We start from the raw sequence: 57,671 nt of genomic DNA on the forward strand, positions 1-57,671 counted from the left end.
AAGTTAAGCTTCAACCCATTCCTGCTTCATCGTGTGGCTGAAAACCCGTTCAAGCTTGAGGAGAGAACCTACCCGGTTGATATGGGTGTGGCGTCAACAGACAGGGTGAGCTTAAATATTGAATTACCTGCGAATTATAAAGTTGAGTATTCGCCCAAAAACGTAGGCCTTACATTGCCTGCTAACGGCGGCAGGTTTGTTACTAATTTTGAGACAGTAGGCAACAAGTTTTCGTTTTCGCATATCACCCAATTTAATAAACCGGTTTATGAGTCATCAGAATATCCTTATCTGAAAGAGCTTTACAACCAGATCATCCTGGCTCAAAAGGTTGATCTAATCTTTACCAAAGGATAATCACAGCGATGAAACGTTTACTCGCATTAAGTTTATTTATTACCTGCGCCGTTGCAGCCAAAGCCCAGCAAAGTTATGACGTATCTCTGATCCCCAAGCAACTGCTGCCTTACGCCTCGTCGGTTGTGCGGTACAGCGATGAGGTTGTTGAGGTGAGTGATATAGGCTTGCAAACTTACCGTATTAAAAAAGCTATTACCATTTTTAACCAAAGCGGCGATGAAGACGCGGAGATTTTGGTATGGCATGATAAAAGCACATCAATTAAATACATCAAGGGCTTTGTATACAACAGCTCCGGCAATGTTACGGCAAAAATAAGCGAACGTAATTTCGAGGATGCTTATGCCGGACACGATTTTTCGTTGTACGAGGATACGCGCGTGATGCATTTTAAACCCGCTGTGGTTGATTATCCGTACACGATAGAGTACGAGTATGAAACGCGCGACAAGCAAACACTTTCGTTAGGTAGCTGGATGCCTGCATCGAGCACCAATACAGCGGTTGAAAAAAGTTCGTTCACCTTTGTGTGCAGGCCCAACTTTAATATTCGGTATAAAGAAATGAATTTACCCGCGAAGGTACAAACCGGCACCAATAAGGAAGGTATGACTACCTATAGCTGGCGGGCGAATGATTTAAAGGCTACCCGGCAGGAACCGTACAGCCCTAACCCGGAAACATTTTTGCCAATGGTTAAAATTGCCCCCGTTACATTTAGATACGGAGCTTACACCGGCAGTTTTAATAACTGGAACGAATTGGGCAAATGGGTTTACAATAGCCTGCTTGTGGGCAGGCAGTCTCTGTCGCCCGCCACCATTGCCAATATAAAGGAACTGACTCAAAATATACCCGACGAAAAGCAGCGTGCTAAAAAGATATATGAGTATATGCAGCAGCGCACACGGTACATTAGTATACAAATAGGGGTTGGTGGCTTTCGGCCGTTCCCGGCAGATGATGTTGATCGGCTGAGCTATGGTGATTGTAAAGCGCTGGTGAACTATACCCAGGCTTTGCTGGCGGCAGCCAACATAAAGTCATACTATTGCGTGGTAAATGCGGGCAGTCGTAAGGTAAACTTCGATCCTGATTTCGCTACGATGAATGCGGGTAACCACGTAATATTGTGCCTGCCGTTTAAAAACGATACTACCTGGCTGGAGTGCACCAGTCAAAAAATGCCTTTCGGGTATTTGGGAGATTTTACCGACGACCGTACGGTTTTGGCCTGCACACCAGAGGGCGGCGTATTATTGCATACACCAAAGTATACGGCCGAGAGGAACATACAATCGCGAAAAGCTGTACTGAAACTAGATTCAGCCGGTGAACTGTCAGGCAGCATGAAAACTGTATATAAAGGCACGCAATATGAAAATCAGGAGGCCACGACCTATGAGTCGCCCGCCGATCAGCTGAAGGAAATAAAGAAAGCCTACGCTATCAATAATCTTGATGTTGGTAAACTGAAGTTTGAGAAAGCGAAAGATATTTACCCTGAACTTAGCGAGGATTTACAATTCAGTGCGCGCGATTATGCTTCGGTAGCGAACAGTAAACTGCATTTTACGCCAAACATAGCCAACAAAAGCCGCAGCATACGCGATATACGCAACCGCACTACGGATGTTTGCATACAGCGCGGCTATACCGATGAAGATGAGATTGTTTACACCTTGCCGGCCGACAATTACCGGTACGAGAAAAAGCCGCTTTTGGTTACCATTAACAAGCCGTTTGGATCCTACAGGGCTATTATGAGCCTGGCGGGTAATAAGCTGGTTTACAAGCGTACCATTAAGCTGGTAGACGGCACCTACAGTAAAGAGACGTATGCCGATCTGGTTAAGTTTTTTGAAGATGTTGCTGATGCCGATAATTACAGCGCGACGTTAGTCAGGCAGTAAATTTTATAAAGTATAACAAAGGCGCGTTAAATCTTAACGCGCCTTTGTTATATTACATAGTAAGTTATCGTTATCCGATAACCTCATTTATACTCATTTCTTTTACTTCTTTTACCTCGTTAGGGCGGCCGTTTTTAAATGCTTTGCGTGGTGTTAGTCCAAGTAGCTCAAACATGGCCATGTCATCGGCGAAGGCCGGGTTAGGGGTGGTAAGCAGCTTTTCGCCTGCGAAGATGGAGTTGGCGCCCGCCATAAAGCAGAATGCCTGTTCCAATGTGCTCATTTCAGTTCGGCCGGCTGACAGGCGTACCACGGTGCGCGGCATAATAATACGCGCGGTAGCAATCATGCGCACCATATCCCAAATGGCAACTCGCGGCTGATCGGCCAACGGTGTGCCCTTTACAGGCACCAGCGCGTTAATCGGCACCGATTCGGGGTGCTTTGGCAGGTTTGACAGGGTTTTCAGCATCGATATACGATCCTCAACCGTTTCGCCCAAGCCAATAATGCCGCCACTGCATACGGTTATCTTAGCTTTGCGAACATGCTCCAGTGTTTTCAGGCGATCATCATAGGTGCGGGTGGTGATAATGCGCTTATAATCATCCTCTGAGGTATCCAGGTTATGGTTGTAGGCATATAAACCGGCATCAGCCAAACGCTGCGCCTGGCTTTCGGTAAGCATACCCAGGGTACAGCAAACTTCCATGTCCAGTTCATTAACGGCTTTTACCATGTCAATCACCTTGTCAAAGTCGCGGTTGTCACGTACTTCGCGCCAGGCAGCGCCCATGCAAAGGCGTGATGCGCCACCTGCTTTCGCCCGTTCGGCAGCGGCAACCACCTCGTGCTTAGGCATAATGGCATGCACTTCAACACCGGTATTATAACGTGCCGCTTGCGGGCAATAGGCACAATCCTCGGTGCAACCACCGGTTTTAATAGATATCAGTGAACTTATCTGTACTTCTGAGTAGTCCTTATTTTCGCGGTGAATGGTGGCCGCGCGGTAAATCAGGTCAAGCAATGGCGAGTGGTAAATCTCGGCAATTTCGTCCTGCGTCCAGTTATTTCTTACCTCTGTCATCTCTTCAATTTTGATGGTTCAAATTTATAATAAAAGCTTTGAAGCTACCCATAGTGGCAGCAAAAAACCAAAACAGTCTGTAAATGTGGTTATTATAATGGATGATGCCACCGCCGGATCAATGCCCACACGCTTAAGTATAAGCGGTATTGATGCGCCGGTAATGCCCGCGATGAGTAAATTGCCTGTCATGGCCAAAAAAAGTACCAGCCCCAGCATCGGGTTAGCATCGTAAAATAAGGCCACCAGCAGCACGATAAGGCCGTTTGACGCACCATTGATCATACCTACCAATAATTCCTTTAAAATGGTACGATAAGCCTGATTATCGGTCAGGTCGCTTAACGAGATACGCCTTACGGTAACGGCCAACGCTTGTGTAGCCGCGTTGCCACCCATACCTGCAATAATGGTCATATAGGCCGACATAATGGGAAGGGCCTTCACCGTATCATCAAAACTCCTGATAATGGATGCTGCAAGGAAAGCGGTACCGAGGTTTATCACCAGCCAGGGCAGGCGGCTTTTTACCGCGTCCTGCCAGCTACCGCTCAGTTCCTCATCTTCTGATACACCGGAGATCTTCAATATATCCTCGGTATTTTCTTCCTGCATTACGTCAATAATATCATCAACGGTAATGCGGCCGAGCAGTTTCATATGTTCATCAACCACGGGGATGCTGTTGATGTTATATTGCTGTATCAGGCGGGCAACTTCTTCCTGGTCAACATCAGCCTGTACGTGTACAAACTCGGTAACCACCAGGTCTCGTATCATTACATCATGGCGAGCCTTTATAATATTTTTAAGCGATACGATGCCTTGCAGAATATTAGCATCGTCAACCGCGAATATTGTGTAGAATTCTTCCTGTTCTTCAGATTGTTTGATGACGGCATCCAATGCCTCCATTTTGTTCATGCCGATGTTCACCGTGGTAATCTCGGTGGTCATCAAACCACCGGCGGTATCTTCAGCGTAGCTAAGCAGGGTGCGTATGTTGCTGGCATCCTCGTGGTCGAGGTCGCTTAATATTTCCTGCTGCTCGTCCTCGTCAAGCTGGGCAATAATATCGGTGGCTACGTCATCATCCAGCTCCTCAACAATCTCGGTACGCTTTTCCGGGTCAAGGTTAATTAATATCTCTTCCGGGTGATGTTCCTCGTCCATCTCAGCAATAACGTCCGAGGCAAAGTCTGCCGGCAGTATGGAGATGATCTTTTCCTTGGCTTCCTGGGGTAGTTTTTCAAATAGTATGGCAATCTCCGAAGCATGGTACTCATTCAGAATTTTCTCTAAATCAGCATCATTACCTTCAAGCGCAGCTTTTATGCGCTGCAGGTCGGTTTTATCAAGTTCGAAAGATTGCATACCTGCCTAAAGTAGCTAAAATTATCTCCTTTGTAAAATAAAAAAAGGGCAGTATTGCTGCCCTTTCATCATCTATTTCAGGATGGGTCAGGCCACCTTTTTTAATTTATAAGAGGTGTTTTCATGATTGATCACCAACTCATCCAGACCGATTGATTCCACCGTAATTCGTCTCTCGCCCGAGCGGTCGTAATTGTGTACTATAAGGCATAATCCCTCGTCGGTACGTATAATCCTGAACGGAGAAACAATAGTGCCGGAAATTTTTGAATCCTTAAAATAGCTGATCTTTAAAAGATGACGTACAAAGTCAAACTCAAATCGTTTCTCATTTTCGAGATAGATTCCCAAAGGCAGGCTGTTCATGTTGTTAAATGGATAAATTGTATCTGTTAAACAGGAACCGCTAAGGCTTGTTTTATCTGCTGCAATTATTTTTAGCAAAATCAGGCGCTTAGCCGAAAGTTCTGTCATCAGCCGACGGGCCATAGATTGAGGGCACCGGTATATCGTTCAAACGCATGTAAACGGTTAACTGGCCGCGGTGGTGCACCATGTGGTTAATGCTCGATGAAATACTGTGTTTACGTGGCTCCGTATGCAAAACGGTACCATTGTTTTTTAGCGAGAACATTCCATCCAGGCCGCCATCCTCGATGCCTTTTAAAACCTCAATAGCTTTTTGGTGGTTCTCCTTAAAATGTGCTACCAACTCATCAGTAGTTTTGGGTTGAAAATGGGCATAGGTAGCAAAGTCGATATCATTACCAGATGCAATGTGATAAACCCACAGCGGAATTTCGGCCACCAGCAAAGCCAGATAGCCTAACGCCATCGATTTTTCGTGCGGTTTATACTCAAATAACGATACGGGTATGCGCTCGAGGCATTTTAATGATGCGGTGTATTCGGCTTGCAGTTCATGAATACAGCCCTGTGCAAAATCAACGTCATTCATGGCAATAGTTTTTATGAATTACGTTTTTATAGCCGAATTGTTTGCCGTATTTAGTTCTGATGCAGGAACTTAACTTTCAAGTCATTAACACCATTTAAACGGCCAAGTACCTTGTTAACCGCTTGTTGCCTGATGGATAGGGTGATGCTGCATTGGTTATCAAAAGCCTGCTCAATCACTTCCGTATTTTCATCTTTAACAATGCGCATCACATCGTTCATCTGCAAATAATCAAAGTCGATGCGGTAAACATCATTAACCGTTTTTTGTATGATGCTTGCCAGTTTGATGGCTTCTTCGGTAGCGGTTTTGTATGCGTTTATCAATCCTGGTACACCCAGCAAGGTACCGCCAAAATAACGCACAACCACCACAAATACGTTGGTAATATTGTGCGATAGTAAGGCATTCAGTATAGGCCTGCCCGCTGTTCCGGACGGTTCGCCGTCATCGTTCAAACGAAAAATGGAACGGTCAGGCGTGAGGCGCAATGCCCAGCAATGATGGCGGGCTTTGGGGTGCTCGTGCTTTACTTGCGCCAGCAAGGCCTTAACATCATTTTCGGATTTTATAGGAAATATATAACCAATGAATTTGCTGCCGCGATCGCTGAATACGCCCTCGGCAGGTTTTTCAATGGTTTGGTAGGTATCGTCAAAAAGCATCAGGATAAATTTAAAATGCGGTAGCGTTCAGTAAAACTCTTAACCGGTCGGCACCCACGGCTTCTTCCGAGTGTAGTGTGCCGCTAATGGCAGGGGCTTTAATCCCGCTGATCAGGCTGTTGCTGCCGGTAAATATGCGTGCCTCATCCCACAGTCCGGCCTCAATAAAGCTATTCAATGTGTGCACGCCACCCTCAATAATAACCGATTGCACATCCTGCATATAAAGCTGAAACATGATGTACTGTGGCACAAAGCGATCAAAATCCTCTAAAGCGATATATTTGATGTTGCCGTCAATATCCGTCTTAACCTCATTGAATATCATCGTTTCAACAGATTGATCAAATATGTGCAGCGAATGGTCAAGTTCCAAACTACGGTCAATGATCACGCGCTTTGGCGATTTGCCTTGCCAGTAGCGTACGTTCAACTGCGGGTTATCAATGGCAACGGTGTTCTTCCCGGCAAGCATAGCGTCTTCCTCGCTACGCCATTTGTGTACCAGTTTGCGGGCTTCGGTGCCGGTTATCCAGTACTGACATTTATCGGCAGGGGCAAAAAAGCCCTCGTGCGTTTGCGCCCACTTTAAAATAATATAGGGGCGATGTTTTTGCACCCGAGTAAAAAAACGGCGGTTAAGCCATTGGCATTCCTGCTCCAACGCGCCGATTTCAACCTCGATACCGGCGGCTATCAATTTTTCAATGCCTTTACCATCCACCTGTGCAAACGGGTCGCGGCAGCCAACTACCACTTTAGGTATATGGTGCTTGATGATAAGATCGGCACAGGGCGGTGTTTTGCCATGATGGGCGCAGGGTTCTAAGGAAACATAGATGGTTGATTGGGCTAATAGCTCAGCATGGTTAGTATATTGGGTGATAACACTGTTTATGGCGTTTACCTCGGCATGAGGCCCGCCATAACGCTGGTGCCAGCCTTCACCGATTATGGTGTCGTTATGCACGATCACCGAGCCAACCATAGGGTTGGGACTAACCGCCCCGGCACCTAAACCTGCCAATTGCAGGCAGCGCTGCATATATTTTTGATGCCCAAGCATGGTGCAAAAGTAGCTTTTATGTTACTTTGTTGCATGAAAACTGTTAAGGATGTGTTCAATAATTTCAGGCTAAGGCTCGCAGCGGTGTATGATGCGCAAGAAACAGAGGCGCTTACCCTCGCCGCCGTTGCCGAAGTAACACAACTGGGCCGGGCAGGTATCAAGGCATTTCCGGAGCGTGAACTAAATAACGAACAGGCTGCAAGACTTAACGAAATAGCCATCCAACTGCAAAGCGGCAAACCTTTACAGTACATTTTAGGTAAGGCCGAATTTTATGAGTTAACATTTAATGTAAACCCATCGGTGCTTATTCCTCGGCCCGAAACGGAGGAATTGGTGGAGTGGGTCATTCAGTCGGTGGTTAGTGGTGAGAGGTCAGTGGTTAGTAGCGAAATAAGTATATTAGATATTGGTACCGGGAGCGGTTGTATCGCTATAAGTTTAAAGAAGAATCTGGCAACTGCTGTAGTATCGGCCATGGATATTTCGGCTGATGCCTTGCAAACGGCAAGGGGTAATGCAAAGCTTAATAGGGCAGAGGTGAATTTTATGGAGGCGGATATACTTTCGGCAAAGCCGGATGCTGCGAAGTATGATGTCATAGTATCTAACCCGCCGTATGTTACCTCGCATGATAAGCGGCAGATGCATACCAACGTTACCGATTTTGAACCGCATACCGCGCTTTTTGTACCCGATGAAGATCCGCTGTTATTTTACAAAGCCATCGCCGATTATGCTTTATTGAGTTTAAAAAAGCCGGGTATGCTTTTCTTCGAGATCAACGAAAGTTATGGTGCCGAAACGGTGGCGATGTTAATGGAAAAAGGCTATAAAGATATTCAGCTGAAGAAGGACATGAGTGGCCGCGATCGTATGGTAAAGGCTTTATTGTAATATTCCTGGCAGCTCTTAACAAAATTATTAATTACTAAAAATATTAGTAATTTTGTTTGGGATGAATTTAGAGCGGATAACGGAAAAACTTAATATACTGGCTGATGCAGCCAAGTATGATGTATCATGCGCATCAAGCGGTAGTAAGCGCAAAAACGAGAACAAGGGTTTAGGCAATGCCAGTAACGGCATTTGTCACTCCTATACAGAGGACGGGCGTTGTGTATCGTTATTAAAAATATTGCTGACCAATCATTGTATTTTTGATTGTGCCTATTGTGTATCGCGCAAAAGCAATGATATTAAACGTGCGGCCTTCACCGTTCAAGAGGTGGTCGACCTCACTATTAATTTTTACCGCCGTAATTATATCGAAGGTTTATTCCTGAGTTCTGGTATTTTTAAGGATGCCGATACCACCATGGAGCGCCTGGTACAGGTGGCTAAAAAGCTGCGTACCGAACATAAATTCAATGGTTATATCCATCTTAAATCCATCCCCGGTGCCAGTGATGAACTGATGCGCGAGGCTGGCCTGTACGCCGACAGGCTCAGTGTAAACCTGGAGATGCCTACCGAAGAAGGGTTGAAACTTTTGGCCCCGGATAAGGACAGGAAGGATATGATCCAGCCGATGGGTTTTCTCCGTAACGAGATCATCCATCGGGCAGAAGAGAAAAAGCTGTTTAAAAAAGCGCCGATGTTCGCTCCGGCAGGACAAAGCACCCAGGTTATAGTTGGCGCCACAGCTATCGAGGATGACCGGGCCATTCTCTACTCAGCTAATCACTTTTATAAAACCTTTAAACTAAAGCGGGTATATTATTCAGGCTATGTACCCGTACTGGCCGACAACCGCTTGCCTGCCTTAAACACTGCCGTACCAATGGTGCGCGAAAATCGTTTGTATCAGGCCGATTGGCTGATGCGCTTTTACGGCTTTAAAGTAAACGAGATCGTAAATAATGATCAAAGGCATCTTGATCTGGATATCGACCCTAAATTAAGCTGGGCCCTGCGCAATATGCACGTGTTCCCGGTGGATATTAACAAGGCTGATCTGCAAATGATATTACGGGTACCGGGCATTGGCATGTTATCGGCACAAAAAATTGTAAGTACCCGCAAATTCAATAAACTTAACTGGGAGCACATCAAAAAACTGGGTGTGGCGGTAAATCGTGCGCAATACTTCATTACCTGCAATAGTAATTCGTTTGAACGGCGCGACCTTACCGGTACACGCATTAAACAGTTTATACTGGCCGAATCGCAAAGTAAATACCTCAAAAATAAACCCGACCAATTAAGCCTTTTTTAACATGACAACCACTTTAGTTTACGATGGTACGTTTGAAGGATTGCTTACTGCGGTGTTTGAAGTATATGAGCATAAATTACAGTTCGTAAAACTGGTAAAAGGCGAATTGCACAACACGGCATTGTTTGATAGTTTGATGCAAATAATTACCGATGAATCGCGATACGGGCGGGTATTAAAGGGTTTGCAAAAAAAACTATCGGCCAGCGGGATGCAGCGTTTGTATGTAGCGCATCTATCGGGCATTGATGATGCCGACGCAGCGGTTTTAGGTTATATACGCTATGTGTTTGACGCGGAGCAAAACATAGAGGAAGATTACGGCAACCGCTATGTAATGCGCGTATCAGAACTTGTAAAAATGATGCGCCGCGAAAAGCACCGTATGGAAGCCTTTGTACGTTTCCAAAAATTGCAGGATGGCTTGTTCTATTCCGTTATCGAACCTGACTTTAACGTGCTGCCCATGCTGATCCGCCATTTTAAAAACCGTTATGCCGATCAAAAGTGGATGATCTACGATCTGAAAAGAAAATATGGCATCTATTACGATCTGCACCAGGTAGAATATATGGAGATGGATTTTACTGAAGGGCAGGGGGCAGGCAACGTCATCAATTCATTTACTGATGATGAGGATGGCTATCAGCATTTATGGAAAAATTATTTTAAAAGCGTAAATATTGCATCCCGCAAAAATACCAAGCTGCACATCAGGCACATCCCTAAACGGTATTGGAAACATTTAACTGAAAAGATTTAAAGATGACAGCGTAAACGGATTTTTTCCATAATTAACTTGTAGTCAAAAAATTACACTATCTTTGCTTCAGTTAATACTTAAGCCTGATGAAACATAGCCTGCTGCTCTGTGCAGCGTTAATCCTGCTTTTTTGCTCGTGTAGTAAAGAAAAGCGCATTACTCCCGGTGATGGAGGAAAAAAATATCCTGTAAAATTTGATGTGTCCGGGTTTACCCAGATCTATGAGCCGCAGGGCGGAGCAACCGGAAAGGTTAGAACCGAAGATGTTGATTCGTTACCGGTAACTACGCTGGCTTATGTTGTTTTTAAGGATAACCAAATCGTATCTATCAAAACCTCAAAAAAGGGAGATGTGGGATTCGGGACTTTTACCGACGAATTGAGCCCCGGTAGTTACCAAATAGCGCTTGGTGGCGGTTCGCCTGCAGTTGTTTATATACAAAATAACACTTACCAATCTGATTTTGGGGCCGCTTTATTATATGGAGACGATCTGTTTTTTAAGAAAGTGCCACTTACTGTAACCAATACTGCCGTTACACAAGCAATAGAGTTGAAGCGTATTTCATCTCAACTTGTAGTAAACATTAATGATGCTATTCCGGCTAATGTATCATCAATACGTGTAAGTTTAAAAGATACTACTGGTTACATTATGACAAAACAACAGTATTTTAGCTATAACGAGCGTACTGTTACTAAACAAATTTCCGCGGCCGATGCAGGCAAGATCAATTACCGGATTGTTGTCAATAACTCGCATAATGTTACGCCATTTACAATAACCGTGTCTTATGTCCAAAGTGGCAAAACGGTATCTAAAGTTATTTCTAATGTAGTATGTAAAACTAATATGCGTACTATTTTGTCAGGCAATTTATTTGGTTCAAGTAGTACCGATTTTGATATGAAAATTGACCGTGATTGGAATGCACCTGTTTACATAGACTTTTAAACCTGCCTTAACCATGAAAAAACATATATTAATAATTGTAGTGCTTGTAAGTACGGTACTACAAGCCTGTAAAAAAGACAAGCAACCTAATGTTAAAACGGATGATATAAAGCATACCGTAACCTTTAATATAAGCGGCTTTGAACAAGTTATAGAGCCAACTGGGTTTGCAAAGGATAAAAAAAGGGTACTGGCCGATACATCATTGCGTGGCCAATACTTAGTTTGCCTGTATTATAAGGCTGATGGTACTTTTATCTCCGAAGAAACAAGGAGTTATGATTATGATGATCCTGACAATGAAAATTATGGTGTATTTAAAAAGGATTTACCGGCTGGAGATTATACAGCAATATTTTTTGCTTACAATGAATTTGATGAATACCGTATAGAAGATGGATATATTTATTATGATGAACATTCAAATGAAGATTATCCTGACCCTTTGAGCAATATCTATTCTAAAAGAATCAACTTTTCAATAACCTCTCAAACAGGAGATATTGCCCAATCAGTAATTATGCAACGTTATTTTGGCACTTTGGCTGTTCAAATTACAGATGCTTTACCGGCCAACGTTACCTCAATTGAAACCCAAGTTAATGATTGGTATGGGATGAATATTTTTGAGGATACTAATGTTTTGAACAGGGGTTATACGATTGTGAAATTTAATAAGGTACTTACCGGGCAGGCAGGAGTAATTAATTATTTGGTTAACACTGATTCGAAGATATTAAGTACCGGTGGCCCGGTTCAGGTAACTATAATCGCTTATAATAATTCAAGTGTAATTACCAAGAAGGTATTGCCAAATGTTAATTTTTACAAAAACACTAAAACCATATTGCGTGGTAAACTATTTGAAAGCAATCAAACCGGCAATAACGCAGGCTTTAGCACCAGCTTTGAAACTTTTTTGCCTGATAGTATTACAGCAGAATTTTAACTGATCTAACCCATAAACAAGAGAAGCGATAGGATAACTATCGCTTCTCTTGTTTATAAATATATTTTCCGGTTTAAAAAGGTGCTTCGTCATCCATATCATCCATGCGTGACGGGCGGATGATGAAATTACTTGCATTCGGGTTGTCAAAACCTTGCGACGGGGTAAGGCCGGCAAAGGCGTTGTTAGCGCCCATACCAAAGTCGTTATCATCCTCCAGGTTGGTAAACTTAACGTACTTGCCCACAAATTTAAGGCGCACGCGGCCGGTTTCGCCGTTACGGTGCTTAGCGATGATTACCTCGCCTACACCTTGCGTTGGGTTGTTGTCTTCATCCACGTCCAGGCCGTAGTACTCCGGACGGTAAAGGAAGAGTACCATATCCGCGTCCTGCTCAATTGAACCGGACTCACGCAAGTCAGATAGCATTGGTCTTTTTGACCCGCCCGGACGGCTCTCAACCGCACGGCTCAATTGCGAAAGTGCGATTACCGGTACATTCAGTTCTTTAGCTACTGATTTAAGCGCCCTTGATATACTACCAATCTCCTGCTCACGGTTACCGCCCTTACCATCGTTTTTACCGTGCATCAGCTGCAGGTAGTCGATGATGATCAGCTGGATATCGTGCTGGGCTTTTAACCGGCGGCATTTAGCCCTGAATTCGAATATGTTAAGTGCGGGTGTATCGTCAATAATAATGGTAGCTTGTTCAAGCTTGCGTACCTTGCTGTGTATCTGCTCCCATTCCCAGGGCTCCAGGTTACCTTTACGTATTTTTTCCTGCTCAATTTGGGCCTCGCCGGATATCAAACGGTTAACCAACTGAACCGACGACATCTCCAATGAAAAAACCACTACAGGTTTATCAAAATCAACTGCCGCGTTACGCGCGCAGCTTAACACGAATGCCGTTTTACCCATTGCCGGGCGTGCCGCTATAATAACCAAATCTGATTTTTGCCAGCCCGAGGTCATGCGATCAAGATCTGTAAAGCCTGATGCCACACCGGTAAGGCCATCGGTTTTATCTTTCAGGGCTTCAATGTCGCGCAGGGCCTCATGCATCAGGTCGTCCATTTTACGCGAGTCGCGGCGAAGGTTATTTTGCGCTATATCAAACAGGTTCTTTTCAGCTTTATCTAACAGGTCAAGCACGTCCGTCGTGTCCTCGTAAGCGCTATTAATTACATCTGTAGATATACGGATCAGTTCACGTTGTATGTACTTCTGAATAATAATACGGGCGTGGTACTCAATATTGGCTGCCGAAGCAACACGGTTGGTAAGCTCGGTAATGTAATATGCGCCGCCAATCATCTCCAGCTCGCCTTGGGCGCGTAAATGGGCGGTAACGGTCAGGATATCAACCGGCGATGTTTTCTCAAACAAAATGCGTATCGCCTGGAAAATTTTCTGGTGAGCGTCCTTATAAAAAACTTCCGGTTTTAAAATATCAATAACAGATGACAATGCATCCTTTTCAAGCATCAGCGCACCCAATACGGCCTCCTCAAGGTCAAGCGCCTGCGGCGGCAGTTTGCCCAATCCGCTGTAAGCGTTTCCGGCAGAAAACCGGCTTCTTCTTTCGTTAGTACTCGGCTTGTTAAATTGGTTTTCGTTATCGGGGATCATAGTCTACAAAAATATACAAATATTCTTCGGATTAGCTAACATTATGCTCAAACCACCAAAACTCAACGTTGAAAAATAATGGTTTAGCAAGGTGTTATAACTAACACGTTATGTTAATAACGTGTTGAATACCTACTTATGTTGCTGATAGTTAGTTGTGTTGATAACTATTTAGGCTTGTTAACTAGTTGGGCGTGTACTCAAAAGCCCATTCGGTTCATTAAGTGCATAATCAAATTAATATAGCTATTTTTGACCTTTAAATTTTTACTATGTCGTTCAATTCAAAACCTGTTAGAGAGAGTAACCAGATGGTGTTTGGCATACGTGCCGTAATTGAGGCCATACGAGCAGGTAAGGAAATTGAATCAATATATATTCAGCGCGGAATAAGCGGCGGATTGATGAGCGAACTAAAAACGCTGCTTACTGAATACCAGCTTACCGCCCAGCAGGTGCCGGTTGAAAAGCTTAACCGCCTTACCCCGAAAAATCATCAGGGCGCCGTCGCCTTTATATCACCGATTGTTTATCAGAAGATAGAAGACATTATACCCGAGATATTTGAAAGGGGAGAGGTGCCGCTGATACTGGTGCTTGACAGCATTACCGACGTGCGTAACATGGGCGCTATTGCCCGTACTGCCGAATGTGCAGGGGTGCACGCCATTGTGGTGCCCGCCAAAGGTTCGGCGCAGATAAACCCTGATGCTATTAAGACGTCTGCAGGGGCATTGTATAAAATACCGGTTTGCCGCCATGCTAATCTTTTGCAAACCGTAAGATTTATCCAGGAATCGGGCCTGCAGCTGGTTTGTTGCACCGAAAAAACTAACGACTATCTATACAAACCCGATTACACGGCCCCAACGGCTATTATCATGGGTTCTGAAGAAGACGGCATCCGTAACGAGATCATCCGCATATCAGACCATCTAGCCAAAATACCCATGTTCGGCGAAATAGAATCACTTAACGTAAGTGTGTCCGCAGGTATAATTATTTATGAGGCGGTGAGGCAACGAAATGCTTAGTCCCCTAACCCCCTAAAGAGGAAAATTGTATTTGCATCGAACTAAAAAAGCAAAGGCTGATTGAACTGTCAATCGGCCTTTGCTTTTTTACTAACTTCCCTTTTAGGGGTTGGGGGCACTAAATATATTTCGTTCCGAATTTTTGCTTCACGTCGGCTACAACCTGTTTAACGTTTTGCTCCTGGTCGCGCGGACAGATCAGCAGGGTGTTGTTTGATTCTACCACGATATAATCATGCAGTCCCTGTAAAATAACCAGCTTTTCGTCGGGCACATTCACCATGCAGTTTGATGAATCGTACATGATCACCTTTTCGGCCGGGATAACGGCGTTGCCCACATAGTCTTTGTTCGAAAGCTCGTATATCGAAGCCCAGGTACCCAGGTCAGACCATCCGAACTCCGAAGGCAGTACGTACACGTTATCCGCTTTTTCCATAATGCCGTAATCAATAGATATATTGGTACAGCGTTGATAAGCGTTGCTTACATGCCTGCGTTCATCGTCAGTATTGTAAACGGAGCGGGCCTCGGCAAATATGTCGAACATGTCTGGCAGATAGCTGTTAAATGCCTTAACAATCGCCTTTGCGGACCATACGAAAATGCCTGCGTTCCATAAGAAATCGCCGCTTTGCAAAAAGGTGCGGGCGAGCTCCAGGTTAGGCTTCTCGGTAAAGGTTTTTACTTTATGAAAATCACCGTTAATAGCATTTTCTGTGTATTGGATGTATCCGTAACCGGTATCAGGCCTTGAGGGTTTAATACCCAGGGTTACCAGGCACTGGTGTTCAGATGCTGTTTCAAGTGATTTCTCAATAGCATTCACAAAAGCGGCTTCATCAAGTATCAGGTGATCCGAAGGGGCTACCACAATGGCGGCATCCGGGTTAAGTGATTCTATTTTAAAACAGCCATACGCCACGCAAGGGGCTGTATTGCGCATTACGGGTTCGGTCAGTATCTGGTTATCGCCCATGTCAGGCAGTTGTTCCTTTACCAGGCCTGCATAGCTTTCATTGGTTACAACGTAAATATTTTCCTTCGGGCAGATTTTTAAAAAACGATCGTAAGTGTTTTGTATAAGTGTTTTTCCGGTACCTAATATGTCAATAAATTGCTTAGGATGAGAAGTTCTGCTTATCGGCCAAAAACGGCTTCCGATGCCGCCGGCCATAATTATGGCATAGTAGTTACTGTTCATTGAGCAGGCTGAATATAGTTAAATGTGACGTACGCTGTAAAAATGAACAATTATTTGCAAAATCCACGTTAAATGTTCGTAAAAACGGCGTCAGGGTTTAAAAGCCGTAAGTAAGCAAATTGTTTTTAATTCCTAAATCATTTTTATACAAAAATTTGGTTTGTAGCGGATGCATTAATAAAAAAATTTGTTATTTTGAACTTTTATTTTTCAAGCACACAACAAATAATGATAGAGACTAAAAAGTCGCTTTTCGATAATCTCCAGAATTTTTTCGGATTTGATAATTTTAAGGGCGACCAGGAGGCAATTATTACCAATATATTAGCCGGGAGGGATACGTTTGTTATAATGCCTACAGGTGGTGGTAAATCAATGTGTTACCAGCTGCCCGCACTCATGAGCGAGGGAACCGCCATTGTTATTTCGCCACTTATCGCTTTAATGAAGAACCAGGTTGACCAGCTTCGTGCTTTCGGCGGTTCTGACAGTATTGCGCATTTCCTTAATTCATCATTAACCAAGGCTGAAATAGCCCGGGTTAAAGAGGATGTATTGGCCGGCAAAACCAAGCTTTTATACGTAGCGCCGGAATCGTTAACCAAACAGGAAAATATAGATTTTTTACGCCTCAACCATGTATCGTTTGTATCGGTTGATGAGGCGCACTGTATATCAGAGTGGGGGCATGATTTTCGCCCCGAATACCGTAAGATCAGGCAGGTGATCAGCAATATTGGCGAGAATATCCCGATCATTGCGCTTACTGCTACGGCCACACCAAAGGTGCAGCACGATATTCAGAAGAACCTGCAGATGAACAACGCTACGGTCTTCAAGTCATCATTTAACCGTACCAACCTTTTTTACGAGGTACGCGCCAAGCGCAACGTAATCAAGGAAATTGTAAAGTTTGTAAAGCAGAACGCCGGTAAATCGGGCATTGTATATTGCCTGAGCCGTAAAAAGGTTGAAGAGGTTGCCGAGGTACTTAACCTTAACGGGGTACGCGCCCTTCCTTACCATGCCGGGCTTGATGCCAAGGTGCGTGCCGATACGCAGGATAAATTCCTGATGGAGGATGTGGACGTGATAGTGGCAACCATAGCCTTCGGTATGGGTATTGACAAACCCGATGTGCGCTACGTAATACACCACGATGTGCCCAAGAGCATGGAGGGTTACTATCAGGAAACCGGCAGGGCAGGCCGCGATGGCGGCGAAGGCGTTTGCGTGGCGTTCTACTCGCAAAAAGACATTGATAAACTGCAGAAGTTTATGAAAGATAAGCCGGTATCTGAGCGTGAAATAGGCACCCAGATATTGAAGGAAGTAATTGATTACGCTGAGTCATCAGTATGCCGCCGTAAGCAGATATTGCATTATTTTGGTGAGCATTTTGATGAAAGTGGCTGCAGCTGCATGTGCGACAATTGCAGTGCGCCCAAAACTTACTTTGATGCAGAAACGCATTTGCATAAAGCGCTCAGCTTGATTAAACACCTGGGCGAAAAGTTTGATGACCGTTATATCATTGACATTTTAATTGGTGCCGATAACCCGCAGATACGTAATTACGGGCATGATGAGCCACCTTATTTCAATTCAGGAAAAGAAGACGGCGAGAACATCTGGAGCTCGGTTTTAAGGCAGGCTTTGCTTGACGATTTCTTGTCAAAAGATATTGACCAGTATGGTTTGTTAAGGCTTACCGAAAAAGGTGCCAGTTTTATTGACAATCCATTCAGCATACGCTTTTTAGTGAACCGCGTTATTGAAAATACTGATGATGAGGACGGTGAGGACGGCCCTAAGCAGGGTGGTGGCGCGTTAGATACGCAGCTGCTGCAAATGCTGAAAGATCTGCGTAAAAAAATTGCCAAGCAGAAAAACCTGCCGCCGTTCGTGATTTTCCAGGATCCGTCATTAGAGGAAATGTGTACGCATTACCCGGTATCTATCGACGAGTTGAAACAAATATCGGGTGTAGGCGCCGGTAAGGCCATGAAGTTTGGCGCGCCGGTTATCGAGCTGATCAAGAAATATGTTGAGGATAACGATATTGACCGCCCGGTTGATATGGTGATCAAAAGCGCGGCTAACAAGTCGGCATTAAAGGTTTATATTATTCAGAATATAGACAGGCATCTTAACCTTGAGGATATTGCCGCTTCAAAGGGTTTAACTTACGAAGAAATATTGCGCGAGGTGGAATCAATAGTAAACTCGGGCACCAAACTTAACCTAGACTATTACATTGATGAGGTAATGGACGAGGATAAGCAGGATGAGGTATTTGATTACTTTAAAACTGCCGAAGTTGATTCGATTGATAACGCGCTGGCAGAATTAGGGCCCGATGATTATACTTACGAAGAAGTACAGCTGATGCGCATTAAATTCATGTCAGAGCTGGGTAACTAAGCTACAACATTACAATTATACATAGGCGACGAGGAAACTTGTCGCCTTTTTTATAGCTAATTTTAGGCTGTAAAACTTGTGTAATGCGCTATGATATCATCCGGAATAGGTACACCGCGATTTGTGCTCAGGTCTATCAACACAAAATCAAACCAACCGTCGCAGCTTTCTTTACCGGTGGCTTTATTAATTATGCTGAATTTTACCCGGCAGTTGCGGGTGCCGATGTCTTCAATACCAGTGCGAACCAAAAGAGTGTCGCCCATTTTTAAGGCCCGTTTATAGTTGATGTGTACGGTTTGCACCAGCCAGCCAAAGCCACGTTCTATAAACGTTTCCATGCTCATGCCGTAATTCTGGTCCATCTGATCGTAACGGGCAGCCAATACATAGTCAAAATACTTGCTGTTGTGTACATGTTGGTACATATCTATATCGTCGGGCCTTACCCGTAGTTCGGATTCAAAGGTTTTGTACATTATTTAATAAAATCAGTGATTTTTTACAACATCAGATAAAACGTTTTATGTTTGCTTATATTTACGATGATAAATGATAATATTTAAATGAAAAAAATAATCTTAATCGCATTAACAGTCGTAGTTTTTACCGCTGTAAACAGCTTAGCAGGCGGTATCGACACATTAAAGAAGAACGGCTACACGCTTATTGTTTCGGGCAACGACGAAAATTTTGATAAGGAGCTTACCCAAAAACTTATTAATACATTTTTTGAGGTTTACCCCAAACTGGCTAAAGAGTACAACAAGAATACTGATAAGGTAGTAACATTTTTTATTGATACCGCTTACCATGGCGTAGCGGCAACCGGCGATGGCAAGGTAGTATTCAGCGCGGAGTACATGGCCAAGCATAAAACGGACATTGATGTGGTAACGCACGAGGTGATGCACATTGTGCAAGGTTATGGCGAAACCAATGGCCCATGGTGGGTAACCGAAGGTATTGCCGATTACGCCCGCTATAAATTCGGCGTGGCCAATGAGGCTGGTAACTGGAGATTACCGGAGTTTAAAGCCACTCAGAATTTCGATAACAGCTACCGCGTTACCGCCCGTTTTTTAGCCTGGATAGAAGCCAAAGTTAAAAAGGGCACCGTTAAAAAACTGGATGATGTAATGCGCAAACATGCCTATAATGATAATACCTGGAAAGAGATAACAGGTTACACCGTTGAGGATTTGTGGAAGAAATATGCGGCAAATCCGGCTATATAGTTAGCATAAAATATAACGTAAAAGGGACAGAATACTGCCCCTTTTGCGTTTATCGATTATTGAAATCCTCAAAGCTGAGGCATCGTTAACGATATTATTTGTTGCTGATAGAACTTTATGCATGATCGAAAAGCGCTTACAAAGCGCCCTCGATCAATAAACCATAAAAATCACTTAACTGCATGCCCATAGCGCGCACCTGTTGCGGTATCAGGCTGTTGGCGCTTTGGCCGGGTGTGGTATTCACTTCGATAAAATAGAAATCGCCGGTGCCTTCCTGTATAATAAAATCAATACGCACCATGCCGCGGCAGTTAAGGCGGCTATAAACATCCTTTACAATGCTGGCAACCAATTGGTTCTGCTCACTGGTCAGGTCGGCAGGAGTAACTTCGTTAGTGACTCCTGGGGTATATTTGGCTTCGTAATCAAAAAAATCTTTTGAGCTGATGATCTCTGTAGCGGGCAGCACGGTTACTTTTCCGTTTAGGCGGGCAATACCGATGCTGAACTCACGGCCCTGTATAAACTCCTCGATCAGGATCTGGTCGTCCTCATGAAAAGCTTTCTCCAATGCGGCAGGTAACGCGGCTGCGTTATATACCTTACTCATGCCCACGCTGCTACCGCCATTATTTGGTTTGATAAACAGCGGGAACTTTAACGTGGCGGCAATAGTAGCTACGTCATGCACATCGTTTTTAAATAGTTTGATAGACTTAGCCGTGTGCAAACCGTGTATGCCTTGCACCAAAGCCTTGGTGTAGGCTTTGTTCATTGATATTGCCGATGTAGTGGCATCGCAAGTATTATAAGGTACGCCCAGCATGTCCAGGTAGCCTTGCATTTTGCCGTCCTCGCCCGGCGTACCATGTATGGTAATAAAAGCAAAATCAAACTTTATCTTTTTGCCGTCAAGAGTAATGCTGAAATCATTTTTATCCACATCAACACTGCCGGTAGCCGTTTCATGCAGCCAGCGGTTTCTGTCAACCAAAATAGTATACACCTTATACTTTTCAGGATCGAGGTTAGCCGCTATGTTTTTTGCGCTGTTAATTGAAACTTCGTATTCGCCGGTATAACCGCCGGCCAAAAGTGCTACGTTTTTTGCTGACATAGGGTCAAATATAGTTTTTTAGCTGATACCAATACAGGTGATAAACTTACAAAAATACATACCAAAAACGGGTACAAACTCAGGCTTTGATAAATCAGTAAGTTACGTTGCTAATAGTTGGCTTACTTCGTTAATTAAAATATTTCACCTATGTTTGATAGCTAAAACGGCTATCCTGCTAACAACATGAGTAAATTTGGTGCATATATAAAATCAGCTTCTTTTGGTAAAACACTGCTATTTGCAGCAGGCACGGTACTGGCTGTGGTGTTGATAGCCTTTTTTAGCTTAAGTTACTATACACGGCATGGTTCGGGCATACCGGTGCCTAAGTTAAAGGGCATGAATATCGACCGGGCTATCCAGCTTTTAAATGAACAGGGCTTTGAGTACAAAATTGATTCGGCTTACATAGCTGATCAGCCGCCGGGCACCGTTATTGAACAGGACCCTGACCCGGAAACCAATGTTAAAGAGGGTAGGGTGATCTATCTTACTATAGTTACCACGCAGGCACCAATGGTTTCGTTACCTGATATGGAGCAGAATAATTACCGAGAGGCATTAGCCACCTTAGCTAACTACGGTTTAAAACTGGGCGATACCAGTTACCGCTCAGACATAGCCCGCGACCGCGTGCTTGAGGTACGTTTTGGTGGTAAAGTGATTGGCCCGGGCACAAAGCTGCCAAAAGGGTCGTCGGTTGACCTGGTGTTGGGCGACGGACAAGGTGCCAGTGAGGTGGATATCCCTGACCTGCTGAACCAGGATTTGGATGCCGCCCGTTTTGCTATAAAAGGAGCGGGGCTTACCCTGGGTACGGTTACCTACGAGGGTACTATAACCGATTCATCAAACGTTATCATCGTAGCGCAGTCACCTATGCCCACTGATTCGGCATCTAAAACCAGTATAGGCACGCGTATCAATGTAACGGTATCACAAGGTAACGCAACGCCACTACCATCTGATGAGCAAAACTAATATCAGCGCCATTGAATTGCTGGAGTTTATTAAAAGTGGAAAACAGCCGGTATTGATTGATGTGCGCGAAAAGATAGAGTTTCATACCTATAACATCGGTGGCATCAATATGCCTTTGGCCCGTCTTGCTGATTATATTAAGGACGCAGAATACAACAAAAACGATGAGATAGTTGTTGTGTGCAAAGCCGGGCTCCGTAGTCGTACAGCGCAGGTATTATTGCAGCAGCAGGGCTACACAAACGTGTTGAACTTAACAGGCGGATTGATCGCCATTCAAAAAATTAATAATTCGTTATAAAAAATGGATCAGCAGCAAAAACCGGCTTCGGGCGGGTTTAAGAAGTTTATCATCGCATTTATATTGTTGGTTATAGTTGGCCTGGGTGCTACAGGTATATTTTATTACCTGCGCTTTTTTGGCCCCAACGTTACCGATAACGAAGAGTATCTGTACATCAAAACGGGTTCAACGTTTAACGATGTATATAACACCATTAAGGAGCAGCATATTGTTAAGGATACTTTCGCATTCGCCGCAACGGCGCAAAGCATGGAATATCCGGCCAAGGTAAAACCAGGTAAATATCGTTTGAAGGGCGGCATGGGTAACCGCGCGTTTATCAATATGCTGAAAGCCGGAAACCAGGAACCGGTAAAGCTTACCATACGCGGGTTACGCTTAAAAACACAGTTCGCCGCTTTTGTATCAAAGCAACTCGAACCCGACTCACTATCCATAATCAGTTTATTAGACTCTGTCAAATACGTTGAGAAGTTCGGCCTGACTACTGATAACGTTTACGTAATGTTCCTGCCAAATACCTATGAGTTTTACTGGAATACATCAGCTGATAAATTCATGGATAAGATGTATGCCTATTACAATGAATTTTGGACACCCGAGCGCAAGGCTAAAGCCCAGGCGCTTAATTTGACTCCCGCGCAGGTATCTATATTGGCATCAATAGTAGATTGGGAAGCCCTGCACGATGATGAAATGCCGACTATAGCTGGTTTATACCTCAACAGGTTACGTACGGGTAAAAAATTACAGGCTGATCCTACGGTGATATTTGCCACCGGAGACTTTACAATTAAGCGTGTGCTTAACCGCCACTTGGTTACCAATTCTCCTTATAACACTTATCTGCACGAGGGATTGCCTCCGGGACCGGTTATGATGCCGTCGGTAAACGCAATCAAGGCAGTTCTTGACCCGCAAAAGACCGATTATATTTTTATGTGCGCAAAAGAAGATTTTTCGGGCTATCATAACTTCGCTATTACTGAGGCGGAGCATTTGAAGAACGCGCGCCGTTTTCAGCAGGCACTTAACGAAAGGAACATCAAAAGATAATGTTTGAGCACTCCACCAAGATACGGGTACGTTACGGCGAAACCGACCAAATGGGCTATGTTTACTATGGTAACTATGCTGAATTTTATGAGGTTGGCCGTGTAGATATGCTGCGCTCGCTGGGCATGACCTACCGTAAAATGGAAGAGACCGGCATTATGATGCCCGTGCTGGAGATGAAGTGTAAGTATCTCAAACCCGCGTTGTACGATGAGGAAATTACTATCCGTGTAATTATGGATAAACTGCCGGGTGTTAAGATACATTTCAGGTATGAACTGTTTAATGAAAAGCAGGAACTCATCAACATTGGCGAAACGCTGCTGGCCTTCATCAATATGAAAACAAACCGCCCTTGCCTGGCCCCAGCTGAATTTATTGAAAAGACCAAGCCATTTTTTGAGTAGCTTTGAGTAAATGGAGTGGCTGCATAACTTTCTTTTTAGGTTTGCATTTTACCGCAGGTTTATTGAATGGACAAAAACGCTCATTATACCCGGCTTTCGTCCGCTGCCGCTTTATACCGTAGTTGTTTTCTTCATTCTGGAAATCAAGCAGGGATCATTGGGTAACCGGGCATCGTCTCTGGCTTACAGCTTTATGCTGGCTATTTTTCCGGCGTTGATCTTCCTTGTATCTGTTATTCCGTTCATCCCTGTGATAATCCCTTACATCCCCGAATACAAGTTTCAGCGGGAGTTATTACAGTTGTTTAAACTGATCTTACCTGACGACGCTTACCAGGCTTTTAAACTCACGCTTGTTGACCTGGTAAAGAACCGTAACGGTAAACTTTTGTCTTTCGGTTTTGTGTCTGCCCTGTACTTTGCTACCAATGGCATCAGCAACCTGATGCGGGCGTTTAATAAATCATCACTACAGCTTGAAACTCGTACATGGTTGAAGCGCCGCTGGACGGCTTTGTTACTAACACTGGTACTGAGCTTTGCGATGTTTTTTGCTATAATACTCATGATTGCCGGGCAGTCAGTGATTAGCTTTTTGCAGGAGCATATTTACAAAACAAGTAACTTTTGGTCATACGTAATCGCGTTTTCGCGGTGGATAATCATCGTAGTCATATTCTTTGTAACGCTAAGCGTGTTGTACCGGTATGGGCCTGCGCATAAGCAACGCTGGAAGTTTATTAACCCCGGCTCGGTGCTGGCAACCTTTTTAGGATTGCTCATATCAATAGGTTTCGCCTATTACATCAATAACTTTTCTGCTTACAATAAAGTGTACGGATCCATCGGTACATTAATTGTTGTGATGATCTGGATGTACCTCAATTCGCTTGTTGTATTGATCGGGTTTGAATTAAATGCCAGCGTCGACCTCTCGAAACGTAATATCAAGATCGCGAAACCCCTTTTTAATACCTTTAAAGCCACAATAAACAAGCCAAACGAAAATTAATCTGCTTGTCTATCAAAGTGTTGTTTCAAAAAGCAGATTTTTTAAGAAAAATTTAACATTGAAATTTGGCAATTCGAGCCGGTTTTGTACTTTTGCCCCCGGAGAGATGGCAGAGTGGTCGATTGCGGCGGTCTTGAAAACCGTTGACTGTTAAAGGTCCGGGGGTTCGAATCCCTCTCTCTCCGCTTAGAGGGATAATGTCAACATTATCCCTCTTTTTTTCGTAAATTAGAAATCCTTTTTGCTTCATTATCAGGCTTTTACGTGCAAAAATATCAAGCATTGTAGGTGTTCGATAGATTCCGTTTTCATAGTACAAGTTGCTGTCGAACACCTGTTTTACGAATTCACGTTTATCTAAGGTATCAGCCTGATTGTAGACGTAAGCCATATCAGTTAATGCATCTAAATGCCGCTTTAGCAGTTCAAATGCTCTCTCTGCACCCTTATTGACCCGTTCAAGCATGCCTTTGATCTTGATGATATTATCTGAGTACGTTGTATACCAACGTTCATAGGTATCTTTGGCGATATCTCCTCTGATCCACTTTTCTTCTACTGTAAATAACAGTTCCTCTTCTTTAGCCAGTTCCTTTTGCTTTTGAGACATCATGGTCTTGTTTTCGGATAAGGCACCATCTATCCTTTTCTCGGATGCCAGACGTATGTCTTTAACCTCCGTTTGATCCAGGCTCATCAGTTTACAGGCACCCAGGAACTGGTCATGGGCTTTTATCGCACTGATATTGTTATGCTTGGAATGCTTGCATTTATAGTAATAGAAGTATTTGCCTGACTTGCCACGTGATGGCGCACCGGTTAGCGGAGTTCCGCAATGGCATTTCAATAACCCTCGTAGCGGAATCTCGTCATCCAGAGAAACCCTGATCTTCTCCGGCTTTTTCATTTTAGCCTGTACGAGATGCCAAGTGGTTTTATCCACGATCGCCTCATGTTTAGAAGGAAATAGACCGGCGGGATGTTCTTTGAACGCTTTTGTGTACAACAGGCCACCATAGGCCGGATTGGCCAGTACACGCTCGACCGCCATATTTCCGCCACGGTCAAAACCCATTTCATAAGCTTGTTCCTTGATCTTATATAAAGGCACATCACGGATGTAGGCATCATAAATATAACGTACGACCTTTGCTTCGCTTTCTTCGATCACTATTGTGCGATTTTTATTTTCACCAACCTTTCGGTAACCAAATGGTGCATTCTTATAGACAAACCTACCTTCTTTGGCTTTAGCAGTATATAAACCGCCACGTACTTTAATGCTTCGGTTGATATTATCTTCTTCCGCCAATAACAATTGAAGACCTGTCCGGAAGTAACTGCCCGGTGTATCATAGTCGAACGTGATGCCCTCGGTCACACTGACGATCTGAATGTTGTATAAGCGTTGTAAATTCTTGACCAAACTCATCGCTTCACCTGCATCCCGGCTAAAACGGTCCAACTGATCGACCAGCAGATAATCTACCTGCCGATGGTATTTGGTAATGAACGCCTGTAATTTGATAAAATCCGGGCGATCGAAAGTACGGGCGCTCTTGCCCCGGTCAATAAAGGTATCGACCAGTTGGACGCGATTGTGCTGTATCCATTGGTCGGTATATAGTTCCTGGCGCTCTATAGAGCCGTTACTTTGTCCCAGGTTACTAAAGCGGAGGTATCTGATCGCACGTTTCATAATACTCTTTTAAAGTTACTTTGACTATTATTTCTACTATTAAATTTAGCATTTTCTTTTCTTTTTCACGTTCAAATTCAGCTAAATTTTCATTTATTTTCTCGTCTACCTGATCTTTCTTCCTGCTCACATTTTCCATCTCTACTTAAAAAAAGGTCCATAAAAAAAGGGCGAACATCACTGTCGCCCATCTGATCATTTTCGCTTAAGAGCGCAATCGCACCGTACTGGGCTTATTGCGCTTGAATGACGGCTCATACAGTATATAGCCGAAGTCGGCCAGGTCCCTTAAGCAACGGTGATAGGTCGTACCGGATACTTTGGCCAATGGCATGATCTCATGCGCGTAAGCGCTGATCGCTTCGGGGCACCCCAGTTGCTGCCAGTAGCCTACAAGGACAGCGAACAGGCCAATATGGCTGAGTCCGATGCGCGGATCTTTTCTGATCGCATCGAAAAATAGCGCTATTGGCCTGCCCGCATCCATCGCTTAAATACGCGCGCCCTGTCTGCGGCGGTTACCTTGTGACTGTTCCTGATTAGGTGCCTGATCTTGTTTTACCGCGTTGTTCTGAGATTGGTTCTCTTTATTGCCCTGCTGCTGATCATTAGCTTGCCCATTGTTCTGGGCTTTCTGCTCTGCCGCCCTCGCGATCGCCTGGCGTTGAACTTCCTGCGGAGAAAGATCATTTTGCTGGCTCTGCTCGAACGCCTGACGGTTCACTTTCTTAACATCCAGCTTCTGCCCGTTCTCATCAAAGAAATCCAAACGCATCATGGCTGCATTGGCCACCAGGTTTGCCTTTGTTTCCTGCCCATCTTTTACCAGCGTCACTTCGACTTTGTTGCCTTTTTCCAGCTGTTTCGCTAACCGGTCCTGCAGGTACTTCTCCCCGATACCGGCGATAGGGTACCGCTCTAACTCCTTTCCATGATCATTCCATTTGATCACTTTGGAGTTAAAGTTCCCGTTGTGATCCGCATTCTTAAAGTCGAGCGCGCGCCAGGACTGGTAAGTTTCGCCACCTGGTGACGGCACCATTTTACGGCCGGTCGAACTCTCTGATTCTACCATCACCGGTTGCGGGCGCAGCACCGCGCGGCCATCCAGCATATTATAGCGCTCCTGTAACGTGTAGTTATGTTTCTGGCCCACAAAGAAACTTTGGGTCAGATCTTCCCGGCCCTCTTTTTTCAATGTCGCATCGAAGCGATTGAAAAACGTCAGATCCTTTTGCGCATCGTCCCCCTTGGAAAAATGCAACGTGGAGTGTACCTCGTCCTTACCGAACTTACGCACGTGCGGCAAAGTGAACTCTGTCAGGTTCTGATCCATCTTAGTATGGAGTTCTTTAGCAATCTCTGTCCCAAAGCCTAAGTTGAATAACTGGTCTTTGTTATAATCAAAACTTTTCTGATTCATGGTATTTGATTTTTTAATGGTTAATACTTCTTTGGTAAAATAGCTGGCATGGGTTGAGGCCGACAGGAGCTTAGGATCGGTTTGTTTCAACTGGTCATCATATAGCCTGATCGCACCACGGTCAGCATCGAACTTTGCGTAGAGCGTTTGTTCAATAGTAAGCGGACGACCCAGTTGACCAGGTGTTGATAATCGAACATTACCATTCTTATCGCAATGGAGTGTGAGCAACGTAATACCGCAGTATTCTTCCGGATAGCCCTCCATATCCAACTTCAAAATACGTCCGCGATATTCACCGGCGAGGATAAGGTCAGCCGACCTCTTATTAGCTGATAGTTCTTTACCCTCACTGAGCAAAAAGCTTTTTCCCTCTTCCTGACTCTCGAAATATTTTAAGACGCTCACTTCGTGGCCTATTTCATAGATCTGATGCCCGGGATGGGTATGCTCGATCACCAGGAAACGCGTTACCTCTTTCTCCGGCTCAATAACTTGCTGCCACTGCACCGGGAAAAATATTTCTTGTTGCAGGTAAGATCCCAAATCGTTCATTTGCCACCCGGGTTGCAGGCTAATGCTAAGTTCATTGAATTGCTTCCTGACCTCGTGTAGATCGGGAGCCTGTAGCGATGACTGCTGTTCAAGGCTTGCAGCAAGATTAGGCACCGGAAGAAAAACATGATCGGCATCGATGAAATTTTGCTCCCCATAGTCAAATACATTATTTGCTGCCGTACAGAACGCCTCAGCCTCCCCGGCGGACGCATAACCATGAAATGCAGGGTCGTCCTTACCTCTGTCAAAAGCCACCCAGTTCCAATTTTGATCGGCAGCTTTTTGCAGAAATTCGGCAACCTGATCGCGATGCTTTAATTCCATAGCCTGATCTTTTAACGCACCGCTTTGATCAGGTCGTTATCCCGCAACAGCAACGTGTGCCCATTCTTGAGTTTTCCTTTTACCCGCTTGACCTTCTTGGAGAAAAGCCCCTTTGCCGTATTAATACCCGCAGTGGCCAGTTGGGCGCTCATCGATGGGTCAAAACTCATGATGTCCATACTCTGTACACCATTGACTGCGCCATTGCGAAGCGCGTCACCCGTTACCGCTTCCGGCACACTGATCCCCTCCAGTCCATCCGTGCGGTCAAAGACCGTCAGGTCGACCGGGATGATCTGCAAGCCCATGTGGATGAGTTTAATGTGGATCTTCACCCGCTGGTTGGTCAGGTCGCCGCTGCCATAGATCAGGTGCCCCTTTGGGAAGAATTCACCGTTCAGGCGAACCGAATCCAGCAGTCGCATGCGGATCACCGTGCCTTGCACGATCTTTTGATTGCCATCAATAACAGCGGGGATCGCCATAAAACGTTCTGTAGCGACAGGCGGTGTACCTGTTTCCGTAGCAGGTTTACCACGGTTGGGGTTCTGCAGCTCCAGCAGTTTCTCCAGCATCCCGTTCAATTGTTTCATCTCGGGATCTTCGGCCAATGTGCTGGCTGGTACCGGGTACGGTTGGGTAACCACCTGCTCCGTTCTAATAGGTGCAGCCTTGACCGGCGGTTTATTGATCTCGGTCTGCAAAGCTGCCAGCTTCTGGGTGATCTGGGCAGCTTTCGTGTTCGGGTCATCATCTGAACCAGATGTGGCTGCGAGCGTGGTCTGCGGGTTAGCGGAAAAAACACCGGCGCTGTCCAGGCTGCGTTTGAAAAAGGGATCGGTCCGGCGCAATTGTTCCTGTTTGTTGGAATCGGCACGGGCTTTCTCGTAGAAACCTAATTTGTCATTCGCCGTGTCGGCAGTCAGCATGCTGCCCGGCAGTTTCATTGACAGACCGCCTTGGGCGGCTGCTTTGGACTGTTCGCCCTTCCCGCCACCGAATACCCAGAAAAGTAAGGCCAGGAACGGAAAGACGATCAGTGGCATGATCAGCAGGAATTTGCGCTTGCGCAGCTCCTGCGGGTTGTTCTTTGTTTTCATTGGTTCTAATGATTGTTAATGTTGAGTAGTTTATTTTCTATTGTTTTCCAATTACGGATCAGCAGCCCCAGTATATTGTTATCGCTGTGCTGCGCTTCATAGAGTTCGCCGGTGGTGACCAGGCTCTGACTGACCTGGCTGGTCGCACGGGTGATGGTCAGCCGCGCAAAGCACTTGAACCGGTAGGGTTCGTTCTTGGTGTCCACCTGCACGCTATCGACCACAATGCGCTGCCGGATATTACCAGCAATGACGTTGGCATAATAACCGCTGACCGAAAGGCTATCGTAGATATTCCGGGCGGATTCATCTGCCATGTCCAGCGCACGGGTGAGGTTACGTCGGTTGGCCTTTTCATCGGGGTCGAGCGTGAAGAACAGTTCGTGAAAGGCACGTACATGGCCTTTGGCCGAGACCGGCAGGTAGGCATTTTTATCAGCGGCGTTCGCTGCCCAGGATGTATTGCCCGCAAGGATGTAGATCCGTTTCTGCAATTGATCCTGCCCGACCCGTTGCTGCCAGGCCATGAAGCCGATAGCGGCAAAGGCGCAGATCACGATCACAATGGTGAAAAGCCGTACATGCTGGAAAGCCGTTTCGATATTTTTGAGTTTCTTGAACATAACTATGACGTTTTAGGCGGACCGCCTTTCAGCTTATCCGTCTGGTAAGTATTGGTCGTTTGGGTTTGGCTGCCCTGCTGCGTGGAGTTTCGCTGCGTATTATTGCTGGAAAAGACATTCTGCATGATCGTACCACTGGCATAAGACATGGCCATGGAAGCCATTGCTGAGGTTTTGTTGAACAGCGCGTGGCCACCCACATTCATGATGTAGTTGGCGATGCTGGGTACGGTGAAGTACCCCAGGATACCAATGAGCAGGAAGATCAGATAGGCGGTCGAGGTATTGCCGAACTCATTGCCGCCAAGGTCGCCGCTCTGGATGGCGGTCAGCATATTCAGCTGGATCTTAGCGATGATCGCCCCGAAGATGTTGGCGACCGGCAGCCACATAAATACGTTGACATACCGTGCGAGCCACTGCTTGAGCGTATGCTGGAAGCCATCGAAGATACTCAGACCGAAACAGAGTGGCCCAAGGATCGCCAGCACGATCAGTTTGAACGTGCGGATCGTATCCAGGCATAAGGCCGCTGCCTGGAAGAGTACATTCAGGCATTCATAGATGAACTTGCGCGCCCAGTTCTTGATGCTCCAGCCGGAAAAGGCGTTAGAGATCGGGTTACCGGTATTCTTTTCCGCAACGGCATCCGGGTGGCTGTATTCGTACCATTTGTCTGGCTCTGAGTTCATTTCCTGCGGCAAAGCCGCTTCGGCAGCCTGATTATCATTTTCCAGTAAGCGTTCTATGGCGGCATTGGAATTGGCAACCATACCCTGCGTGGCGGTGACGACCGGCTCTAATATCCCATTCATCAACCTGAGTACCAATGGAAAAAAGGCGATGCAAAAACCAATGGCGAATGGGCGCAACAGCGGATAGACATCGATGGGTTCGGCAGCTGCCTGGTGTTTCCAGATGCGTGCACCGATATAGAACAGGGCAGCGAAACCGCCGATGGCGCGGGCCACGCCGATCATCCCGCTGCATAAGGGCAGCATCTGGTCGTAGAGTTGCCGCAACATACCCTGCAAACCGTGCAGGTCATCGGCAATGCCTTCCGCATGCGCCAGCGCGGGTGTCAGCAGGAAACAACCTGCCAATGCGATAAATAAGACGATCTTTTTCATGACTAAGGATTGATGCCGTAAAGGCTTTGAACAATTTGTTTTTCACCGAGTGCGACGGCACGCTGTTGCGCCAGCCGACCGGCATCACTGTTGAACTTACGCAGGTAGCTCAGCTGTGTCCGGCTGTCCAGAAAAATGCGGTCAATGGCGGTCAGACGTTCGGCATCGCTCATACGCATCTGGCTATTGGTCATGATCATGGCCAGGTCGCTGATGTTCTTCAGGCTGGCATCGGCAAGATGATCATAGACCGCCATCATGTAGGACAGCTCTTCCGGGTTAAAATGACCACTGCGGTTGAACTCGCCGGAGGCCTTCCGGTATTCACTGACAAGCGCGGCCTGGTCACTGATGATGTCGCTGACCCGCGGGTATTTCCGGACGGCGGGACTGACGAGGTACAGTCCGTCCAGGAAAACCTCGTGCAGGTTAAAATTGCCCTGCGCCACGCCTTTGACGGCATTGTAACCTTTGTTCAATACCTGGTAACCGGTGTACATTTGGTTCAGGATATTCTTCAGGCTGGCCAGCTTCTGGTAATTCAGCGTCAGCTGGGTAATGCAATCGGCGATGGACTGCGCTTTGGTAGTTTGCGGCAGCAGGCCGCTAAACCCTGCGATCAGCAGCACGCTGCACAGGATCTTTTTCATCGTTCTCACTATTCCTCCCTTCTTGATTTGTTAATTATTGAATACCGTAGAGTTCCTTCATTTTGGCCTTGTCCTTTTTATAGGCTTGGCGTTGTAAAGCCAGTTTGCGGCATTTGGCGGTGAAATGACCGGCAAATGCATATTTATCTTTGACGCGCTCGTAGATCTTATCCAGCCGCGACAGGCGTTCGGCATCGGTGAGTTGCAGCTTACCGGGTGTCAGTACCTGCACCAATTCGTCGATGTCCAGTTTGGCCTTGTCCAGCAACGAGCCGCTTACTTTGTCGAAGTAGCGCCGTTCGCTGGCGGTTAACATTTGGCTTTTTTCCTGCCATTGTTTTTCGTTCGCGAACAGCGAACAAGCTTGCCGGTACAGGCTATCGATGGCGCGGCCTTTGGGGTCTCTCTTCACGGCGGGCGATACCTGTTCCAGCGAGGTCAGGTAGGCATCATGCAGGCTGAACGTGCCGTTCTTCAGGTCATTAGCGGTATTGAGGCCTTTTTCCGCGATGTTGTACCCTTTGCGGATCGCGCCGAGATAGACCTGGTAGGCGGCGATCTGTTCGGCCATCAGTTTGCGTTTTTTGGATTGCTGATTAAAGAGATCGCTAAAGAACTGCGCTTTGACCGGCATGGATTGCAGAAGCAGCAGCAGGCAGCTTGCGATCAGGCTTAATGACTTGAAGGGTCTTTTGGTATTCATGACGTTTCTTGTTTAGCGGATGTTATACATTTTTTTGACCCCGGCGCGGTCGCGTCCGTCCAATGACCGCGCGAGACTGAGCTGCGCATTTTGCTGATTGAAGCGGCGCAGGTGATCGAGGTTGGTCTGCATAGCGCGGGCGGTTTCAGCGATGCGTGTGATCCGGTCGGAATCGTTCATCTGACTGGCGAGGTCACTGATGGTCACGACCAGACCGTCGAGGTTTCTCATGCTTTCCTCCAGGATACCGCTGTAGATATTGTCCATGTAGCGGAGTTCCTCCGGGCGAAAATGGCGGTCGCTTTTGAACAAGGCGCTGGCGCGGCGGTATTCGCTGACGATCTGTGCCTGCTGCCCGATGATGGAACGGATGGCCTGGTAGCCGGCGATGAGTTTGCGTACCCTGGACAGCTCTTCGTAGTAGCCTTTATAAAGATCCTTTTCCTTGTTCAGCCAATCGTTGATGCCGTTCAGGCTGTTGAGGTGCAAAGTGTTCTCCACCTGTTGCGCAGCGTTCTGCAGGGCGATGGTCTTGTTCTGCAAACGTTGTACATTGATGTCGATGGCGACGATCACTTTTTTGATCGCCCCCTTGATGAGGTCGACGATGGGAATCTGCGCTTGCGCTTTGGGCGGGATCAGGCTGGCGAGGCAAAACAAGGCCCCGGCCAACAGCATTTTCAGTTTATTCTTCATGATCTTTGGGTTTTGATTTGCCGGCGATGAGTGCAGCGATACCTTTTTCCATGCTGCCATAGCGTTCGGCATGTTCCTGGACAGCGACGCGTTCCTTGCCTTCGGTGGTGAAAGCGTAATATTCTTCGGGACAGAGTTCGTTGCGATAGACCTTTTGTTCCTGCCCGCCGATGTCGATGAATATCTCCCGGTCGTCCTTGTTCACGGAAAGCAGAATGGTCTTGCCCTTGTCCGACAGGCCAAGCGTGTCTTGCAGCTTATCGAACTTGCCCTGGAATTTGCGCATATCCATCAGGATCTTGATGTCGGCGTTGTTGATAATGGCGTCCTTGATGATCGGCGAACTGATCAGGTCGTCCAGTTCCTGGGTGATGACGATGGGCACCCCGTTGAATTTGCGAATGGTCTTGAACGCGTAGCGCAGGAATTCGGCCATACCGGCCTTGGCGATGGCCTTCCAGGCTTCGTCGATGGTCAGTACTTTACGCACACCTGCCAAACGGCGCATCTTGGAGATGAATAAAGTGGTAATAATGAGTGCCGTGACCGGGAAAAGAATGGGGTTATCCTTAATTTGATCCAGCTCGAAGACCACGAAGCGCTGCCCCAGCAGGTCGAGATTCTCGCGGGCATTTAATAAGTAATCAAATTCCCCGCCTTTATAATAAGGGCGCAGGACATACAGAAAGGTATCGACATCGAATGCGGTCGCCTTGACGCGGTGTTCCTTGAGTATCCCGACGTAATCTTTTTCGAGGTATTCATAAAAAGTATCGAAGCAGGGAAACAGCGTTTTGTCTTTGGCCAGTTGCCCGTAATACCCTTGCAGGGCATTGGAGATCGCCACGTATTCAGCACGCTCGAAAGTTTCGTTCTCACCTTTCCATAAGGAAACCAATAAAGCTTTCAAACTTTCCTTTTTCTCCGTGTCCAGCGTTTCGCCGGGCGACAGGTAGAAAGGATTGAAGCGGATGGGGTTCTCTTCGGTGTACGTAAAATAATAACCGCCCACGAGGTCGCAAAGGCCTTTATAACTGCCGCCGATATCGACGGTCACACAATGTGCACCCTGGTCATAAAGCGAACTCAACAGGTGGTTGGTGGTCATGGATTTACCGCCGCCGGAAGTGCCGCAGACGAGGGTACCCATATTGGAGGTGATGCCTTTGGCGCGCGGTGCGTCGAAAAGGTCGGTAAAGACCGGGCGGTTGCTCAATCGGTCGCAGAAGCGGATGCCCTGTTCGGGCGGGCAACTTTGGTAATTACTTTCGACATTGAAGAAACAGGCGGCCTGTTCGGCGAAGGTGTCAAAGGTGTCGTTGACCGGCAGGTCGGCGGCATTGCCGGGAATGCCGGCCCACCACAATTGGGCGGCCCCGTCGGTCTCGGGTTTGGCCGAGGCGTCCAGGGCGGCCAGGGCGGAAACGACCTGGTTGGCCTTGGCCTGTAGTTTCTCGGCATTGTCCGACCAGACCATGATATTGAAATGGGCTTTGACGGGCAGGCGCTGCTGGCTGATGGCCTCGTTCAGAAAGGCGTTGGTCGCTTCCAGCGAAATGGCATTCTCGCGGGAATAGGCCGACAGCGACTGCAGGCGCAGGCGTTTCTTTTCCAGTTGCTTAAGGGTCTCGCGGGCATCGCCGACCAGCACATACTGGTTATAGATATGGCTGGTGCCGAGCAACAGGCCGAGCCGGGCGGCGAAGCTGACGGGGAAACGGGTCTTATCCGTGGAATATGGCGCATAGGTCAGCCGGGAGCCGCATTGCGGCGGCAGGTCTTCCGCATCGCCGAGCGTGAAGATCTGGACCTGGCGGTTGCCGATCTTTATGCCATTCGTCAGATCCACATCCTGGTACAGTTGCTGGTCCGCGTGTTCGGACAGAAAGCAGTAACTTTCGACCAGGCCGTTCTTTTTGAGCTGGCTTTGGAGGTCGGCGGTCTTCAGTGGTGTCAGCGTGATCAGCCGGGTATCTTCCAGCAGGCGGCGGAACTGCTGCGCGATCTCGCGGAACTCACGGATGGCTTGTGCGCCCAGCAAGTCGCGGGGAATGAGTGTCGGCCTGATCAGGTTGGAGAACAGCGAGGTCGAGGGTTTACGCCCCTGCGGTTTACGGGTCAGGTAAACGAGGCTGTCATGATTGAGGTAAGCCCGCCCGGCAAAATGGCGGTCGGCGGCTTCGTTCAGAAAACTGCTATCCTGTGCGGCGGGTTTGACCGGGCGTTCCAAAAACCAGTCCTGTTTGTGCAATACGCTGTCTTTCGGCAGCACCCGTATGGCTTTGATCCAGGCCTGGTGCAGGGTCTCGTGATCTTCATCCGACAGGGTAAATATCTCGGGCAAAGTCAGGCGGAAGCCGAGGGTGACCTCGCCCTGTTTGCTCAGGATGGCATCCTGCTCGATGGCAAGGATCGGGAGTATGTCTTTCAATTGTTTTTCCATTTCACGGTGCTGTTTCACTTCAATTGTTCGGGTTCTGTTATTCAGAAGCGCGGGCGCTGCCGCGGTTTGGACCGCTGCCTATTCGCTTCGTGTTGCTGCCGCAGTTCGTCTTTGTTCTGCCGGATGAGCCGGGGCACATCGGTTTCGCTGAGCGGGATCACCTCGGCCTTGAGTTCCTTTTGAATGGGATGACGGCGCAGCAGTTCGCGTTCATCCATCCCATATTTTTGAGCCGTGAACACGGGGTCGAGGCCGATCTCGTTGGGTAGTTTGACCTGGATAACGTGATCGGGCATTTCCAGCAGTTTGGGGTCCAGGGTGAGCGGCTGTTTCAGCATGGTATCGTAAAAGGCGGTATAATGCCAGCCGTCATCGGTCAGGTCAAAGCTTTTCAGGGAGATCACTGGAAAGAAATATTTGGCATGCCGGAGTTCCTGGAGTTTCAGGTCGATGACGAATGCTTCGCCGTTGATGTCGATCTGCGGCAGGATGCCCCGGCGGCGGTCGGCCAATAGTTCCTGGTCGACCATGACCTCAAAGTCGGTTTTGCCTTTTAATTGCTCGACCGGGATGCTGTATTTGAGCGACATGCCCTCGGGGTCGAGTTCGATCAGGGACGGAACTTCGGTAACTTCGATGTACTGGTCAGTACGTTCGGCTTCCGGCCGTTTGGTAACCTGGTCGTAGCGAAGCAGGTAAAGGTTCTGATGCTCGCTCATATCGCTGATGAACGAGATCTCATTGGCTGGCCGTTCTGCTTCACGCAGTACCTGTTTGTTTACATCGACGATGAAGTCGGTACCATAAAGGTCGAATACGGGTAATATCCTGTGCTTGTTCATGATCGTATGTCCTTTCCGGCTAATTGTTGGAATGACCGGCGCCCGTAGGATTTGAGTACGCGGGGCAGGCGTTTTTTGGCGAGTGCTTTCATCAGGCCGTGCTCACCGTATTTTTTGCTCAGGCCGAAGATCTTTTTGCTGCCGATGATGGCTCCGCCGCCGCAGGTACACAGACAGATCGCGGTGCCTGCACCGCAGATATAGAGGACGGCGAAGAGGATGAGCAGGACGATGACCAGGCCGGCGAAATACCAGATGTATTGCGCCCGCAGCCCGCGGAACTCGATGCTGTTGTTGATGCCTTTGTTGATGGTATAGATGCTGTTGTTCATGGCGTGTTAGTGATATTGTGCTCCATTTACCTTGTTTTCGTGTTATCCCGGGTATTACGGCGGGCTGTACCGTTCCACGCTGGCGATGGTATCATGGATCGCGCCGCCATGACTGAACAGGGCGATCCTTTCGAGGGTAAAGCCGCGGTTGCGCCCCATGACCACGCTGTGGTAACCGAAGGTGATGACCAGGCCGCCCGGCCGCAGGATGCGCGGGATGGCATCTTTCAGCTGCCGGAACGGGCTGCAGATGTTCCCCTTATAGAGTTCCATGGATTTGCGGTAGGCATAAGGCGGGTCAAGCAGCACGGTGCCGAAAAGTTCGCCGCTCCAGCCGCGCAATAATTGGAGTGCGTCGCAATGGTGGTCAGCAGGCATATCGGGGTCGAGGTCATTGCGTACTTCGTCCAGGGCCAGCAAAGTTTTACCGGCGAACAGGTTGAACACCTTGCCTTCGCAAACCCGCTCTGTCCAGTTGCGGATGGCCTTGACCGAAAAGGTATAGCGATGCAGCGGGCAGCGGATATGTTCGATGTGCAGGGTCTTCATATGCGCACTCCTTTCGCCCGTTTTACGACATTGATCTCCTCCGCCATTGTCGCCGGTTTGAGATCGACCGCTTTTACTTCCGACTCCACGGTTCTGCCATTGGCTTGCTGTTGCTCTTCCTGCTTCGCCTGTATCTTCCGTGTGATCTCTTTCTCCAGTACATTGAGTTCGCTCTTCATCACGATCAGTTCCTTTTCCTGCGCGAAAGGTTTGTCGAGCAGGGCCTGCATCTGCGGGATCTGTTCGGCTTGTTCTTTGGCATCTTTCTGGTATTTCTCGACCAGGTTATCCACCTTGTCAATGGCGTTCAAAAAATAGCGGGCCGCCGATTTGGCGTTATCGGTATTCGGCGCGCCGGAACTCGCCGTGTAGTGTACACTGCTACCGGGCCTTTCGGCGTAGAGCACGTTATAGCGGTTCTCGAACAGTTTACCTTCGGCAAAACCCTGTTCCCGCGCATGACGGATAAAGAGTTTGAAGCCATAGAGCTCACCGATCTGTTTTTGGTTATCTTCACCGTCTTTGGGCTGCCATTTACGGTACAGGTTGATGAGGTAGCCACCGATGTTCTTGGTGTCAGCGCTTTGCACTTCCTTCAGTTTGATGGGATTGGACTTACTGCCGTCCTTTTCCTTTTTGAGTACGGCATGGTACGCGCTTTGATCGGACAGTAAGGTTTTGAGTGTCTTTTGGGTGCTCTCCTGTTCCTGTACCAGATTTTCCAGCGTGTATTTTGCCTTGTGTTGTTCGCGGAAGTGCGCTACGCGCAGGCTTTCGGTGACGGCGATCTTTTTCTCCAGCTTGGTTTTTTCTAATAGCGAGGTATCGCCCGAAAGGATGGCCACGTATTCGGAAAAATTCATGCCGCTCTTTTCATCGATCGCGCCCTCATCAATGGTACGCACGTTCAGTTCGCAGTTCTTCATCTGCGCGATGAAGGTCTGCTTGTTCTTGAGCAGGTTGAACTTGTAATTGTCCAGCGACTGCTCGACGGCATAAATAAAATTCCTGACCTGGTTGTTAAAATGGCTTTTGGCCAGTTTGTTGCCCTGGCGGGAACCGCGACCGTTACGCTGTTCAAGTTCCGAGGGTTTCCAGGGAATATCGAGGTGGTGCATGGCCACGACACGTTCCTGTACATTCAGGCCAGTACCGGCTTTTTCGGTACTGCCGATGAGCACACGGATCTCACCCCGGTTCATTTTCTTGAACAGTTCGGGCTTGCGTTTATCCGTCCAGTCGTGGATAAAGGTGATCTGGGCAGCGGGAATATTGAAATCGTTGATCAGCTTGGTCTTTAAAGCATCGTATAAGTTGAACTGGCCGGGCTTTGGGGTGCCGATGTCGCAGAATACGATCTGGGTGCCGCGCTGACCGGCGCTCTCGTTCCATACCTCCGAGAGGTGCCTGGCGCAGACATTGACCTTGTGGTTCGGATGGTCTTCGTAACGGTGATCACTAACCAGGCGCATGTCCGCGGACATCTTCTTGGCGTAGTTCGTGGCGATGAGCATGCGGCCTTTATCTTCGGATTCTGTGAGCGGCGGGCGGCCCAGCAGGGTCGCGTCGCCATCTTTGGCGAATGCCATCAGTCGCCCTATAAAATCTTCCTGATCCGGCGATGGCTTGATCGGGATCAGGCGTTCGTCCAGACCGGGTTTGTCGAGGGCGATGTGTTTAGCGGTCTTGTAATCGGTGATCTCGTTATAGAACAGTGCCAGTTCGGGTACCTTGATAAAATGGCGGAAACGTTCTTTGGCGATGATCTCGTTGGTGACACTGAACTCGAAGTCGGTGGTCTTTTTGGCAAAGACAGCGGCCCAGCCGTCGAAGTTCTCGATGTGCTGGCGCTCCATTTCCTTTGGCCGCAGGTATTTGAAGATGAGGTACATCTCGGTGAGGCTGTTGGAAATGGGTGTGCCGCTCAAAAAGGTCACGCAAAGGTCGGCATCGAATTTTTGTTGCAACGTTCTTACGGCGAACAGCATATTGAGCGCCTTTTGGCTGCCTTCCATGTTGCCCAGCCCGGCTACGCGGTCATGACGGGTGGTAAAGGTCAGGTTCTTGAACTTGTGGGATTCGTCGATAAAAAGGTGATCGACACCCATTTCTTTAAAATCGATCCCCTTATCCTTTTTCTCGTTGATGTCCGCTTCCAATCCCTGGAGTTTGGCCTGCAGGTTGGTCTTGCGGACTTCCAGTCCTTTGAGCATGCGCCGGGAGATCTGGCCGCCTTCCAATTCCAGGGTGGCGAGGTCGGCTTCGACGTGCTCCAGCTCTTTGGCAAAAATTTGCATCTGGATAGCAGGTGACTGCGGGATCTTACCGAACTGGTCATGCGTCAGAATGATGCAGTCCCAGTTATTGTTTTTGATCTCGTGAAAGAGGCGCAGGCGTTTGTCGGGTGTAAAGTCATTCTCACCGGGTGCGAGGACGCGTGCCTGCGGGTAGGCTTTGGCATAGGTATCGGCTATTTGCTTGACATTGGCTTTCAGTGCCAGGATCATGGGTTTATGGACGATGCTGAGGCGTTTCATTTCCTGGGCGGCAACGATCATGGTCAGCGTTTTTCCTAAGCCGACCTCGTGGTCGATCAGCGCGCCGCGGTTCTGAACGATGCGCCAGGCGGCGTTCTTCTGTGAATCGTACAGGTCTTCGATACCTAAAGCTTTTTTGTCCAGTCCGGGGAAGGTCAGGTGGTCGCCTTTGTATTCACGCAGGACGTAGCAATTAAAAGTGTCGTTATACAGCTTGTGGATAAAGGCTTTTTCTTCGGCGGGCAAGTCGCCCAGCCAGTTCACGAAACCGGTGCGGATCTGTTCGATCTTCTGGTGCGCCAGTTGGATGGCCTCGTTGTCGGGGTAGCGTTTGGTCTTCCCTTCGCCGAGACTGACCTCGTAACTGAAATACGGCGAAGTATTTTCCAGGGCATGTTCCAGTAAGGTGTAGCCATAGGTCTTGCGGCTGCTTTCTTTGGGCGTGATCGCGAATTCCTGGTTGACCTTGACATTGGTGCCTTCGGTTTTTACCTTGAAGGTGTCGCCGGAGGGCATATAGTTAATGGTCACGGGCAATTCAAAAAAGTCGCTGGCGAAACGTTCGTAATACCGGGTCGGGAACCAGCGCTCGCCGAGATTAAAATCGAGCAACTCGAAGGGGATCGGTTCGGGCTGCACCCTTTTGATCTCCTGTAAGCTTTGTGCGATCTGCGGGTCTTCGGGGTGGTCCGCAACGGCCTGTTCGGCAACGGCCAGTTTTTGGACGACATTACCACTCAGGTACTGGTCAGCGGTTTCCCAGTTCGGGCCGGCCGGGTTCAGGCAGATATGCCTGTGTAAAGCAATGATCGCTTCTTCTTCGCTCAGGCCGCTGAGGTGGGCGATATACGCAGGTTCCACTTTTCCCTTGTCATTCAGGCATCGGGCCAATGCCGCGACCGGATCGTCAGTCTTTAATTCCTCCTGTTTATGAAAGATCGGATGCTGTAAAATATCTGCTGCCACGAACTGTTCACCTTCCTTGCGTTCGACCGAGGATAGTACCTTAAAGCCGAACTGCTCATCGGCCAGGATCAGGCGACGGTTGTTCGGGCGGTTGAGCTGGCCGTATCGTTCCGTGAAGTGCCGGTAGTTCACGTTCAGGCTGTGGCGAAGGTCGGCGCGTTCGGTGTTGGCGGCACTTTCTTTATCGGCCAATAAAAGGTAACTGTCCCGGACCTGGGTATAATAGGCGTAGAACCCGGCATCCTTTTGTTCCTTTAATGGCTCGAATACGGCCTGGGTACGGGCTTCGTTCAGCTGCGAGAGGGTGCCGGCTTTGCCCTGTAGAACGACGAGGCTCCCTGCCTGATGATATTCATGCAGGTGCGGAAAATACTGGACGGCGTTCTTTCCGAACTGGAAATGTTCCTTAAGGCTTTGGTCCCCGTGGAAACTGTAATCGTGGTTGAAGCGCTGCAAAATGGCGGCTACCCCTTTGATCTCCTCCGCAAAACGGGTACCGTTCATCCAATTGGTGGGAAAAGGGTTCTCCCGGAAGTTGGCGCAGAGCATATACAGGAATTGTTTGCCGGTGCGTTCCCGCGCGGTAAGCAGGACAAGGAGATCATGGCCGGGTTCATCGGCCGTGGTGATGGTACCGAGGATACGCGCGGTATTGGGACTGACCGTTCCTTTGTCGGACGCAATGATATAGTCCAAGGCCCGGTTGGCCATTTCGGCGGGGCCGGTATCGAAAAGGCCGAGTTGCACGGGGGCGGTTTGTTCTTTGGCTTCGGGCATGGGCAGGTAATGGAGCTTTGGCTTTTGTTCCTGTCCTATTGCTACGCCTTGCTTGTCTTGAAGGCTATTCTGGGCTTTTTTAAAAGCTTCCCTGTTGAGATGTGTCCGGATGCCATCACTGATGTTTTCCTGAAGTTTGGCGGCAATGAGTTCCATGTCGCCGTTCTGCCGGTGTTCGGCTCTGGCCTTACCGTACTGGTTGGTGCCAGGTTGAATAGTATCGGCCATGATGGCCCGGTCAACCTCTCCATGCAGGTAGACATTGACGGGGTATTCGCCGAATTCATTGCTTTCGGTGCGGGTCGAAAGGGCAAGCTGTTCGTCCTCGCTGAGCCATTGCTTATGTTCGTTCTTTTGCACGATGACCAGGTGGCTGGGCGCTTCGGTATTGGCGCTGTCCTTCATGAGGTTATCGGGCATGATGGCGACACTGATCAGGTCGGCGCGTTTGAACAGGTACTCCCTTGCGTCCTGGTTACCCGGGGTGTTCAAAAAGGCGTCGGTGGTCAGGAAGGCCATGATGCCGCCATCGGCGAGTTTGTCCAGCCCTTTGGCAAAGAAGTAATTGTGGATGCTTCCGGCGATGGCGGGATCGCGGTGGTCGGGGTCAAATACCTTGTGGTTACCGAAAGGGATATTACTGGCGATGAGGTCATATTGACCATTTTCGCTTTTGTCGGTCTGTTCGAGGCCTTTGATCTGCACCTGTGTGGGTACGGTATTGGCCGATACCAGTGCGGTGAGCACTTTGCCGGTCAGGCTGTCTTTTTCAATAGCGTTGATACTTTGCAAGCCTGGAAAGGCGGTGATAGCTTCGCTGATATAAATACCGGCACCGCTGCTGGGTTCGTACAGGCGTTTGGGCTCGATGCCGTTCTCTTTGAGAGTGGCATACAGGGTGCGCGGTACGATCTCCGGGGTGTAGAACGCGGTCAGGATGCTTTCGCGTACGTCGCTGATGGCCCGTCGGTAGCCGGGTTCGTCCAGTTGGTCTTTTAACAATTGATGAAATTCCATCATGGATGGGTAAAGCTGCAGGTCGGCTTTGGATGCGCCCCGTTTCTCCCATTCGCTGCGTTCACCTGCCGGATATAAGACGGCTTTGATGCCGCCAAAGCCGGCGTAGGCGCGCAGGGTGTCAAGCTGGTCGCTGCCCAGGGTATCGCCGTCCTTGTAGTTCAGGGCGATACGGAGGGCGTCGATGTTGCCGCGGAGTTTATGCAGGGTGTTAAAGGCCATGATGTTCGGGGTTTATGCTCCTTCCTGATTTTCGAGGTATTCGGCGATCATGCCGGTAATGGCATTGCGTAGCTGGTTGCTGTCTTCGGTGTCTTCGCCGAATTGGAAGATCTCGAAGATGGGTTCGCAGGCACCAATGAGATTGATGAGCTCATAGGTGAGGATGCCACTGCGCCCGAACCGGCGGTAAGCATCGGGGAACTCGGCTTCGAGTACCTCGCGCAGCCAGCTGAAGCGGGACGGGCGCAGGTCGCGGGTGAGTTCTTCGAGGCAGAGGGCTTCGATGACGTAGCCGGGACGTTCTTCGGTTTGCAGTTGCTCGATGAGGCCGCTGACGGAATCCACTTTGGTGCTGAGGTAATGGCTCAGGCGGTGTTCTTCCTGCAGGGCGATGAGCAGGTCGGTATGGTGCTGGAGCATATAGCTGTGCAGCTTGCCGATGAGTAATGTTTTCATTGCTGATTGTCTTTATCGTTCATGCCTTTTGCTCCCCCTTCAGGGGGTTGGGGGGCTTAAATGCCGAAGAAGGATTTGATGATGGTGGCGACCACGACCAGGAAGATGCAGCTACCGAACCAGGCGGCGGCCACTTTGGAGGTGTCCTGGTCACCGGAATTCCATTTCTGGTAGACCTTGACAGCACCGATCAGGCCGACAATGGCACCGATGGCGTACATGAGGTTACACCCGCTTTCAAAATAGCTGCGTACCTGGGAATTGGCCTGTTCGATACCGGCGTTGCCGTTCTGGGCGCTGGCGGTCAGGCTAATGGCGATAAGAGCGATCGCCAGTTGGATGGTTTTCAGGGCTTTGCCCCACGATGTTCTGTTGCACTTTTTCATTTTCAAATCGTTTTGTTGTTAAAAATTCGGGCAAGGGTTTCCCTTACCCGCTCCCGATGTTGTTCGGGAGGGGCGGGAAATATTGCTGCGTCCGGTTTTCCTATCGTTTTCCGGTCATGGCTCTACAGCACTGGGCCGGGGCAGCAAGTACTTTGTTTGGGGTTCCCCCTGGTTGGCCCCGCTGGTCGCGGGGCCGGGGATCAGGCACGGTGTGCTAAGCGCTCCACCACATATCCACTTCACCTTCGGTTAGCAGGGCCGTGCCGGTTCTTTCGCACTCACGGACGACGAGGGCGTTGATCTTTTCTCTGTCAGGTGTTGCCGCGAGTTCGGGGTAATCGTTGAGTATCTTTTTGAGCTGGGGAATGAGGAGCGCTGGGTTATAAGGTTTGTCGCTATGGGCTTCGATGCAGGCGCTGAGTTCCTGGCCGAGTTCATAGGTGATGCCTTCGTTCTTGTCAGCGATCTGCTCGTAGGGTTCCTGAACTGGCTGCGGAACATAGGCGACCACTTCCTCCGGCTCTTCGTAGCGCAGAGCGGCCGGCAGTTGGTGTTGATCGTTCTGCTTTCCGCTGATGCGGTCAATGAGTTGCCTGATGTCGCCGCGGTAGTATTTCCAGGCGACATAAGTGTAATATACAATGGCGATAAGCGCGGCAGCGGTGAAGAAAATGCTCCAGCTGATGTTGTTGAGTAAGTGGTTCATATCCTTTGTCTTTTATATCGTTTCGTTGAGACAAAGGTGGCGGAATGGGTAAGGCGCATAAAGTCCAACTTTTGCTGGTGTCCTTTTGGTGGCCTGGTGTCCTGCTGATAATCAGGCATAAAAATTCAACATTTTTTCTAAAATAAATTGCACAAAAAAGCCCATGGTGATTGGCCACGGGCTGGTAGTTGATTCAAACTATTGGTAATCTCAGTATGTCTTAGGCATCCAGAATCTTTGATGGAGAATATTGCCATTCAGGCTGCGACTTATATAAAATGACGGACATAGTGCTCGGTAAATTTTAGCGCTATGCCCGTTTTCTTCTGATTGATGCAGCACCTTGCAGAAGATGTACTTTCCCAAACCGAATTGAAATGGAGTAAGTCATTGGTTCCTTAACTAATTTAGTGCACGAATATGTCGTTTCTGACTGCCCAGCAGATCATGTCAACGCGCATCGCAGGGTGTTTAAGCGCCCTCCCCAACCTGTTTTTGAATTGTTTAAGCTCTCGCTCTTTAATAAGATGAGGTTCATATCTTGACATGAAAAGCATTTGAATGAAGTGAGCTTCTGTTTCTTCGCGTTGCGAAACAAACTCTTTGAAACCCGGAATGGTAAAGCTACGTACCTTAAAGTAAGCACTGTCCATCGTCCAGTCATTGTGTTGCAGAAAATGAACGGCCTCATGGATAACCTCATTTGCTGCTCCACTATATTGTTTCGGCAAAGAGATCGTTGCATTTTTGTAGGAAAGACTATTGAATCCGTCGATCGCTTCTTTTTCGGCATCGAATAAACAAGGCCCGTTACCCTCCACCATCTTGATCGCAATGATCTCATTGTCATAGCCCTGCCAGGTATCGCGTATTTCAATTTGCGCCTCTAGCATCAGCTTTTCTGTTAGATATAGAAGGGCTTTCTTTTTTTTGTCGGAACATTCCATTTGCTCACTTTCGTAAAATAACTTTTGATTTGTAAATAGGCTAAGATCAGTGGATCGGAAAATCAGTTGGCAACCTGGAGGCATCTACGGTGGCAGTGTACAATAATAAATTATCGTTTCCACTTGCGTTCAAATAAGGGTTTCCCTTACACTCAAAACTCATTTTTTCCAACAAGAAATGTACACCAATGTTGCTCATGCGGGTCGTTGCATAAATCTTTTCACCGTCAAACTCGCGAAGCAGGGCTGCCGTCAGTTTGCTACTTAGTTTTTTCCCTCTGGCTCGGGGCAATGTATAAAGATAGCCCAATTCATAATCAAAATCCTGTGCATCACCGGGTAGCTGAGCTTTTGCAAATACGCCATTTCGGTAATTGGCCAGTGGCTTTTTTACAGCTGCGATGGCGATAACATGGCCGTTGTTTTCGAAAAAAGCGAGTTTCTTGATCGCTTTTAGGCGCTCGGTCAGCGTTTGCACATTGACCTCGCCGCCGTCACTGAGCATTCTCGTTATTTGACCAATTTCATCCTGGGTTAGTTGGCCGTATTCTTTCAGAGTTGGGCTGAGTGATAAGATAGTTTCCCAGGAAAACTCGTCACGAACATTCGAGGTCCGCTCGTTCCAGAATTCGACAGCTTGCAGCTTGTCCTGGCCGTCAAATCGAACGAAATACTTCCTACTCCACTGGACGTGCGGAATGTCCTTGAGCCGATCATGGTGTTCTTTAGATTTATAAACATGTATGAACCAGGCAAGGCTGAGCCCGGCTTCGGCAAGTTTTTTTTCAAAGATTTCCCTATTCACCAAAGCCATTTCCTGGGCACCATCATCTCGCTCCCCTTTATGCTGGTAAAATCCTGCAATTTCCCCGTTCTTGTCTTTAAAATAGTTGCCTGCCATCGATGTGATGTCACCAAGTTCTCTGGACAGTTTGGAGGGTATGACCATATGATTTTCGCCCCTGCTATTTGTCGAAGCCACTTTAGTTAAGGCATAATAGACCTGGAGGGGGCCGTCTTCTGTTTCGTATTCATCCGAGTTGGAATATTCGCCTATCCAATTCATCCAAACAATGTCGGTCGCGTTAGTATAGGTAGCAGTTTTGGGACTTGTGAAAAGCGAGTCAAGGTGCTCAGCGAAACTAAATTGTTCGGCGTCCGCGTCTAAAATTGCTTCGACCATACCGATCTGTTCGGTCGATATAAAGACGGCAATGGCTTCAATGTTCGCGTAGATATAATTGTTATTGTCTTTTTGAGTGGTATCATTGTAGAGGGCAAGCATTGGCCGATCTGTCTTACCCACGAAAAATTGCGATTCGTTGAAGAGAAGCCATTTTTCGAAGTCGATCTTGCGCTCCTTTGAAACCTGCTCGCTGACATAAGTTGCGATGTCCCCTTTGTCAAATTCTTCGATAAGGTTTTCTTGAATGACCAATGACCTTAACTCGCTGTCCCTGTCGTCTGCGCTATCGCTGATCCCTTCTCCTGGATTAGGTACATGAACGACCCTGAAATAATCGTCTAAAAATCCGCTTTCCTCTCCCGATTCGCGGTGTGGCATATAGTCGGCCAAATATCCTTTGATATAATGTACCGCTAACCATGTATACTTCTCCTCATAGGTGAACAGTTTGCTTTTGCCACCATGTGACTCATCGGTGTATCCGTTGCCTTTTGATCTGTCAAAGCCGAGGCTTCTCATATATCCGATGGCTGCCGCCATTGCCCATTCATAAGCATATAAATTAAAATCCGGATGTACGTTCCTGTATCGATCAAGTAAGGCCTTGGCCTCTTTGGAATCCCTGTCTTTCAATCTGGGGCCGGTACCATCCGGTATCTTTAAGAAGCCGGAATATGATTTTTTGATAACATACCAAGCCAGATCGTGAACGATTGGATAGATCTCTTCTTTTGTGGTTTGAAGTGCTGTCAGGTCTAGGTTGATAAGTTCAACTTCTGTTTGTTGGTGTGGCTTGGCTAGTGCCACTTCTGTGGTACTGATCAGCTGATATTGGTAAGCGCGCTCGACGATCGCGCGGAAGCCCGCCCTTACGATGACATTGCGGTTTCTCAACGGATCCGCAAATACATTTTCCAAAGCTGCTTTGGCAATGCCGCCTAACGCTATATCATTTTTTAACTTCGGTGCCAATGCCAATGCGATCGAAGCCAGATCCTCTTGGATCTGCGGGTCTGCACTTGGAAATAGTAGCGACACCAGCTTAGCGAATTCTGAAGGTTGCTTTAGTGCCCAATTCGTAAGCGATAATCTCAGGCTGCTTCTGAAATTCTGATCCAAAGTGGAAAGCGCCCAGGCGTAGATCAGTGGAGTTTCATTATGTAATGCGAAGTTTGAGAGGTATAATTCATTGGAGTGCCCGAGTATGGCAGAACGCAGGCTGCCCCGTTGGTTTTGTTCGCCTTCATATCTATCAGGGCCTTGCCAGATCTTATCGCGCTCGTAGGCTGATGGGAACGAACTTAATATGTCATGAAGGTAGCTTGCGCCAAAGTTGTTCTCCCCCTCAACACTCGCTGGCAATATCTGTTCGCGCAGCAGTTTCATCCTGCCCTCCCGTGATCCGAAAAAATGGCTGTCAACATTGGGTTTGTAAAGATCAACAAGCGCTCGCGGCGCTTTTAGCATCGCCCCGAACTGGAGGTTGAATATTTCAAGGTCATCTAGTCCTTTGGCAAGAAACCCGTTTTGACCAACCAATTTTCCCTGTTCATGAAAAAGGATGTTGACGATCAGTTGCATGATGCGTTTGCGCTCGGTCAATCGTAGTCTGGCCTCTGTTGAAGTGTTTTTTGATCCCACCGCGTTAAAGAGCTCAAAGAACGAATCGTCGGAGATGTTCGTGATCTCTCCAGCCGTGATCCGCTCTACAGTTCGGTTAGCAATGATCATTTCCGGAATTGAACGGTAGGTCATGCTGTAATCAAATTCAAAGATCGTTAAACCGTCGATTATCGATTGCTTTTGATTGCGGATCAGAATACCATTATCTGCAAAATATCCTATTAGAAGATCAGTTTCATTTCCAGTAAGGTATGAACCGACAACTGGATTAACTATATTTTTTAGTTCGTCATGGCTAATCTTTTGAATCCTGATCAGGGCATTAGCGATCTCCCTTAGGCTTTTGGCGACCGGTTGACTGGCCGGCCCAAGGTCTTTCCTGATCTTCCCTGCAAACTCTGCTTCCATTTGCTTGATCTTATTTGCCAACAGCTGATTACCGGCAGTTAAGACAATAGAAGATTCATCTAATGATTGATTCTGGTAGGTTTCACAAAACAGCCTAAGCGCAAATAGACTGTCCAAGCCTCTGATGATCGTATAGGAGGAGATTGAAATGTTGTAATTCTCTTTTTTGAAATACTCGGGAACCAATTGGCGATACGATACATCGCCCTCGACCGGTAAATTCAGCAGTCGAATGCCAGCATTGCTCGCCTCTTCCTCCCGATAAAAATAGGTTCGAGCTGAAAGAAAAAACCTTAGTCTGCTGTAATTTCGGGTATGTACTGCACACTCTCTTATTCGATGTTTCCATGTCTGCCAATTTCCGGTATCTTCTTCAACGCCGTCAACGCAGACCATCACTTTAGTTCGCGCGGCCGAAAGTTCCTCTCCGAAGCCGACACTATTATTGACCAGATGACGGTCTCTGCGAACGGCTTGCGTTTCGAGCGCCGCAAATAGCTGATCCATGCTCCAGCCATTCAACTGTAACGCGCTTAGAAGTATAGTACCCCAATTTTCATGTGGTGTATTGAAGGCCTGAACAATAACTGCCGGGGCTCTGCTCTGCAGATGTACGTCAGTTGCGTGGGACAAGGCATGAGTTTTTCCACTTCCAGGAGACCCCAAAAAGGTTTTGTTAGGGCTTTCTAAATCCAGCTTCAATTTGTCGAGGGTAGCATGTACCCTGTGAATTGAGATCAGTTGGAATAGCTCTTCCAGCCTCACTAAAAGACCCTCGTTATCTGGCGCTGGTATAACACGCCGCATTGAACTCAGAAGATGGAGATCTTTGACTAATCTATCGTAATCAGCAGCTTCGGGCTCTAAAGCGGCTTTTAATTTATCAGCGATCGACCTTAAAGATTGTTGGTTTTGGCCAAGGCTTGCAATCAGTCCAATTAGGTGTAGCTCTTCATCTTTCTTTAACGCAACATCTCTCAAAATTCGTTTACTTAAAATGGTGGCTTTCTGCAATTGGACATCATGATCGGCGAGTTGTTCCAGAACCTGCTTACGGTAGGGCTCATCAAAGAAACTGGCGCTTATTTCGGATTCAATAAAGCCCAGGGCATGTAGTTTTGGTACGTACTTTTCACCCAGCCAACCCACTTTAGCTAACTCAAACCTATTTTTTAAAAATTGTTCTGTAAGCACTTCGTTTTCGAACCAAAACTTGTGTATGCCATCGTTTTCGGGACGGGTAAGTTCAAATTCAATGGTGTCTTCAAGCCACCACACAAGAGTCAGGTTTTCATATGCTGCTTTCATCTCGATTTCGAAAGCATCGATCAATTGGTCCCCGGAGTTTTTAGTGATCTGCTTTGTGGATTCGCCGTCCTCATCTTTGCCACCGGCAACGAATTTTAATGATGTCAGATTTCGGCGCATACACACAAAGTATTGAGTTATTGCCGGACGGATCTCGCACGCAGTTTTAATGGAGTTCCGAATTTGGCCGATATGACTGGCATCGAATCTTTCGTCGAACCATTTTGATTGCACTGCGATCACCGACCCGTCCAGCAATTCAGCGTAGGCTTCAACACCGCCGTCACCTCCTTTACCGTTAACGACGCGGAATTTCTTGAGTTTGTCGCCATACTCTCTTTTTATATATCTTTCGAAAAGGTGATTACACAGGGTCTCAAAAGCTGCGGTTGGCGCTTCGCCGTAGTTCTTAAAATTTGACCAGACTATCATGTGATAAAAGTTTAGTTGCTTTTATGGTGAATTCAAATTTAGTTTATTTCCTCCTCAATTCAACCGTGACTTAGGCATACGCGCGCCGAGAAAATGTCATGAGCAAGCGTTCTTATTTTAGTTAAGTTTGGCATAATTCAACCACGGATCTGGCTGATCATTTTTTGAAGGAAATGAATGACGATCTCTTTATCACGGGGTTCTGCGCGCCCGGCAATACTTCTGATAGAGTCCCAGGATAACTTGGCACGCCAGGTGGTGGCCAAGAATGGGGCCAGTATTTGGCAGATCTTTCTAAAGCTTTTGGCTAGGACAAGTTTGACGTCAAAGGCCGATTTGAGGAGGATACCGATCTGATCGGCACTGAGTGCGAACAAGAGTTTTTCAGTTGAACGGTCGTCGATGTCATGTTTTATTATCGGCTCAGGAACCGGCATGTTGATCAGTCGTTCGTAACGGCGTTGTACGGCATCTGCCAGGTCTTGTAAGGCATCGATGATCGCCTGAATGATCAGTCTTACCTGTTTATTTTTTGTAACCCGGCTAAGATTTTCAGCCGCCTGATACTGAAGCAACCTGATCGCCTGATCGTACTGTCCAGCGACAACCTTTATATGCTCATGGTTATAAAGGGCGAAAGCCTGGTTCTTCAAATGAAAAGCGACCTGACCGATCTCTTGCGGCAATCGTTCAGCGATCTCTGCCAGGTTATTGTCTGTTAATGTTTTGAGATCTGTTTTTGCGGGATTCAGGGTAACTTCCAGCAATTCATCAAGCCAAAAGAATGGATAAATTTGACGTTCATCATTTTTTACGCACATAGGGTCATTGTTTGTTGAAGGCTGCCTTAGCCGGTTGACTGGCGACAATTACACTCGGACAGCAGGATGCGTATCATTGATGCATAGGCGATGTTTTCGCCAAAGTTGTTCGTTAACTGGCCTGATAAACAATAGGGAGACCACCCAAAATCACCGAATTAGGAGGCTACCCTATGCGATTTAGCTATAAAATTTAACGACCAGTTCCACTTTATTTTTGACGCCTGACTTTGCGTAGATCTTTCTCAGGTGGGCGTCTACCGTCTTTTGTGAAATAAAGAGTTCTTCAGCGGCGGATCTGTAGGTGTGACCTGCAAGGATATGACGCAGAACATCAGCTTCCCGATTGGATAAATGATAGCGTTCGCAATTGCGAATGAGGTTTTGTTCTTTGTTAAGTTCGGTTTCGGTCAGCCGTTGCTGGCGCTCCGTCCGGTATTTTCTGATAAGCAATAGGTTAAGGATCGCCAAAGCAACGACGGTCAATCCCCCCATGATCCATAGTAGAGACATTTGTTTTTCAAGTAAATTGTAGATGATAGCGGTCGTTATACTCAAAAAGCAAAAATGCGGATCAACCGAGTAGGTCATTTCCACATTTCTGCAGGTGCCGATCTTGTTGATCAGCGCGCCTTGACATGCTTGCCAAAGGATGACGCCAACAACACCGGGTGACATGGTGCAGGCCTGGTCCGGGTCTCTTATTCTATGTCGTTTTTTTCGGGAACTCATCACCTGGTCAGGTTGCCTTTTGGTTCTAACGTTGCGCTATACTCTAAAAAACAGGACCGGCTTTCAGCGCGGGCGTTTCAGGGCCTGAGACCGATCACGCGATCAGCGTCCGCGAAAGCCTGTAATACCTTGTCGAGGTGTTCCTGTGTATGCGTGGCCATGACGTTCAGCCGGATACGGGCGTCTTTTTTGGAAACGGCCGGGTACATGATGGGATTGGTGTAGACGCCGCTGCGTAAGAGTAAGCGGCCGGCCTCCAGTGTGCGCCGGATCTCACCGACCTTGACGGGGATCACGGCAGAGGCAGTGGTACCGATGTCCAGGCCGAGGCTGATCAGCCCTTCCTTGAGGTAATTGATATTCTGCCAAAGGCGCTCGCGCCATTGCGGTTCTTCATCGACCAGTTCGATGGCGCGGATGATCCCCATGATCGCGGGTGTAGCCGTGGTGGAGAAAAGGTGCTGCTTGGACTGGTATTTCAGGTAGTTGACCAGTTCAGGTTTGGCGATCACATAACCGCCGATGTTACCCAAGGCTTTGCTGAAGGTCCCGGTAATGATGTCCACCTGGTCAAAAACGTTGAACAGTTCGATCACGCCGCGGCCGGTCGTGCCGACGACGCCGATACCATGCGCGTCATCAACGACGAGGTAGGCACCGTACCGGTGCGTCAGTTCGGCGATCTTGTCCAGCGGTGCGAGGTCGCCATCCTGGCTGTATACGCCGTCCACGATGACGAACCGGGTGCGGTAAGTGTCTTTAGCTTTCTCCAGGATGTGTTCCAACTGGTGCAGGTCGTTATGCAGGAAGCGCTTGGTGTTCGTGGTCAGGCAGCCTTCATAGACGCTGGCGTGTACGGCCATGTCGATAATGGCGAGGTCTTCCTGGTGCAGCAGGCATTGTAAGGTGGCGCTGTTAGCGGTATAGCCGGTGGTGTACAGGATGCCATCGGTCTTACCGTAGAAGGCGGCGATCTTTTTTTCGAGTTGTTGATGGTAGCTGAAATGTCCGCCGATGGCGGGTGAAGCGCCGGAACCGGTACCGTATTTCCTGATACCTTCGGTCACGGCCGCTTTAATGGCCGGGTGTTGGCTGAAACCAAGGTAATCGTTGGAGACGAGGCAGACCGAACGGGTCGGTGCGGTATCTCCGGGCAGCAAAAGATCCATTTCCGGCCCGACGGGGCTTTGTGATTCGATCCGGTAATTGAGGTGGCCGTTGTTTTTCAGCCAGTCCAGGTATTCCTGGAACTGTGCTGCTGTGGCATAGGCATCCTGCCCTGAGATATTCTCAAAACTTTTAAAGCTGGCGGTTGAAAAATCGATCTGCATAGGTAGATGTGTAATGTTTATAATCAAACTTAAACCCAAAAACAACCTCAAGTGGTGAGTTAGTGATTTTTATTAATTATTAATTAACTCACCACTTTGTATAAAAACAGCCTTTTTCTTTGCCTGCCATTTTCCACGTTCAAAAAGGAGTAGCTATGCAAGGAGGATTGTTGATCACATTTTTGGAGGGATGGGCAGCCTTATCACCTGAATTTATCACTGCGCTGAATGCGTCAGTACGCAGAGAGCATTACCAGCCGAGGCAGGTCATTCATACAGCTGGCAGGCTCGAAGACCGTTTTTGGTTTCTGGAAAGCGGACTGGCCCGCAAGTATTATTTCGATCCGGAGGGCAAAGAACAAACCACCAGGTTCTACGTGTCAGACGACCTGATCTTTTCTTATAAGGGCTATTGGAAGGAAGAAAGCGAAGATTACCTGGAAGTGCTCGCCGCATCAACGTTGTTATCGGTGACTTACAGCGCGTTGCAGGAACTGGCAGATACGTTCGAGGTAACCAGGGCACTCATCAGGTCGGCGGCGAAACGGCAATATCAGCAGGATGTTTTCAGGAACCGGCTGATGCTGCGAACCGCTGAAGACCGATACCTTGGGCTCCGGCTGGCCCGTCCTGATGTTTTCAGGTATTTCTCCGTGCGGTTGATCGCTACCTATCTGAATATGACGAGGGAGAATTTAAGCCGTCTGATGGCCCGGGACCATAGCTGAGACGGAACAATGAAAATGGTGATCGTATCGGTGACAAACGGTGATCTATATCACAACTTTTAAGAATAAACCGTTCCTAACTTTATCTCGTCGCATTCATCGATCACTTATGAAAAAAGCATTCCATATCCAATTGATCAGTTACGTGCCGCTATTAAAACGCATGGGATTCATTTTTCGTGAAAAAGCGAAAACACTAAGCGTAGGTACATGTGAAATGGAATCGGGCTATGAGGTGATATTGAGTTGCCGGACGCTCGACACTGTTACTTTACTGGATCTTGTTTTGCCCGAACTTAAGAAGCTAAAAGTGTCATTTAGGCTCGTCAAAGATCAAGAGAGTCAGTATCGATTGAATTCCGGTGCTTTCGGCGAAAATGAGGTTGGTAAAGTGTTGGTCATCTTCATTTCATCATTGGAAACAGGATCCGCATTGATAGAATGGTTAGTCAACCGAACGGCTTTTTTGAAAGGTCCCGTTATCCCATTTGCAAAACGCATTGGCGAGATCGTCTATCTTCAAGCATTCAGTAGATCAGATAATGTTGCCAGTTTGAGTAAAATCGATATTAAAAAATTGCCCTTTGCCGTTTCGACCTCTTATCTCAGAAAAGACACGAAAAGAAAATTTATCGGTCGATATTACCTGCCGGTAGCGATATTGAAGGCCAGTCCAAAGGGTGACATTTATAGAGCGATCAACTTAAGGCGCTTCTCTTTTACCTGGTGTTTGATCAAGGAGGGAAAACCCGTAGCGCTGGATGACCACTTCAATCGGGACATGCGGCATAGGTTGCAATGGCAGCGTGATATTTTACTGCAAATGGCCGATGTAGTAAACACACCTGCTCTTATTGATTTCATTGAATCCGGCGACACCACTTACCTGATCACGGCTTTCGCTGAAGGAGAACAATTGGGATCGAAAGTACATGCACTGCTTAACGGAACCACTTGGGCCAGATTAGCTAACGCAGATCAGATCGCTTTATTGACATGGTACTCCCAAGCCTTAGATATCGTAAAAGCTATTCATCAGAAAGGCTTCGTTCATCGCGATATCACAGATAGCAATTTTATAATTTCCGACGATGGCAAACTATCTATAATCGATTTTGAACTTGCCTTTCATATCGTGCGCCACAAGCCGGATCCGCCTTTTTTGTTAGGTACTTTCGGCTACGCCGCACCAGAGCAACTACAATATGCGGTACCGGATTTTAGCGAAGATATTTATTCGCTTGGCGCTTTGCTTTGCCATATATTAACTGGCATCCCGCCCTATGAAATGATCAGCGATGATCTGCATACGGTTCAAGCAAAACTGAGCCGCCTCACAGAAAACAGGAATCTTACGAAATTGGCGGTCAAGTGCCTTTCCATGCAGCGGTCAGGCAGGCCTCTATTAATAGAACTTAAAGGAGAAATAATAAAGGAGATCAACAGCTTAAAACAAATAGCATGAAAAGGGAACAATGGCTCTTAGAGATTATTTGCGGATTGACCGCTTTGCTGTTTATCTATACCGCCGCAAGCAAACTGCTGGAGTATGAACAATTCCGCCAAGAAATCTTCAACCAGGCATTCAATCCAGTTCTTTTCCCTGTAATAATCTATGGATTGCCGCCAGCCGAACTGTTCGTCGCGGTGATGCTTCTCGTGCCAAAATTGCGCCTGGCCGGTCTTTATCTTTCGACATTACTCATGATCCTGTTTACAGGATATGTGGGTTTAGTGACCTTCCATTTTTATGACCGGGTACCATGTTCCTGTGCAGGGGTATTTAAACACATGAGCTGGCCGGTCCATCTTGCTTTCAATTTAGTTTTTACTGTCGCAACCATTTACGGCATCAAGATATTCAATGCGCAACGAATCAGGGAAAAGCTGAAAACCTGAGAAAAGAGTAAGCATCTATCAAAAAATCAATTCTATTAAAATGTTAAACAACAAAAAGAATCTCTTACAAAGAGTGAGGATCATGATGGTGGCCATCGTGACCATTATGGGCATCGGAACTGCATTTGCCACAAAAGCACCGGTCAACAAAGCTGCTAACACCTGGGCTGTGGTACAAACCGTAGGCAACTTCTATGAAGTAACTCAGGCTGCCGGTCGTTGTGATGAAGAAGAAGACCCGACCTGCAAGGTGCAGTCAACGGCGACACCTAATGCACAGGGCCTTATACCGATCAGCTCTGCTACGGTTATGCAAAAGGGTAATTTTACCCGTCAGTAAAAAAAGAAAAAGGAGGCAGCCGGGCTGCCTCCTTTTTGCTATTCAAGTTCCGATTGGATCAATCGAATCAAACTGTCCTTGTCCATCAGGCGGTCATCGCTAAAGTACAGCACATCCTGCTTTTTACCGATCATCATCGGCTGAGGGTAACTCCTGATACCATAATGTTTAATGGCGGGATGGTCACCACCGGAAACGCCGGTGTTCAGATTGGTCAGTTCGGCCGTTGTATATTCTCCGCTGCGGATGCCTTTGTACCAGTTGGACCGGTCTTTATCTATATTGATCGTGACAAAAACGATATCTGACCTGTCTCTGAATGCTTCCGCAACCGGTTGCATAACTGTACGAAAATAGTGTGAGCAATGCGGACAACCATAGAACCAGAAATCCACGAGCACCAGTTTACCTTTCAGATCCGAAAGGCGGACGGTGCGTCCGTTCGCATCCGGCAATTCGAACGGATAGGCCCGCATGTTTGATTTCCTGTTTTGGAATGGCACCATTGCTATCTGATAATCAGGCTCTTTAATGTAAGCCATGGAGCGCTGCAGTAAATTATTATAATCCTGAATGCCAAAACCGGAACGTTTAAAAAGCTGAAGCAGTAAACGCTCCCTGATCAGCCCTTTGTAATTGTTAAATATCGGTTCAAAGAGTGCGTCCGGCTTAGGCGAGCTCCCTGCCTTTATATGGCTGAGCCGTATCAGATCGAGCTGAAAAACAGCGAACATTTTAGATTTTACCGCCGCGACGGTATCCGTGATGAGGTTATCACGGTCTATAAAACGCTCGAAGCTACCGATCAGCGTCTCTTTCTCTTTCAATGTTGCTTTCGCCAGACGCGTCTTGATAAAGCCGGCCTCGATCCCGCGGAGTTTATAGATCTGGTCCGTCAGCAGAAGATGAGCAGCGATCGGTGTCAATTGTTTCTCTTTCTCCCGCCATGCCACTTCATCTTTCAGACTGTCCAGGCACACATCTTCCTTGTTCTTGCTATTGAAGGTCAGATCACTGTTAAAAAAATCGTCATAAGGCAGATC

The 57,671-nt window shown here is 47.5% G+C and carries 52 protein-coding genes, 1 tRNA gene and 1 pseudogene (2 of these 54 running past the window's edge); 20 read left to right on the plus strand and 34 right to left on the minus strand.

All coding sequences use genetic code 11. From position 1 onward, the window contains the following. On the plus strand, positions 1-357 hold the 3' end of the coding sequence (locus tag ABD960_RS05665) for a DUF3857 domain-containing protein (RefSeq protein ID WP_345329951.1). It extends 1,623 nt beyond the left edge of the window; 357 of the gene's 1,980 nt are visible here — the last part of the coding sequence; its start codon lies off the left edge, out of view; it ends in the stop codon at positions 355-357. An 8-nt stretch (positions 358-365) separates the two neighbouring features. Beyond that, complete coding sequence (locus ABD960_RS05670; protein ID WP_345329952.1) at positions 366-2,273, plus strand: DUF3857 domain-containing protein; 1,908 nt, start codon at positions 366-368, stop codon at positions 2,271-2,273. A gap of 70 nt (positions 2,274-2,343) precedes the next feature. Here the strand turns inward: ABD960_RS05670 and bioB are convergent, their stop codons facing one another. From bioB to ribD, 6 genes are all read right to left on the minus strand, one after another. Then, positions 2,344-3,363, minus strand: coding sequence for a biotin synthase BioB (gene bioB / locus ABD960_RS05675; protein WP_345329953.1), 1,020 nt, complete (start codon positions 3,361-3,363; stop codon positions 2,344-2,346). Positions 3,364-3,387: 24 nt separating this feature from the next. Then, positions 3,388-4,737 (minus strand): magnesium transporter, encoded by a 1,350-nt coding sequence (mgtE, locus tag ABD960_RS05680; RefSeq protein WP_345329955.1) that lies wholly within the window; start codon positions 4,735-4,737, stop codon positions 3,388-3,390. Positions 4,738-4,824: 87 nt separating this feature from the next. After that, the gene (locus ABD960_RS05685; RefSeq protein WP_345329956.1) at positions 4,825-5,211 is read right to left on the minus strand and encodes a hypothetical protein; all 387 of its coding nucleotides are present in this window, start codon (positions 5,209-5,211) and stop codon (positions 4,825-4,827) included. Beyond that, positions 5,192-5,695: a DinB family protein gene (locus ABD960_RS05690; protein ID WP_345329957.1), complete on the minus strand. Its 504-nt coding sequence runs from the start codon at positions 5,693-5,695 to the stop codon at positions 5,192-5,194. The genes ABD960_RS05685 and ABD960_RS05690 overlap by 20 nt, the downstream gene beginning before the upstream one ends. Before the next feature lie 50 nt (positions 5,696-5,745). Next, entirely contained in the window at positions 5,746-6,360 is a 615-nt protein-coding gene (locus ABD960_RS05695) for a YigZ family protein (RefSeq protein ID WP_345329958.1), read from the minus strand. A gap of 10 nt (positions 6,361-6,370) precedes the next feature. Next, entirely contained in the window at positions 6,371-7,426 is a 1,056-nt protein-coding gene (ribD, locus tag ABD960_RS05700; RefSeq protein WP_345329959.1) for a bifunctional diaminohydroxyphosphoribosylaminopyrimidine deaminase/5-amino-6-(5-phosphoribosylamino)uracil reductase RibD, read from the minus strand. 33 nt (positions 7,427-7,459) lie between these two features. On the opposite strand from ribD, the gene prmC reads away from it, so the two are divergent. The 5 genes from prmC to ABD960_RS05725 all read left to right on the plus strand — a co-directional run bounded on the left by prmC (position 7,460) and on the right by ABD960_RS05725 (position 12,315). Continuing rightward, positions 7,460-8,326 carry a peptide chain release factor N(5)-glutamine methyltransferase gene (gene prmC / locus ABD960_RS05705; RefSeq protein WP_345329960.1) on the plus strand — a complete coding sequence of 289 codons (867 nt, stop codon included), beginning with the start codon at positions 7,460-7,462 and terminating at the stop codon, positions 8,324-8,326. Positions 8,327-8,387: 61 nt separating this feature from the next. Continuing rightward, on the plus strand, positions 8,388-9,647 hold the full coding sequence (locus tag ABD960_RS05710) for a putative DNA modification/repair radical SAM protein (RefSeq protein WP_345329961.1): 1,260 nt from the start codon (positions 8,388-8,390) through the stop codon (positions 9,645-9,647). Between the two features lies 1 nt (position 9,648). Then, positions 9,649-10,410: a TIGR03915 family putative DNA repair protein gene (locus tag ABD960_RS05715; protein ID WP_345329962.1), complete on the plus strand. Its 762-nt coding sequence runs from the start codon at positions 9,649-9,651 to the stop codon at positions 10,408-10,410. Between the two features lie 86 nt (positions 10,411-10,496). Continuing rightward, positions 10,497-11,366 (plus strand): hypothetical protein, encoded by an 870-nt coding sequence (locus ABD960_RS05720; RefSeq protein ID WP_345329963.1) that lies wholly within the window; start codon positions 10,497-10,499, stop codon positions 11,364-11,366. Between the two features lie 13 nt (positions 11,367-11,379). Next, on the plus strand, positions 11,380-12,315 hold the full coding sequence (locus ABD960_RS05725; RefSeq protein ID WP_345329965.1) for a hypothetical protein: 936 nt from the start codon (positions 11,380-11,382) through the stop codon (positions 12,313-12,315). 73 nt (positions 12,316-12,388) lie between these two features. On the opposite strand, the gene dnaB is transcribed toward ABD960_RS05725, so the two are convergent. After that, positions 12,389-13,951 (minus strand): replicative DNA helicase, encoded by a 1,563-nt coding sequence (gene dnaB / locus ABD960_RS05730; RefSeq protein ID WP_345329966.1) that lies wholly within the window; start codon positions 13,949-13,951, stop codon positions 12,389-12,391. A gap of 272 nt (positions 13,952-14,223) precedes the next feature. Between dnaB and rlmB the strand changes: the two genes are divergently transcribed. Then, a complete protein-coding gene (gene rlmB, locus ABD960_RS05735) occupies positions 14,224-14,985 on the plus strand; it encodes a 23S rRNA (guanosine(2251)-2'-O)-methyltransferase RlmB (protein WP_345329967.1) in 762 nt (253 codons plus the stop codon). Positions 14,986-15,103: 118 nt separating this feature from the next. Here rlmB and ABD960_RS05740 read toward each other — a convergent pair whose 3' ends face one another. Continuing rightward, positions 15,104-16,189: a mannose-1-phosphate guanylyltransferase gene (locus ABD960_RS05740; RefSeq protein ID WP_345329968.1), complete on the minus strand. Its 1,086-nt coding sequence runs from the start codon at positions 16,187-16,189 to the stop codon at positions 15,104-15,106. 231 nt (positions 16,190-16,420) lie between these two features. Between ABD960_RS05740 and recQ the strand changes: the two genes are divergently transcribed. Further along, entirely contained in the window at positions 16,421-18,613 is a 2,193-nt protein-coding gene (gene recQ / locus ABD960_RS05745; RefSeq protein ID WP_345330081.1) for a DNA helicase RecQ, read from the plus strand. Positions 18,614-18,675: 62 nt separating this feature from the next. On the opposite strand, the gene ABD960_RS05750 is transcribed toward recQ, so the two are convergent. Further along, positions 18,676-19,092, minus strand: a complete 417-nt coding sequence (locus ABD960_RS05750; RefSeq protein WP_345329969.1) for an acyl-CoA thioesterase — start codon at positions 19,090-19,092, stop codon at positions 18,676-18,678. Between the two features lie 87 nt (positions 19,093-19,179). On the opposite strand from ABD960_RS05750, the gene ABD960_RS05755 reads away from it, so the two are divergent. After that, positions 19,180-19,851, plus strand: coding sequence for a basic secretory protein-like protein (locus ABD960_RS05755; protein ID WP_345329970.1), 672 nt, complete (start codon positions 19,180-19,182; stop codon positions 19,849-19,851). A gap of 136 nt (positions 19,852-19,987) precedes the next feature. On the opposite strand, the gene ABD960_RS05760 is transcribed toward ABD960_RS05755, so the two are convergent. Further along, positions 19,988-20,971 (minus strand): D-alanine--D-alanine ligase, encoded by a 984-nt coding sequence (locus tag ABD960_RS05760; protein ID WP_345329972.1) that lies wholly within the window; start codon positions 20,969-20,971, stop codon positions 19,988-19,990. Between the two features lie 186 nt (positions 20,972-21,157). Here ABD960_RS05760 and ABD960_RS05765 point away from each other — a divergent pair, with 186 nt between their 5' ends. The 6 genes from ABD960_RS05765 to ABD960_RS05790 all read left to right on the plus strand — a co-directional run bounded on the left by ABD960_RS05765 (position 21,158) and on the right by ABD960_RS05790 (position 24,919). Then, positions 21,158-21,955 carry a PASTA domain-containing protein gene (locus ABD960_RS05765; protein ID WP_345329973.1) on the plus strand — a complete coding sequence of 266 codons (798 nt, stop codon included), beginning with the start codon at positions 21,158-21,160 and terminating at the stop codon, positions 21,953-21,955. Beyond that, positions 21,942-22,256 (plus strand): rhodanese-like domain-containing protein, encoded by a 315-nt coding sequence (locus ABD960_RS05770; RefSeq protein ID WP_345329974.1) that lies wholly within the window; start codon positions 21,942-21,944, stop codon positions 22,254-22,256. The genes ABD960_RS05765 and ABD960_RS05770 overlap by 14 nt, the downstream gene beginning before the upstream one ends. A 3-nt stretch (positions 22,257-22,259) precedes the next feature. Continuing rightward, positions 22,260-23,315: an endolytic transglycosylase MltG gene (mltG, locus tag ABD960_RS05775; RefSeq protein WP_345329975.1), complete on the plus strand. Its 1,056-nt coding sequence runs from the start codon at positions 22,260-22,262 to the stop codon at positions 23,313-23,315. Then, positions 23,315-23,722: an acyl-CoA thioesterase gene (locus tag ABD960_RS05780; RefSeq protein WP_232176105.1), complete on the plus strand. Its 408-nt coding sequence runs from the start codon at positions 23,315-23,317 to the stop codon at positions 23,720-23,722. The genes mltG and ABD960_RS05780 overlap by 1 nt, the downstream gene beginning before the upstream one ends. A 10-nt stretch (positions 23,723-23,732) precedes the next feature. After that, positions 23,733-24,734, plus strand: a complete 1,002-nt coding sequence (locus ABD960_RS05785; protein WP_345329976.1) for a YihY/virulence factor BrkB family protein — start codon at positions 23,733-23,735, stop codon at positions 24,732-24,734. 100 nt (positions 24,735-24,834) lie between these two features. Beyond that, positions 24,835-24,919 (plus strand) — tRNA-Ser (locus ABD960_RS05790). Between the two features lie 575 nt (positions 24,920-25,494). Here the strand turns inward: ABD960_RS05790 and ABD960_RS20965 are convergent. The 23 genes and pseudogenes from ABD960_RS20965 to ABD960_RS05900 form a co-directional block, all read right to left on the minus strand. Beyond that, positions 25,495-26,433 (minus strand): annotated as a pseudogene (locus ABD960_RS20965) (recombinase family protein); the annotation flags it as partial. Beyond that, on the minus strand, positions 26,402-26,572 hold the full coding sequence (locus tag ABD960_RS05795; protein WP_345329977.1) for a hypothetical protein: 171 nt from the start codon (positions 26,570-26,572) through the stop codon (positions 26,402-26,404). The pseudogene ABD960_RS20965 and the gene ABD960_RS05795, both read right to left, overlap by 32 nt. Before the next feature lie 66 nt (positions 26,573-26,638). Continuing rightward, positions 26,639-26,920, minus strand: a complete 282-nt coding sequence (locus ABD960_RS05800) for a hypothetical protein (RefSeq protein ID WP_345329978.1) — start codon at positions 26,918-26,920, stop codon at positions 26,639-26,641. 3 nt (positions 26,921-26,923) lie between these two features. Then, positions 26,924-28,738: a hypothetical protein gene (locus ABD960_RS05805; protein ID WP_345329979.1), complete on the minus strand. Its 1,815-nt coding sequence runs from the start codon at positions 28,736-28,738 to the stop codon at positions 26,924-26,926. An 11-nt stretch (positions 28,739-28,749) separates the two neighbouring features. Further along, positions 28,750-29,838, minus strand: a complete 1,089-nt coding sequence (gene traM / locus ABD960_RS05810; protein WP_345329980.1) for a conjugative transposon protein TraM — start codon at positions 29,836-29,838, stop codon at positions 28,750-28,752. A gap of 5 nt (positions 29,839-29,843) precedes the next feature. Further along, positions 29,844-30,461 carry a conjugative transposon protein TraK gene (gene traK, locus ABD960_RS05815; RefSeq protein WP_345329981.1) on the minus strand — a complete coding sequence of 206 codons (618 nt, stop codon included), beginning with the start codon at positions 30,459-30,461 and terminating at the stop codon, positions 29,844-29,846. Positions 30,462-30,463: 2 nt separating this feature from the next. Then, positions 30,464-31,591: a conjugative transposon protein TraJ gene (gene traJ / locus ABD960_RS05820; RefSeq protein ID WP_345329982.1), complete on the minus strand. Its 1,128-nt coding sequence runs from the start codon at positions 31,589-31,591 to the stop codon at positions 30,464-30,466. Positions 31,592-31,593: 2 nt separating this feature from the next. Next, complete coding sequence (locus tag ABD960_RS05825) at positions 31,594-32,241, minus strand: TerB family tellurite resistance protein (protein WP_345329983.1); 648 nt, start codon at positions 32,239-32,241, stop codon at positions 31,594-31,596. A 34-nt stretch (positions 32,242-32,275) separates the two neighbouring features. Next, positions 32,276-32,944, minus strand: a complete 669-nt coding sequence (locus ABD960_RS05830; protein WP_345329984.1) for a hypothetical protein — start codon at positions 32,942-32,944, stop codon at positions 32,276-32,278. 12 nt (positions 32,945-32,956) lie between these two features. Beyond that, on the minus strand, positions 32,957-33,640 hold the full coding sequence (locus ABD960_RS05835) for a conjugal transfer protein TraI (RefSeq protein WP_345329985.1): 684 nt from the start codon (positions 33,638-33,640) through the stop codon (positions 32,957-32,959). After that, positions 33,630-36,083: a TraG family conjugative transposon ATPase gene (locus ABD960_RS05840; RefSeq protein ID WP_345329986.1), complete on the minus strand. Its 2,454-nt coding sequence runs from the start codon at positions 36,081-36,083 to the stop codon at positions 33,630-33,632. The genes ABD960_RS05835 and ABD960_RS05840 overlap by 11 nt, the downstream gene beginning before the upstream one ends. 41 nt (positions 36,084-36,124) lie before the next feature. Next, entirely contained in the window at positions 36,125-36,925 is an 801-nt protein-coding gene (locus ABD960_RS05845; RefSeq protein ID WP_345329987.1) for a hypothetical protein, read from the minus strand. After that, a complete protein-coding gene (locus ABD960_RS05850; protein WP_345329988.1) occupies positions 36,922-37,257 on the minus strand; it encodes a DUF4133 domain-containing protein in 336 nt (111 codons plus the stop codon). The genes ABD960_RS05845 and ABD960_RS05850 overlap by 4 nt, the downstream gene beginning before the upstream one ends. A gap of 54 nt (positions 37,258-37,311) precedes the next feature. Further along, on the minus strand, positions 37,312-37,806 hold the full coding sequence (locus tag ABD960_RS05855; protein ID WP_345329989.1) for an RsmD family RNA methyltransferase: 495 nt from the start codon (positions 37,804-37,806) through the stop codon (positions 37,312-37,314). Next, positions 37,803-43,325 carry a helicase-related protein gene (locus tag ABD960_RS05860; protein ID WP_345329990.1) on the minus strand — a complete coding sequence of 1,841 codons (5,523 nt, stop codon included), beginning with the start codon at positions 43,323-43,325 and terminating at the stop codon, positions 37,803-37,805. The genes ABD960_RS05855 and ABD960_RS05860 overlap by 4 nt, the downstream gene beginning before the upstream one ends. A 12-nt stretch (positions 43,326-43,337) precedes the next feature. Beyond that, complete coding sequence (locus ABD960_RS05865; RefSeq protein ID WP_345329991.1) at positions 43,338-43,781, minus strand: DUF1896 family protein; 444 nt, start codon at positions 43,779-43,781, stop codon at positions 43,338-43,340. Between the two features lie 56 nt (positions 43,782-43,837). Beyond that, complete coding sequence (locus ABD960_RS05870) at positions 43,838-44,167, minus strand: DUF4134 domain-containing protein (RefSeq protein WP_345329992.1); 330 nt, start codon at positions 44,165-44,167, stop codon at positions 43,838-43,840. Between the two features lie 214 nt (positions 44,168-44,381). Further along, a complete protein-coding gene (locus tag ABD960_RS05875; RefSeq protein ID WP_345329993.1) occupies positions 44,382-44,873 on the minus strand; it encodes a hypothetical protein in 492 nt (163 codons plus the stop codon). A 407-nt stretch (positions 44,874-45,280) separates the two neighbouring features. Next, positions 45,281-45,820: a hypothetical protein gene (locus ABD960_RS05880; RefSeq protein ID WP_345329994.1), complete on the minus strand. Its 540-nt coding sequence runs from the start codon at positions 45,818-45,820 to the stop codon at positions 45,281-45,283. A gap of 46 nt (positions 45,821-45,866) precedes the next feature. Further along, positions 45,867-50,777, minus strand: coding sequence for a hypothetical protein (locus ABD960_RS05885; RefSeq protein ID WP_345329995.1), 4,911 nt, complete (start codon positions 50,775-50,777; stop codon positions 45,867-45,869). A gap of 137 nt (positions 50,778-50,914) precedes the next feature. Then, the gene (locus tag ABD960_RS05890) at positions 50,915-51,598 is read right to left on the minus strand and encodes a hypothetical protein (protein WP_345329996.1); all 684 of its coding nucleotides are present in this window, start codon (positions 51,596-51,598) and stop codon (positions 50,915-50,917) included. A gap of 180 nt (positions 51,599-51,778) precedes the next feature. Then, a complete protein-coding gene (locus ABD960_RS05895) occupies positions 51,779-52,276 on the minus strand; it encodes a response regulator transcription factor (protein WP_345329997.1) in 498 nt (165 codons plus the stop codon). Between the two features lie 131 nt (positions 52,277-52,407). Continuing rightward, entirely contained in the window at positions 52,408-53,661 is a 1,254-nt protein-coding gene (locus ABD960_RS05900) for an aminotransferase class I/II-fold pyridoxal phosphate-dependent enzyme (RefSeq protein WP_345329998.1), read from the minus strand. Between the two features lie 155 nt (positions 53,662-53,816). Here ABD960_RS05900 and ABD960_RS05905 point away from each other — a divergent pair, with 155 nt between their 5' ends. The 4 genes from ABD960_RS05905 (at position 53,817) to ABD960_RS05920 (ending at position 56,628) form a co-directional block, all read left to right on the plus strand. Further along, on the plus strand, positions 53,817-54,389 hold the full coding sequence (locus ABD960_RS05905) for a Crp/Fnr family transcriptional regulator (protein WP_345329999.1): 573 nt from the start codon (positions 53,817-53,819) through the stop codon (positions 54,387-54,389). Positions 54,390-54,498: 109 nt separating this feature from the next. Beyond that, positions 54,499-55,854, plus strand: a complete 1,356-nt coding sequence (locus ABD960_RS05910) for a serine/threonine protein kinase (protein WP_345330000.1) — start codon at positions 54,499-54,501, stop codon at positions 55,852-55,854. Further along, positions 55,851-56,288 carry a MauE/DoxX family redox-associated membrane protein gene (locus ABD960_RS05915; RefSeq protein WP_345330001.1) on the plus strand — a complete coding sequence of 146 codons (438 nt, stop codon included), beginning with the start codon at positions 55,851-55,853 and terminating at the stop codon, positions 56,286-56,288. The genes ABD960_RS05910 and ABD960_RS05915 overlap by 4 nt, the downstream gene beginning before the upstream one ends. A gap of 82 nt (positions 56,289-56,370) precedes the next feature. Next, on the plus strand, positions 56,371-56,628 hold the full coding sequence (locus tag ABD960_RS05920) for a DUF6520 family protein (protein ID WP_345330082.1): 258 nt from the start codon (positions 56,371-56,373) through the stop codon (positions 56,626-56,628). Between the two features lie 38 nt (positions 56,629-56,666). Here ABD960_RS05920 and ABD960_RS05925 read toward each other — a convergent pair whose 3' ends face one another. Further along, positions 56,667-57,671, minus strand: the 3' portion of a protein-coding gene (locus ABD960_RS05925) for a TlpA family protein disulfide reductase (RefSeq protein WP_345330002.1). The gene runs 459 nt beyond the window's last position; only the last 1,005 of its 1,464 coding nucleotides appear in the window; its start codon lies off the right edge, out of view; the stop codon is at positions 56,667-56,669.

This window comes from Mucilaginibacter defluvii (assembly GCF_039543225.1).
In the GTDB taxonomy this organism is placed as follows: Bacteria; Bacteroidota; Bacteroidia; order Sphingobacteriales; family Sphingobacteriaceae; genus Mucilaginibacter; species Mucilaginibacter defluvii.

Bases quoted from the DNA above. Each gene is read 5' to 3' on its own strand.
- ABD960_RS05835 (WP_345329985.1), bottom strand. From the start codon at position 33,640: ATGAAGAATAAACTGAAAATGCTGTTGGCCGGGGCCTTGTTTTGCCTC.
- ABD960_RS05840 (WP_345329986.1), bottom strand. From the start codon at position 36,083: ATGGAAAAACAATTGAAAGACATACTCCCGATCCTTGCCATCGAGCAG.
- ABD960_RS05865 (WP_345329991.1), bottom strand. From the start codon at position 43,781: ATGAAAACATTACTCATCGGCAAGCTGCACAGCTATATGCTCCAGCAC.
- ABD960_RS05685 (WP_345329956.1), bottom strand. From the start codon at position 5,211: ATGACAGAACTTTCGGCTAAGCGCCTGATTTTGCTAAAAATAATTGCA.
- mltG (WP_345329975.1), top strand. From the start codon at position 22,260: ATGGATCAGCAGCAAAAACCGGCTTCGGGCGGGTTTAAGAAGTTTATC.
- ABD960_RS05785 (WP_345329976.1), top strand. From the start codon at position 23,733: ATGGAGTGGCTGCATAACTTTCTTTTTAGGTTTGCATTTTACCGCAGG.
- ABD960_RS05765 (WP_345329973.1), top strand. From the start codon at position 21,158: ATGAGTAAATTTGGTGCATATATAAAATCAGCTTCTTTTGGTAAAACA.
- ABD960_RS05740 (WP_345329968.1), bottom strand. From the start codon at position 16,189: ATGAACAGTAACTACTATGCCATAATTATGGCCGGCGGCATCGGAAGC.
- dnaB (WP_345329966.1), bottom strand. From the start codon at position 13,951: ATGATCCCCGATAACGAAAACCAATTTAACAAGCCGAGTACTAACGAA.
- ABD960_RS05855 (WP_345329989.1), bottom strand. From the start codon at position 37,806: ATGAAGACCCTGCACATCGAACATATCCGCTGCCCGCTGCATCGCTAT.
- ABD960_RS05725 (WP_345329965.1), top strand. From the start codon at position 11,380: ATGAAAAAACATATATTAATAATTGTAGTGCTTGTAAGTACGGTACTA.
- ABD960_RS05795 (WP_345329977.1), bottom strand. From the start codon at position 26,572: ATGGAAAATGTGAGCAGGAAGAAAGATCAGGTAGACGAGAAAATAAAT.
- ABD960_RS05860 (WP_345329990.1), bottom strand. From the start codon at position 43,325: ATGGCCTTTAACACCCTGCATAAACTCCGCGGCAACATCGACGCCCTC.
- mgtE (WP_345329955.1), bottom strand. From the start codon at position 4,737: ATGCAATCTTTCGAACTTGATAAAACCGACCTGCAGCGCATAAAAGCT.
- ABD960_RS05800 (WP_345329978.1), bottom strand. From the start codon at position 26,920: ATGGATGCGGGCAGGCCAATAGCGCTATTTTTCGATGCGATCAGAAAA.
- ABD960_RS05710 (WP_345329961.1), top strand. From the start codon at position 8,388: ATGAATTTAGAGCGGATAACGGAAAAACTTAATATACTGGCTGATGCA.
- ABD960_RS05880 (WP_345329994.1), bottom strand. From the start codon at position 45,820: ATGGAATGTTCCGACAAAAAAAAGAAAGCCCTTCTATATCTAACAGAA.
- ABD960_RS05875 (WP_345329993.1), bottom strand. From the start codon at position 44,873: ATGAACCACTTACTCAACAACATCAGCTGGAGCATTTTCTTCACCGCT.
- ABD960_RS05830 (WP_345329984.1), bottom strand. From the start codon at position 32,944: ATGAATACCAAAAGACCCTTCAAGTCATTAAGCCTGATCGCAAGCTGC.
- ABD960_RS05715 (WP_345329962.1), top strand. From the start codon at position 9,649: ATGACAACCACTTTAGTTTACGATGGTACGTTTGAAGGATTGCTTACT.
- ABD960_RS05890 (WP_345329996.1), bottom strand. From the start codon at position 51,598: ATGTGCGTAAAAAATGATGAACGTCAAATTTATCCATTCTTTTGGCTT.
- ABD960_RS05905 (WP_345329999.1), top strand. From the start codon at position 53,817: ATGCAAGGAGGATTGTTGATCACATTTTTGGAGGGATGGGCAGCCTTA.
- ABD960_RS05805 (WP_345329979.1), bottom strand. From the start codon at position 28,738: ATGGAATTAAAGCATCGCGATCAGGTTGCCGAATTTCTGCAAAAAGCT.
- traM (WP_345329980.1), bottom strand. From the start codon at position 29,838: ATGAAAACAAAGAACAACCCGCAGGAGCTGCGCAAGCGCAAATTCCTG.
- ABD960_RS05825 (WP_345329983.1), bottom strand. From the start codon at position 32,241: ATGAAAAAGATCCTGTGCAGCGTGCTGCTGATCGCAGGGTTTAGCGGC.
- rlmB (WP_345329967.1), top strand. From the start codon at position 14,224: ATGTCGTTCAATTCAAAACCTGTTAGAGAGAGTAACCAGATGGTGTTT.
- prmC (WP_345329960.1), top strand. From the start codon at position 7,460: ATGAAAACTGTTAAGGATGTGTTCAATAATTTCAGGCTAAGGCTCGCA.
- ABD960_RS05755 (WP_345329970.1), top strand. From the start codon at position 19,180: ATGAAAAAAATAATCTTAATCGCATTAACAGTCGTAGTTTTTACCGCT.
- ABD960_RS05690 (WP_345329957.1), bottom strand. From the start codon at position 5,695: ATGAATGACGTTGATTTTGCACAGGGCTGTATTCATGAACTGCAAGCC.
- ABD960_RS05885 (WP_345329995.1), bottom strand. From the start codon at position 50,777: ATGATAGTCTGGTCAAATTTTAAGAACTACGGCGAAGCGCCAACCGCA.
- ABD960_RS05920 (WP_345330082.1), top strand. From the start codon at position 56,371: ATGATGGTGGCCATCGTGACCATTATGGGCATCGGAACTGCATTTGCC.
- ABD960_RS05720 (WP_345329963.1), top strand. From the start codon at position 10,497: ATGAAACATAGCCTGCTGCTCTGTGCAGCGTTAATCCTGCTTTTTTGC.
- ABD960_RS05900 (WP_345329998.1), bottom strand. From the start codon at position 53,661: ATGCAGATCGATTTTTCAACCGCCAGCTTTAAAAGTTTTGAGAATATC.
- ABD960_RS05910 (WP_345330000.1), top strand. From the start codon at position 54,499: ATGAAAAAAGCATTCCATATCCAATTGATCAGTTACGTGCCGCTATTA.
- traJ (WP_345329982.1), bottom strand. From the start codon at position 31,591: ATGAAAAAGATCGTCTTATTTATCGCATTGGCAGGTTGTTTCCTGCTG.
- ribD (WP_345329959.1), bottom strand. From the start codon at position 7,426: ATGCTTGGGCATCAAAAATATATGCAGCGCTGCCTGCAATTGGCAGGT.
- ABD960_RS05915 (WP_345330001.1), top strand. From the start codon at position 55,851: ATGAAAAGGGAACAATGGCTCTTAGAGATTATTTGCGGATTGACCGCT.
- ABD960_RS05670 (WP_345329952.1), top strand. From the start codon at position 366: ATGAAACGTTTACTCGCATTAAGTTTATTTATTACCTGCGCCGTTGCA.
- ABD960_RS05750 (WP_345329969.1), bottom strand. From the start codon at position 19,092: ATGTACAAAACCTTTGAATCCGAACTACGGGTAAGGCCCGACGATATA.
- bioB (WP_345329953.1), bottom strand. From the start codon at position 3,363: ATGACAGAGGTAAGAAATAACTGGACGCAGGACGAAATTGCCGAGATT.
- ABD960_RS05760 (WP_345329972.1), bottom strand. From the start codon at position 20,971: ATGTCAGCAAAAAACGTAGCACTTTTGGCCGGCGGTTATACCGGCGAA.
- ABD960_RS05850 (WP_345329988.1), bottom strand. From the start codon at position 37,257: ATGAACAACAGCATCTATACCATCAACAAAGGCATCAACAACAGCATC.
- ABD960_RS05695 (WP_345329958.1), bottom strand. From the start codon at position 6,360: ATGCTTTTTGACGATACCTACCAAACCATTGAAAAACCTGCCGAGGGC.
- ABD960_RS05770 (WP_345329974.1), top strand. From the start codon at position 21,942: ATGAGCAAAACTAATATCAGCGCCATTGAATTGCTGGAGTTTATTAAA.
- ABD960_RS05870 (WP_345329992.1), bottom strand. From the start codon at position 44,167: ATGAAAAAGTGCAACAGAACATCGTGGGGCAAAGCCCTGAAAACCATC.
- traK (WP_345329981.1), bottom strand. From the start codon at position 30,461: ATGTTCAAGAAACTCAAAAATATCGAAACGGCTTTCCAGCATGTACGG.
- ABD960_RS05780 (WP_232176105.1), top strand. From the start codon at position 23,315: ATGTTTGAGCACTCCACCAAGATACGGGTACGTTACGGCGAAACCGAC.
- ABD960_RS05895 (WP_345329997.1), bottom strand. From the start codon at position 52,276: ATGTCACCCGGTGTTGTTGGCGTCATCCTTTGGCAAGCATGTCAAGGC.
- ABD960_RS05845 (WP_345329987.1), bottom strand. From the start codon at position 36,925: ATGAACAAGCACAGGATATTACCCGTATTCGACCTTTATGGTACCGAC.